Source organism: Pedobacter sp. Leaf176 (genome assembly GCF_001424305.1).
Lineage (GTDB): Bacteria > Bacteroidota > Bacteroidia > Sphingobacteriales > Sphingobacteriaceae > Pedobacter.
On record NZ_LMPD01000003.1, the window covers coordinates 1 to 57671 of the forward strand.

General features: G+C 40.4%; 48 protein-coding genes, 1 tRNA gene and 1 other RNA gene (1 of these 50 running past the window's edge). 25 read left to right on the forward strand and 25 right to left on the reverse strand.

Annotated elements, in window-relative coordinates:
* Nucleotides 1–435 precede the first annotated feature (435 nt).
* The 9 genes from ASF92_RS08830 to ASF92_RS08865 all read right to left on the reverse strand — a co-directional run bounded on the left by ASF92_RS08830 (nucleotide 436) and on the right by ASF92_RS08865 (nucleotide 8371).
* On the reverse strand, nucleotides 436–1839 hold the full coding sequence (locus ASF92_RS08830) for a PAS domain-containing sensor histidine kinase (RefSeq protein WP_197413261.1): 1404 nt from the start codon (nucleotides 1837–1839) through the stop codon (nucleotides 436–438).
* A 501-nt stretch (nucleotides 1840–2340) separates the two neighbouring features.
* Complete coding sequence (locus ASF92_RS08840) at nucleotides 2341–3042, reverse strand: hypothetical protein (protein ID WP_056091150.1); 702 nt, start codon at nucleotides 3040–3042, stop codon at nucleotides 2341–2343.
* A gap of 69 nt (nucleotides 3043–3111) precedes the next feature.
* Nucleotides 3112–4287 (reverse strand): AraC family transcriptional regulator, encoded by a 1176-nt coding sequence (locus tag ASF92_RS08845; RefSeq protein ID WP_056091152.1) that lies wholly within the window; start codon nucleotides 4285–4287, stop codon nucleotides 3112–3114.
* A 415-nt stretch (nucleotides 4288–4702) separates the two neighbouring features.
* Nucleotides 4703–4921 carry a tyrosine-type recombinase/integrase gene (locus tag ASF92_RS20785; RefSeq protein ID WP_082489512.1) on the reverse strand — a complete coding sequence of 73 codons (219 nt, stop codon included), beginning with the start codon at nucleotides 4919–4921 and terminating at the stop codon, nucleotides 4703–4705.
* Between the two features lie 140 nt (nucleotides 4922–5061).
* Nucleotides 5062–5430, reverse strand: a transfer-messenger RNA (tmRNA) gene (gene ssrA, locus ASF92_RS20790).
* 88 nt (nucleotides 5431–5518) lie between these two features.
* On the reverse strand, nucleotides 5519–5878 hold the full coding sequence (locus ASF92_RS08850) for a response regulator transcription factor (RefSeq protein ID WP_056091154.1): 360 nt from the start codon (nucleotides 5876–5878) through the stop codon (nucleotides 5519–5521).
* A gap of 103 nt (nucleotides 5879–5981) precedes the next feature.
* Nucleotides 5982–6935 carry a hypothetical protein gene (locus ASF92_RS08855; protein ID WP_056091156.1) on the reverse strand — a complete coding sequence of 318 codons (954 nt, stop codon included), beginning with the start codon at nucleotides 6933–6935 and terminating at the stop codon, nucleotides 5982–5984.
* Between the two features lie 14 nt (nucleotides 6936–6949).
* Nucleotides 6950–7723 (reverse strand): NIPSNAP family protein, encoded by a 774-nt coding sequence (locus ASF92_RS08860; RefSeq protein ID WP_231729782.1) that lies wholly within the window; start codon nucleotides 7721–7723, stop codon nucleotides 6950–6952.
* A gap of 18 nt (nucleotides 7724–7741) precedes the next feature.
* Nucleotides 7742–8371: a DUF4159 domain-containing protein gene (locus ASF92_RS08865; RefSeq protein WP_056093196.1), complete on the reverse strand. Its 630-nt coding sequence runs from the start codon at nucleotides 8369–8371 to the stop codon at nucleotides 7742–7744.
* Between the two features lie 150 nt (nucleotides 8372–8521).
* Between ASF92_RS08865 and ASF92_RS08870 the strand changes: the two genes are divergently transcribed.
* From ASF92_RS08870 to ASF92_RS08905, 8 genes are all read left to right on the forward strand, one after another.
* Nucleotides 8522–9520, forward strand: a complete 999-nt coding sequence (locus tag ASF92_RS08870) for a MoxR family ATPase (RefSeq protein ID WP_056091160.1) — start codon at nucleotides 8522–8524, stop codon at nucleotides 9518–9520.
* Complete coding sequence (locus ASF92_RS08875; protein ID WP_056091164.1) at nucleotides 9520–10407, forward strand: DUF58 domain-containing protein; 888 nt, start codon at nucleotides 9520–9522, stop codon at nucleotides 10405–10407. Before ASF92_RS08870 ends, ASF92_RS08875 begins: the two co-directional genes overlap by 1 nt.
* 2 nt (nucleotides 10408–10409) lie before the next feature.
* On the forward strand, nucleotides 10410–11774 hold the full coding sequence (locus ASF92_RS08880) for a BatA domain-containing protein (RefSeq protein ID WP_056091166.1): 1365 nt from the start codon (nucleotides 10410–10412) through the stop codon (nucleotides 11772–11774).
* On the forward strand, nucleotides 11761–13893 hold the full coding sequence (locus ASF92_RS08885; protein WP_056091169.1) for a hypothetical protein: 2133 nt from the start codon (nucleotides 11761–11763) through the stop codon (nucleotides 13891–13893). Before ASF92_RS08880 ends, ASF92_RS08885 begins: the two co-directional genes overlap by 14 nt.
* Before the next feature lie 2 nt (nucleotides 13894–13895).
* A complete protein-coding gene (locus tag ASF92_RS08890) occupies nucleotides 13896–15683 on the forward strand; it encodes a hypothetical protein (protein ID WP_056091172.1) in 1788 nt (595 codons plus the stop codon).
* Between the two features lie 87 nt (nucleotides 15684–15770).
* Entirely contained in the window at nucleotides 15771–17405 is a 1635-nt protein-coding gene (locus ASF92_RS08895; protein WP_056093199.1) for a TldD/PmbA family protein, read from the forward strand.
* A gap of 2 nt (nucleotides 17406–17407) precedes the next feature.
* Entirely contained in the window at nucleotides 17408–18724 is a 1317-nt protein-coding gene (locus ASF92_RS08900; RefSeq protein ID WP_056091175.1) for a TldD/PmbA family protein, read from the forward strand.
* A 572-nt stretch (nucleotides 18725–19296) separates the two neighbouring features.
* Nucleotides 19297–20937, forward strand: a complete 1641-nt coding sequence (locus tag ASF92_RS08905) for a TldD/PmbA family protein (protein ID WP_056091179.1) — start codon at nucleotides 19297–19299, stop codon at nucleotides 20935–20937.
* 155 nt (nucleotides 20938–21092) lie between these two features.
* Here the strand turns inward: ASF92_RS08905 and ASF92_RS08910 are convergent, their stop codons facing one another.
* Entirely contained in the window at nucleotides 21093–22007 is a 915-nt protein-coding gene (locus tag ASF92_RS08910) for a LysR family transcriptional regulator (protein WP_056091182.1), read from the reverse strand.
* 94 nt (nucleotides 22008–22101) lie between these two features.
* Between ASF92_RS08910 and ASF92_RS08915 the strand changes: the two genes are divergently transcribed.
* Both ASF92_RS08915 and ASF92_RS08920 read left to right on the forward strand, forming a co-directional pair.
* A complete protein-coding gene (locus ASF92_RS08915) occupies nucleotides 22102–22740 on the forward strand; it encodes an NAD(P)H-dependent oxidoreductase (RefSeq protein WP_056091185.1) in 639 nt (212 codons plus the stop codon).
* Nucleotides 22730–22996 carry a putative quinol monooxygenase gene (locus ASF92_RS08920; protein ID WP_231729783.1) on the forward strand — a complete coding sequence of 89 codons (267 nt, stop codon included), beginning with the start codon at nucleotides 22730–22732 and terminating at the stop codon, nucleotides 22994–22996. The genes ASF92_RS08915 and ASF92_RS08920 overlap by 11 nt, the downstream gene beginning before the upstream one ends.
* A gap of 54 nt (nucleotides 22997–23050) precedes the next feature.
* On the opposite strand, the gene ASF92_RS08925 is transcribed toward ASF92_RS08920, so the two are convergent.
* Nucleotides 23051–23938 (reverse strand): SMP-30/gluconolactonase/LRE family protein, encoded by an 888-nt coding sequence (locus ASF92_RS08925; protein ID WP_056091192.1) that lies wholly within the window; start codon nucleotides 23936–23938, stop codon nucleotides 23051–23053.
* A 185-nt stretch (nucleotides 23939–24123) separates the two neighbouring features.
* Nucleotides 24124–26631, reverse strand: coding sequence for a DPP IV N-terminal domain-containing protein (locus ASF92_RS08930; protein ID WP_056091196.1), 2508 nt, complete (start codon nucleotides 26629–26631; stop codon nucleotides 24124–24126).
* A 170-nt stretch (nucleotides 26632–26801) separates the two neighbouring features.
* Between ASF92_RS08930 and ASF92_RS08935 the strand changes: the two genes are divergently transcribed.
* The 4 genes from ASF92_RS08935 to ASF92_RS08950 all read left to right on the forward strand — a co-directional run bounded on the left by ASF92_RS08935 (nucleotide 26802) and on the right by ASF92_RS08950 (nucleotide 29819).
* Nucleotides 26802–27677 carry a polysaccharide deacetylase family protein gene (locus tag ASF92_RS08935; RefSeq protein WP_056091199.1) on the forward strand — a complete coding sequence of 292 codons (876 nt, stop codon included), beginning with the start codon at nucleotides 26802–26804 and terminating at the stop codon, nucleotides 27675–27677.
* A 79-nt stretch (nucleotides 27678–27756) separates the two neighbouring features.
* A complete protein-coding gene (locus ASF92_RS08940; protein WP_056091202.1) occupies nucleotides 27757–28611 on the forward strand; it encodes a polysaccharide deacetylase family protein in 855 nt (284 codons plus the stop codon).
* 37 nt (nucleotides 28612–28648) lie between these two features.
* Nucleotides 28649–29419, forward strand: a complete 771-nt coding sequence (locus ASF92_RS21210; RefSeq protein WP_056091203.1) for a hypothetical protein — start codon at nucleotides 28649–28651, stop codon at nucleotides 29417–29419.
* Nucleotides 29376–29819 (forward strand): DUF3298 and DUF4163 domain-containing protein, encoded by a 444-nt coding sequence (locus ASF92_RS08950; protein ID WP_056091206.1) that lies wholly within the window; start codon nucleotides 29376–29378, stop codon nucleotides 29817–29819. The genes ASF92_RS21210 and ASF92_RS08950 overlap by 44 nt, the downstream gene beginning before the upstream one ends.
* Nucleotides 29820–29893: 74 nt before the next feature.
* On the opposite strand, the gene ASF92_RS08955 is transcribed toward ASF92_RS08950, so the two are convergent.
* Nucleotides 29894–30346 (reverse strand): hypothetical protein, encoded by a 453-nt coding sequence (locus ASF92_RS08955; protein WP_056091209.1) that lies wholly within the window; start codon nucleotides 30344–30346, stop codon nucleotides 29894–29896.
* 149 nt (nucleotides 30347–30495) lie between these two features.
* The gene (locus ASF92_RS08960; protein ID WP_056091212.1) at nucleotides 30496–31071 is read right to left on the reverse strand and encodes a nitroreductase; all 576 of its coding nucleotides are present in this window, start codon (nucleotides 31069–31071) and stop codon (nucleotides 30496–30498) included.
* A gap of 197 nt (nucleotides 31072–31268) precedes the next feature.
* Between ASF92_RS08960 and ASF92_RS08965 the strand changes: the two genes are divergently transcribed.
* The 5 genes from ASF92_RS08965 (at nucleotide 31269) to ASF92_RS08985 (ending at nucleotide 36656) form a co-directional block, all read left to right on the forward strand.
* The gene (locus tag ASF92_RS08965; protein ID WP_056091222.1) at nucleotides 31269–32114 is read left to right on the forward strand and encodes a S1 RNA-binding domain-containing protein; all 846 of its coding nucleotides are present in this window, start codon (nucleotides 31269–31271) and stop codon (nucleotides 32112–32114) included.
* Between the two features lie 490 nt (nucleotides 32115–32604).
* Entirely contained in the window at nucleotides 32605–33750 is a 1146-nt protein-coding gene (locus tag ASF92_RS08970) for a methionine aminotransferase (RefSeq protein ID WP_056093201.1), read from the forward strand.
* A gap of 20 nt (nucleotides 33751–33770) precedes the next feature.
* Nucleotides 33771–34577: a nitrilase family protein gene (locus ASF92_RS08975; RefSeq protein ID WP_197413262.1), complete on the forward strand. Its 807-nt coding sequence runs from the start codon at nucleotides 33771–33773 to the stop codon at nucleotides 34575–34577.
* Nucleotides 34578–34651: 74 nt separating this feature from the next.
* Nucleotides 34652–35686 (forward strand): N(4)-(beta-N-acetylglucosaminyl)-L-asparaginase, encoded by a 1035-nt coding sequence (locus ASF92_RS08980; RefSeq protein ID WP_056091224.1) that lies wholly within the window; start codon nucleotides 34652–34654, stop codon nucleotides 35684–35686.
* A gap of 175 nt (nucleotides 35687–35861) precedes the next feature.
* On the forward strand, nucleotides 35862–36656 hold the full coding sequence (locus tag ASF92_RS08985; protein ID WP_056091227.1) for a copper homeostasis protein CutC: 795 nt from the start codon (nucleotides 35862–35864) through the stop codon (nucleotides 36654–36656).
* A gap of 144 nt (nucleotides 36657–36800) precedes the next feature.
* On the opposite strand, the gene ASF92_RS08990 is transcribed toward ASF92_RS08985, so the two are convergent.
* From ASF92_RS08990 to ASF92_RS09000, 3 genes are all read right to left on the reverse strand, one after another.
* Entirely contained in the window at nucleotides 36801–37199 is a 399-nt protein-coding gene (locus ASF92_RS08990) for a DUF983 domain-containing protein (protein ID WP_082489514.1), read from the reverse strand.
* A gap of 105 nt (nucleotides 37200–37304) precedes the next feature.
* On the reverse strand, nucleotides 37305–37895 hold the full coding sequence (locus ASF92_RS08995; RefSeq protein ID WP_231729784.1) for a Crp/Fnr family transcriptional regulator: 591 nt from the start codon (nucleotides 37893–37895) through the stop codon (nucleotides 37305–37307).
* Nucleotides 37896–37904: 9 nt separating this feature from the next.
* Nucleotides 37905–38891 carry a D-alanine--D-alanine ligase gene (locus tag ASF92_RS09000; RefSeq protein ID WP_056091233.1) on the reverse strand — a complete coding sequence of 329 codons (987 nt, stop codon included), beginning with the start codon at nucleotides 38889–38891 and terminating at the stop codon, nucleotides 37905–37907.
* A 192-nt stretch (nucleotides 38892–39083) separates the two neighbouring features.
* Here ASF92_RS09000 and ASF92_RS09005 point away from each other — a divergent pair, with 192 nt between their 5' ends.
* From ASF92_RS09005 to ASF92_RS09025, 5 genes are all read left to right on the forward strand, one after another.
* Nucleotides 39084–39854 (forward strand): PASTA domain-containing protein, encoded by a 771-nt coding sequence (locus tag ASF92_RS09005; protein ID WP_056091235.1) that lies wholly within the window; start codon nucleotides 39084–39086, stop codon nucleotides 39852–39854.
* Nucleotides 39855–39868: 14 nt separating this feature from the next.
* On the forward strand, nucleotides 39869–40924 hold the full coding sequence (mltG, locus tag ASF92_RS09010; protein WP_056091239.1) for an endolytic transglycosylase MltG: 1056 nt from the start codon (nucleotides 39869–39871) through the stop codon (nucleotides 40922–40924).
* Entirely contained in the window at nucleotides 40924–41334 is a 411-nt protein-coding gene (locus tag ASF92_RS09015; protein WP_056091241.1) for a thioesterase family protein, read from the forward strand. The genes mltG and ASF92_RS09015 overlap by 1 nt, the downstream gene beginning before the upstream one ends.
* Nucleotides 41335–41341: 7 nt before the next feature.
* Entirely contained in the window at nucleotides 41342–42331 is a 990-nt protein-coding gene (locus tag ASF92_RS09020; protein WP_056091244.1) for a YihY/virulence factor BrkB family protein, read from the forward strand.
* Between the two features lie 96 nt (nucleotides 42332–42427).
* Nucleotides 42428–42512 (forward strand) — tRNA-Ser (locus ASF92_RS09025).
* A 120-nt stretch (nucleotides 42513–42632) separates the two neighbouring features.
* Here the strand turns inward: ASF92_RS09025 and ASF92_RS09030 are convergent.
* The 3 genes from ASF92_RS09030 to dinB are packed head-to-tail and all read right to left on the reverse strand — an operon-like array spanning nucleotide 42633 to nucleotide 47278.
* Nucleotides 42633–43127, reverse strand: a complete 495-nt coding sequence (locus ASF92_RS09030) for a hypothetical protein (RefSeq protein ID WP_056091247.1) — start codon at nucleotides 43125–43127, stop codon at nucleotides 42633–42635.
* Between the two features lie 43 nt (nucleotides 43128–43170).
* Entirely contained in the window at nucleotides 43171–46116 is a 2946-nt protein-coding gene (locus ASF92_RS09035) for a DNA polymerase III subunit alpha (RefSeq protein ID WP_056091251.1), read from the reverse strand.
* Between the two features lie 10 nt (nucleotides 46117–46126).
* The gene (gene dinB, locus ASF92_RS09040; protein WP_369817089.1) at nucleotides 46127–47278 is read right to left on the reverse strand and encodes a DNA polymerase IV; all 1152 of its coding nucleotides are present in this window, start codon (nucleotides 47276–47278) and stop codon (nucleotides 46127–46129) included.
* Nucleotides 47279–47620: 342 nt separating this feature from the next.
* Between dinB and ASF92_RS09045 the strand changes: the two genes are divergently transcribed.
* On the forward strand, nucleotides 47621–47839 hold the full coding sequence (locus ASF92_RS09045; RefSeq protein WP_056091259.1) for a hypothetical protein: 219 nt from the start codon (nucleotides 47621–47623) through the stop codon (nucleotides 47837–47839).
* A gap of 342 nt (nucleotides 47840–48181) precedes the next feature.
* On the opposite strand, the gene ASF92_RS09050 is transcribed toward ASF92_RS09045, so the two are convergent.
* The 5 genes from ASF92_RS09050 to ASF92_RS09075 form a co-directional block, all read right to left on the reverse strand.
* Nucleotides 48182–50020: a glycoside hydrolase family 13 protein gene (locus tag ASF92_RS09050; RefSeq protein ID WP_056091261.1), complete on the reverse strand. Its 1839-nt coding sequence runs from the start codon at nucleotides 50018–50020 to the stop codon at nucleotides 48182–48184.
* 29 nt (nucleotides 50021–50049) lie between these two features.
* Entirely contained in the window at nucleotides 50050–51405 is a 1356-nt protein-coding gene (locus ASF92_RS09055) for an alpha-amylase family glycosyl hydrolase (protein ID WP_056091263.1), read from the reverse strand.
* Between the two features lie 66 nt (nucleotides 51406–51471).
* Nucleotides 51472–52944, reverse strand: a complete 1473-nt coding sequence (locus ASF92_RS09060; protein WP_056091267.1) for a RagB/SusD family nutrient uptake outer membrane protein — start codon at nucleotides 52942–52944, stop codon at nucleotides 51472–51474.
* 6 nt (nucleotides 52945–52950) lie between these two features.
* Entirely contained in the window at nucleotides 52951–55896 is a 2946-nt protein-coding gene (locus ASF92_RS09065; protein ID WP_082489515.1) for a TonB-dependent receptor, read from the reverse strand.
* A 355-nt stretch (nucleotides 55897–56251) separates the two neighbouring features.
* Nucleotides 56252–57671 carry the 3' portion of a DUF6377 domain-containing protein gene (locus tag ASF92_RS09075; RefSeq protein WP_157263794.1) on the reverse strand. Its footprint extends 317 nt past the window's final position, so only the last 1420 of its 1737 coding nucleotides appear in the window; the start codon falls outside the window, past its right edge; its stop codon occupies nucleotides 56252–56254.

Consider the following 57671-nt stretch of genomic DNA (forward strand, 5'->3'; position numbering starts at 1 on the left):
TGTTGAAATTAAACGGTACAGCTGCTGAAAGCACCATGATTGCCAGCAACATGAAAAATGTAAAACTAGCTGACTTTGCCGCTTTAAAATCGGCCTCCTTTGCTTCTCAAGCCATCATGGAAGCGGAACTAAATGCAATGGTTTTAGCCAAATAGAAAATATAAACACACAAAAACTAAAGCTGCCCACCTCGGGCGGCTTTTTTTATTCACGTAAAACTAACCATCAATAAACCATCCTCAATCGCTACTTATTTAAGGAATGGGCATGAATCTCCAGCAATATTAAACTCTATGTATACGGCTATCTGAATACAATTTGCTTAAGTTAACCGCAGAAACCAGAGGATACCTCTGGGAGATTGTTATTGCTAAGTTTCAACTCGTAAAAAGAAATAAAGCAACTGTTAACTGCCTGCCCAAATAGAATACATCTTTATTTCGGTATGGTGAACCAAAATTCACTCCCCTCTCCCAACTTGCTGTAGACTCCGATTTCTCCGTTGTGTTTTTTTATAATTTCTGAAGATATATACAACCCTAAGCCGAGCCCAGAATACTGGCTGCCTTCAGCGTCCACCCGGTAGTAGCGGTCAAATAAATGTTCTGATTTTTCGGGGTCAATTCCAGGCCCGGAATCGATGACGGCAACGCGTATTTTTTCCCCTTCATCTGTCGCCCGCACCCGAATATCTCTGGCATTAGGCGCGTACTTAATTGCATTATTTACAAAATTTACAATGACCTGCTGGATACGTTCAAAATCCGCACGGATTTCGAGCTTCTTATCCCCTTCAACTATTAATTGGTGTTTGCCTTCCCGGTCAATGTTCACGCAACACTCCTCAACGGCCTGGGCAATATTGAAGGTACTAACCTTTAAATGCAGCTGACCTTCAGCCATTTTGCTTGCATTGAGTAAAGCGCCAATAAGGTCGTTAATTTTTCTCATGCTCTGGTTGGCCTGAGCGATGAGTTTTGAGAGTCTGGTATCCTCTTTAGGAAACATCCGGCCCATTAGCTGAAGGGTCCCGCTTAAAACGGTAACAGGTGTTTTGAGCTCATGGCTTGCAATACTGATAAAATCATCTTTATACCGGTCAGCTTTCTTTTCTTTAGAAATATCCTGCGCAGTTCCCATAAGCACTCTTGACTGATTGGGACCCACATTCAGCTTTGCCTGAAGCTTAACCCATTTACTATCTGTACCCTGTGAGACCACCCGCCCCGAAAATTCCAACTGTCTGGTTTCATTTATAGCGTCCAGTAGTAGAACAAGAGCCTGATCATCGCCTTCAATAAAACTGTTCACCAGATCAGATTTCTGAAGACCGTCACTGTCTTCTGAGCAGCCCAGAATCCTGGCAAAATCACCCGTATGGATTATTTTATCAGAATCCAGATCAAGCTCCCATATGGCCATGTTCGAATATTTTAAAGACATATTCAGCCGCTTCTGACTTTCTTCAAAATCCTTGAGGTAAGTGAAATCGTCCAATACTGTATAAGCGTACCTTGTCCCAGACTCTGTAAAAAGGATTGTAGTAATGTGAACCCAGACTAGCGCACCGTCTTTTTTCTTCAGGCATACATCAAGCTTGAAATTAGGCTTACCGTGCACCCACATGGCCTCTTGTAAATCTTTCCATTCAACTTTAAATTCCTCACATGCATACTCCATTATTTTTGTACCGCATATCTCAGATTTCTCATATCCAAGTAAGTCAACAAGGGCATCATTTACCTCAATGATGGTAAGATTATGGTCTATAATTTTAGTTGCGGCAGATGTAAGTGAAAAAATCGCTTTAAACCGCTGCTCACATTCGTTGAATTTCACTTGGAAGTCCGGTGATTTATGTTCTTCTTTCATTTCAAGCATAGCAACAATTATGTAAATGCAAATGTTTTAAACAAGCGCGAGCTTTTGAATTGATGGTGAGCTCTTATTACTATTGGCGATAAGTACGTTATCTTCTTGCCTTTTTTCCCACTGCAGCAGCATGAATGCCGTTTATAATGGCGTTCTGTTTTTTAATATTTCCTTACTCAGGTCAATCTTCATAAGTCGTTATTTCGAATTTCTCAATACATTAAGCCAGCTGGTAATTCAAATTCCTAAAACAAAAGCAGTACGACATATGCTGCAACGAGACCACATCTGCCCCTTAACTAAAAAAGGAGTAAACAATTTAATGTCTACCCCCTTGCCTAACCCAAAAAATACGCTTAATTGTGACACTCTCGCCTTTCACATCACAAATGTAAGGAGTATGAGGATGGTATTCTTTGTTCTCATTGTTCATTTGGCTGAATTTGGAATGTTCATCTTTCGTTCAGCCTAATTGAGCCTATTATAACCGGTTGGTTTCTCACCGCTCAGATCTCCGGCGATAAAACTTTCTTTCCTTTTTCTCCAAAGCGCCAACATGAAACCGATGGCAATAAAACTACCCAATACAGAAGGAAGGAATTGGCTATAAGGTTGATATTGGGGAAAAACGGTTCCGCTGAAGGCAGATAAAAGACCGCTGAAGGCGCTGACCATTTTAAGTATATGTTCATGCAACCAAAACTTATGATATTGATTTGCAGGAATTAAATACCGACCAAAGTCATAACCCACTGCCAGAATCAGATAGCCAACCGTACTGTAAATAATGACCGGTGACCAGATCATGCCGCGCGCTATAAAATAAAAAAAGAAAAACGATACTGAACCCAAAGCCAAAATACCCATCATGATATCTAAAAGCTTAGGATTGTTTGACCGATTTTTGACCGATCTAAATCCCGAAAAGCCCATATACCCACTCAAAGTGGTAATGACCAATAAAAAGTTGTTACGATTAAAAATAAACACACCAATCAAACCAGTCAGAATCACTACGCCAAGCAGGGCAAGGAAAATTCGTCCAAAAATGAGATGGAACCGGCCACCCTTCGCCTTTATTAAAATTACAAGTCCGACAGCGAGTGCAAGAGAACCCGCTGATACATGAATAATGATATTACTTTTATGTAGCGCTGAAATAATTTCCATCTGGATTTTTCTGGCAAAGAACCCACATTATTAACTGTATTTCGCCCTATCCTACCCGATGGCACTTCTCTATCGGTACATTTTTTGGTATTCACTAGGTCCCATACCAACCTGCTGCTTAAAAATTCGGTTAAAAGCAGATTTGGATCTAAAGCCGGAATCCAGTGCTATCCCCAGAATGGAGAGATGAGAAAAAGCAGGGTCCAGCAGTTTTTTCTTTACCTCCTCTACCCTATAGGCGTTAACGAAAGAAAAAAAGTTTCCGCCAGAATGCTGGTTTATCGCCTGAGAGAGTTGGTTCGGATTTACCGCAAGTTCTTCAGCAAGTTGTGAAAGGCTTAAATCCTCACGAAGAAACGCTTGCCGACTATCCATATGAGACAGCAATGCTAAAAAAATATTTTCCACCCGCACTGCGTCCAATCCCGACTTTTTATAAGGGACATCCAAATAACTGTCTTTATTTTTATCTTCAATTTTACTATCCGCTGCCGATAAGAGCAACATCCGCTGACGCAGACTGAAATAACCAATCAAAAAGCCCCAGATTGCAAGAACGGCACCAACGTATAGAAACATCTCATTCGCAGCAACCCACTCCCAGCTACCCAAGCGTATTAAGGAGAACAGCAAGATGAAGAGCACAGGAATGGTGATTGTCAGCCACTTTAACCAGTCGAGGTTTATCGTTTCAGTATAAGAATAATGATTTGGCAAATTTTTCTGGTAATCCATCAATACCGCAACACCCATTACCGCATAGACTCCGGGTACAATGGCCATTGGGATTGTAAAAAAATAAATGACCAAAGAAGAAACCTGAGTGGAAAAATGAGGATAGCCAAACTGCATGAAAATGTCCGCGGGATTAAAATATTTAAGGCTTAAGGCCAATAAGAGATAAACAAGCCATGGAACAATATAAAACGCAAGCCTGCAAGAATTTATTTTTCCACCAATCGAAAGCTGCACAATATAATGATACATTATTGGCGCACTCAATAGCGGTATAGAGAATCCAACAATCCCAAAATAACCATTCAAGAGCGGACTGGACCCCAGTGAGTCATAATAGAAAAACAGCTGGAGACTCAGCAGAAACAGCCATAACATCAGCCAAAAATCATTCTGGTTATTTTTTTTCCAGATCTGGTGAAGAGATATCTGAAACAAAGCCTGGACTGCTGCAGCGAATATGATGGATCTAAAAAGCATTTGAATTGTTGGCAGCCCTGAAACTACCATTCGTTTTTTGATATAATCAAGAAGTTTAAAAAAAACATACTTGGTGTCAATTATCCGACTACCAGCAATAAACTATTTACTAACCTTTAGTAAAATGCAGCTTTAATATCCTCAAAATTGATGGTGTATAAATAGCAAGGATAATATTTGATCCATTCCGATTTCAACGGTTTCCAATACGTTCCCTAAATTAACTAATATGAAATTACACCTGAAATCTCCCTTATTATCTGATTATTAAATTCTTTGCACAAGATGAAGTTCCGTTGATTTTACCTTAGAATCAAAAATTTTTCCAATTTATTCCAAATAAATCCGATTCTCGAAGACCTAAACGAAAAGGTATAAAAGTGCAAACAGCGATATTTAAATTTGCAATTTATAAATCTGTTCGCTTCATTTAGCGATTGTATAATTATATAGTAGAGATTGTTGTTTGATTTGGCTTCTTCTCTTCAAGTTTAATCTTAAGGTTAGCCATATCATGATCAACTTTCTTGTCAACGATTTTCGCATAATGCTGAGTTGTTCTAATATTCTTGTGACCGAGCATTTTACTTACCCTCTCAATTGGAACATCGTTCATTAATGTGATTGCAGTTGCGAAAGTATGCCTCGCTAAATGAAATGTCAGGGTATTATGAAAGCCACATCTTTACTCACCTCACATATGCCATATTTGTCAAAAAAGCCACTAAATCGCAAAAAACAAAACCCTTCAAATCATTGATTTGCAGGGTTTTAGTGTTTTTTGGTGTATTTTGTTACTGATTCCAGTGGAGCCGAAGGGAGTCGAACCCTTGTCCAGTTGTGAGATAACTTATACCTTCTACATGCTTATTTTTCAGTTAATTTTCGGGACTTAAACGGGCTGAAAACCGACCTTATTTAAATCCTTAGGTACTTTATCTCACCTTAAGCCATACCTTCTTAAGGCCAGCATTGTTATTTCGATGCTCCTGATTCTAACCTAACAATGCAGCAGTTAGAGGAACAAAAGCTATGCTAGTTCTAAACTAGGCAGCTAAGGCGTAAGTATTTTCGCCAATTATTGTTTTGAACGTTCTCTTTTAAGTGCTCTCCGTACAACGCACTGCATGCTAATATAACCTTCGCCACCCTGTCAAATCCAAAAACGGCCCCAGGTTATGGTTTCGCAAAGCCCGCGAAACAGCCTGCAAATATACCAAAAAAGCAATAGAAAAAGAAGATGGCATTGCATTTTATGTTTCTAATTCATCTGAGCATCCAGCCGGTTCATAAAATCGTCGATATCAAAAGGCTTATGGATATAGTCTTCAGCATTGCAGCGGTTGTAATCCCCTGAATCTGAAAAGTTAGCCGACATCATTACAATGGGCATACTGGCTGTTGCTTTATCGGCCTTCAACTCGCAGCATAAATCGAGGCCATTACCATCGGGCAGCATTACATCTAGCAGAAACAAATTGGCGCCGAAGGCATAAGCCCCCTGCCTGAATTCCTGTATGTTTTTAAAATATTTTACTTCGTAATCCGGTTCCTCTAAAATAAAGCCGATAATTTCTCTAATGGATTCATTATCCTCCAGCACACATATTCGCTTGCCCATATTAATACTTTTTGATTTTAAGAAAACCCCAACAATTGGATAATGTTTTGTTTTACAGCAGGTTTAAACCATTTGCCTTATAATACACCTGGTTTTAAAGAAATCAGATTCTTACCGCGTTATAAATAAAAAACGCATTAAGTACAATGTAAAGCGTAAGCAGTAGCCAGGCAAATCTGTTATCGAATTTAGTGGCCCTTGCCTGTTTGTTCTTTTTAATGAGGCTTAGGGAAATTGCCGTAGAAATAATGGTGGCGAGTATAAAGAGCAGGGTAATGCCATGCAGGGTATCGACGAGGGTAAACGTTACGGTATCTGGTAGTGAGCCATCAATAATGTATTTGTTACCGATTACAGCGAACAGGGAGCCAACGCTTAATCCAAACCTCGAATCGATGCTGTCTGCGTGTATAAAGAAGCACATAAAGGAAATTAAAAAAGCCACATACATACCCAGAAACATTTTGCAGAACAAGCCAAAAGCATCGCGGCTTATCCCAACCTTTACTTTAACGCTGCTGTAAGCGGTTCTTGCCGGCTTTATGCTTTCATCGCCAAAGCCGGTTTCATATATTTTTGTCCCGGCAGTTACCTTCAGGCTGTCGATATCCCATCCGCGCAGCGTAAAACGCGGATCGTATTGCTTGCCAACGGTATCGGGCACAAAGACAAGCGAACCCGAATCGAATTGGGAATTTTCGACAGATAAACGCAATACCTGGTGATCGAAAGGAAAATTGTTGATGCTCCAGGAATCTTTCATGACACACTGCACCTTCATTAAGAGGTAGGTTTCCGCATTAATGGTATCGATTGTAGAAAATGACTTGGTTACTTCCTTCGCCTGTGGAATTTCGAGGTTTTCGACAAAGTTGAAAGACTTGTTTTTGTATTTTAACCACAACCAGAAATCGATGGTATATTCCTTATCTTTAAAATTGATGTCGTGGATGCTGGTTACATAAATACCAGTTTTTACGGTATCGGGTGCCTGCTCCTGCCCTGTTGCGGCGAAACTAACATAAAAAATTAGAAAAACTAAGATGGAGTACCTCATCGTATGGCCGGCAACTACAAGTCAGAATAATCTGCCGGGTAAAGGAACAGCGTTACATTTTTGGAAACATTGTGCTGGTACTGCGGCAGGCCGCTTATCTTTTTATAATCGTCGCCAAAGGCGGCCCAGTGTTTATCCCGATCTGCCTTGTTGTTAAAGCTGGTCATGTACATCAGGTTTGGCATTTTACTGCCGGATATAACCTGTCCGTAAAAAACCGCGTTGAAGTCTAGCTTAGTAAAAATGGCCACCTCATAATCGTTAAACATGCCGATTTTATTGGCCGACAGGTTTTCAGTAGCCGCTTCATAGCTCCTCAATTCGTAAACCCTTTCGCTTTTTGGCAAGCTTAAGTTTGGAACCGCGTAGCCGGGCATTGCAGAAAATGCCTTGAGCAAAGTGGATTCTATGCGGGTGTAGGGTGCTTCGTTGTAAGCGGCATTTAAATAGGCCGAACCGGCCTGCAGGTATTGTGCATCTTTAGTTAAAGTTTCATTCAGCTTTAAAAAATCATCCATTCTCTTGAAAGGAATAAAAACATAGATTAGTTGCTCGAGCGTATCCTTTGCAATTGGCTTAAACACACCAACGTTTTGGATACCCGCACGGTGTGCCGCCGGGATAAATGCATTTTTAAGGTAGGCATCTACAACGGCTTCCTGTGCCGGTGTTTTTAAATGGTATATTTTTATCTGGTAATAATAGGGTACCTTTGCGGCAGATGCATTAAAGTTTGCAACCATTAATAAGGTGGCAAGAATGGATAATTTGTTTAACAGAGATTTCAAAATATAATGGTTTAATGGTTAGCTGTTTACGCCCATGGCGTATAAAATAATGTTCACACCGAATTTGGTATTATCTTCGGCGAGGAAACGTTTGTTGCGGAAATCATAATCCCATTCGCAACCATAATCCTTATTGCTGTATAAAACACCAATCCGGTTGTTAATTGTTATGGCTTTAAGATAATCGTGCACCAGATCGTCGCCCCAGCCATTTAATTCGAATGAGGTGGTTGGTGGCCCTTTCTCAAATTTAAAAAAGGAATTGTAAATACCATGGTTATTCGGAATCTTTTTAAGGGCACCTTGGCCAAACAGGTTGGCCATCTGCGTTTCAAAAGACCGCGCAAATAAACCGTCTATATCATGGTTACAATCGTCTACAAAAACAAAGCCTCCGTTTTGCACGTAGGTTTTAAAATTAATGGCTTCCTGTTTGCTAAACTGAACCAGTTTATGCCCGCTCAGGTAGCAAAAAGGATATTTAAAGATGTCTGGTGTAGACAGGTCAACAATTTTTTCGGCTTCATCCAATGGGATGGTCGTATATTCCAAAAGTGAATTTAAGATGTTGGAAGGCATGCGCTGGTCGGTATCCCAATCACCGGAATTGTATTTTAACCTGGCAAATGTAAACTTCGTTCTTTGCATCGCCACTAAATTAAGTTCAATTTTCTGCTTCTCCGGTTTTTTTAGAGATAATCTTGTAAATTTTTTGATATTCTTTTCACTCAACTTAAAATATAGGCCTTTAAGCGCTATATTAACAGCATTATCTCACCCATTAAAAATTAAACCGTTTTGGAGCGTTCAGAAAACAACCTAAAAGTATTAATCGATAAAATCTCGCTGTTAAAAGACGAAATACAGAAAGTAATTGTAGGGCAAGATGTTATTATAGAAGAAATGTTAATTGCATTAATGGCCGGCGGCCATTGTCTTTTAGAAGGTGTACCCGGTTTAGCTAAAACTTTGATGGTAAAAACCATGTCGCAGGCTTTGGATCTCTCCTTCCGGAGGATTCAGTTTACGCCCGATTTAATGCCGACAGATATTGTGGGAACGGAGATCCTGGAGGAAGACCATGTAACAGGCAAGCGGTTTTTCAAATTTAATAAGGGACCGTTGTTTGCCAATATTGTTTTGGCAGATGAAGTGAACCGGACGCCGCCGAAAACACAATCGGCACTTTTGGAAGCGATGCAGGAATTTGAGGTTACCTATGGCGGACAAACCTACCCCTTAGACCGGCCGTTTTTTATACTTGCCACACAAAACCCGATTGAACAGGCCGGCACCTATCCCCTTCCGGAGGCGCAGCTAGATCGTTTTCTTTTGTACATTAAAATAGGCTACCCTACGGCCCAGGAAGAAGCAAAGATTTTAAGCAGCACCACAGGAAGTAAAAAAGCAGTCATCAACCCGATTATCGGCGCGGAAGAAATCAAAGAATTGCAGGCAATAACCAGGGAAATCAGCATCAGCGATGATTTGGTGACTTATGTAAGTGAGCTCATCCGTGCAACCCGGCCAGATACAAGTCCAGTGGCTTTTGTTAAAGAATGGGTACGTTGGGGCGCGGGGCCACGGGCTGGCCAGGCCTTAATTTTAACAGCAAAAGCAAGGGCCTTATTCAAAGGCAGGTACGCCGTTATTTTAGAAGATTTGCAAACAATGGCCTACCCCGTACTTCGCCATAGGGTTTTAATGAACTTTAAGGCCGAAGCCGAAAATGTATCGGCTGATAAAGTAACTGACGAATTGATCAAGGCAATTTCGAAACCAAAAGCCAGCATCTAATGAGTAAACTACTCGATCCGAAAGTATTAATGGCCATTAAGGAACTGAATTTATCGGCAAAGATGACGATTGACGGTTTTATGAACGGCATTAACAAAAGCACAATTAAGGGCGCCGGATTGGAGTTCAGCCAATACAGGAGTTACCAGCCGGGCGATGATTTAAGGTCGCTGGATTGGAAAATGTTTGCCCGGTCTGACCGCTATTACATTCGCGAATCGGAAGTTGAAACCAATATTGCAGTTCGTATTCTGATTGATGCCAGCGCCTCAATGAACCACAGCGATGGTGATTTTACGAAAATAGATTATGCGAAATACCTCGGCGCTTCATTAGCCTATTTAGCAAATTTACAAGGTGATGCAATCGGATTATACGTTTTCCGGAATTCGGGAATTTTCTCCATGACGCCTAAACAGGATTTTCAACATCTGGCCAGGTTGTTTTATCAACTGGAAAGTATAAATCCCGATGGCAATTTTACCCAACCCATACACTACAAGGAACTGTTTGCAGGCAGCCAGAAAAGGGAACTCCTGGTTTTCGCGACAGATTTATACCAGAAAGAGGATGAAATCATTCACCTGCTTGATACTTTGAATACACTCAGACATGAAATTGTAGTTTTCCATGTGTTTGCAAGGAATGAACTTGATTTGGACTTTAAAGGTTACAGCACTTTCGAAGATTTGGAAACTGGCGAAACCATACAAATTGATCAAACAAAAGCAAGAAGGGTGTACAAAAGCAAGCTTGCAAATTACCTGGAAGAAACTCGCGTTAAAATGCTCGACAGAAGGATTTTCTACAGGACAATTTGTACCGATGAACCTTTAGACCAGGCTTTAAGGGATTTTTTAAAACAAAGAAGTAAACTTAGAATTTAGCCGTGCAGTTTTTATATCCCATAGGTTTATTGTCGCTTGCCGGTATAATTGTACCGCTCATCATTCACTTGTGGAATGTTAAACAAAGCAAAACGCTGAGAATTGGCAGCATAGCTTTATTAGCTGAAAGCGCCCCTGCGAGCTCGAAAAGTTTTAAAATAAACGATTGGCTTTTATTCCTGTTGCGCTGCCTGCTTATCCTCTTGGCCGCCTTTATTCTTGCACAGCCTTTTCTAAAAAGAATAGTTTCAGCGAAAAATACAGGTTGGATTTTAGTTGAAAAATCAAATTTTCCAGGGGTATATAAAGATAACCGCAAAGCCATTGATTCATTGACCAAGCTGGGTTATGAAATTCATGATTTCAACGTTGGTTTCAACAGGATAAACCTAAAGGATACAGCAAATACCGATAAAACCGATGCGAATTCATTGAGTTATACATCGCTGCTAAACCAGTTAAATATGCTCTTACCGTCGGGAAGCAAGGTATGCCTTTTTGCAGATGAGCGTTTGAGTACGATTGGCTACCAACTTCCTGAAATCTCTTATAAACTGAATTGGAACCCATTAAATCAGGCAGACACAATGAGCAGCTGGATAACGGATTATGCTGGGAAAAAGTACGAAGCAAAATCAAATCCATCCGCTACCGTTTACACGGCTATTAATACCGATGTACCGCCACTTAAAGTGGCCGTTTACGAAGCTTCGGGAAACGCAGACAGAAAATATTTAATCGCTGCCCTAAATGCAATTGCCGGTTTCAGCGGAAGGCAACTGGAACTTAATCCAAATGGAAAAGTTGCAATCGGTTTCTGGTTATCTGATGAGCCTGTCTCAGTAGATTTCAAATCTGCCATTGATACAAATGGAAGCTTATTTCAATATGAGAAAGGAAAAGTAATTACAGAAAATTCTTTCTTAAATATGGAGGGTAAAAAAATCCCTTTTACGAAGCGGATTGAAACACCGAAATCTTTAAAGAAAACCTGGACAGATGGTTTTGGAAACAGCATTTTAGCCATTGAACATAGTAATAGAGCAACAGTATATCATTTTTACAGCCGTTTAAACCCACAATGGAATCAATTGGTATGGGATGAAGTTTTTGTTAAAGCCTTGATGCCAATTGTACTCAATAATGAAAAAGTGGAAGATTTTGGCTTTGAAGATAATAAAGCAGACCAAAGGCGATTTGCCCTGAGCCAAAGCAGGATCATTCAAGATAATAAAATGGCAGCTGCGACTAAAACCAATCGAAATGAACCGCTTAGTAAAATATTCTGGATTGTTGGTTTTGTAATTTTTATTGCCGAACGTATTTTATCCTACAGGAAAAAAAATATAGTGTATGTTAAAAACTGAAGGACAAAATTGGATTCATAGCTTAAGAATGAAGTGGATAACGCTTCATCTAGTCCTGGCTTTTGTAATTAGCCTTGCAATCGCGCTGGTTTTGTCGGCAGTTGCAGTTACCTTACTGCACCTGCCTTTGTTAATCTCCGCAGTCATTTTCGCTGTTGTATTGGTCACTGCCTTATTTGCCTATCCAATATGGAAAACAAAGGATAGGGATTTCTGTAGGTATGCTAACAATAAATATCCCGAATTAGAGGAAAGCGCCGATTTATTTCTGCAAAATCCGGCGGAGTTATCGATGCTGCAGCAATTACAGCTCAGCAGGATAGAACATAGAATTGCTCAAATTGGTGGGCCAAAAGAACCGCTTAAAAGGCTTTATGTTGGCTTCGCCATCCTTTTAGCTGGTATATTAATGAGTTTTGCCATCACCAAAATCCCACAAGTCCAAAAAGTATATCAATCCAATGCTTCGAAACATGAAGCCCTTCCTGTGATAAAAGAAAATATTCCTGCTGAAATTTCAGATTTCAGCGCAACAATAATTCCGCCTGCCTATACCGGGCAACCTGAACGCCGGCAAAAGCAGTTTTCAATTAAGGCAGAAACCGGTGCTAAAATCAACTGGACAATTGAAACCAATATTGCCATCAAAAAATTGAAAATCATTTTTAATGATAAGGAATCGATTTCACTTAAACCTATTAATAACGAGCGAACCAGCTGGTTCTTTTCTAAAAACATAGAAAAATCGGGTTTTTACCAATTGGATTTAGACGGTAAAAAATCAGACTTATACCAATTGGAGGCTGTTGCGGATCTGCCTGTAACGATTAAAATAACGCAACCTAAACAACATACCACCATCGATATCGGCCAGCCACAAAGAATCACTTTAAAGGCGGCTTTAACGGATGACTACGGTATTAACGATGCCTTTATTTCAGCCACGCTGGCAAGTGGAAAAGGGGAAGGCGTTAGTTTCACGGAGCAGAAATTAAGTTTCAATACCCGTTTTAACAACCAAAAAAATATCGCTTTAAGCAAGCAAATCGATTTGAAAAGCCTCGGTATGAAACCTGGCGATGAACTTTACTTTTTTATTAAAGCGATGGATAACCATGGCCAGTCCAGCCGTTCGGATGTCTATTTTGTTTCCATTGTGGATACGACCGAGCTCATGAGTATGGCCGGTATGACCAATGGCGTAAACCTGGTTCCGGAATATTTCAGAAGTCAAAGGCAGATCATTATTGACACAGAAAAATTATTAAAAGAACAATCCACGCTTTCTGCTGCTATTTTTAAAACCCGTAGTAACGATTTAGGGATCGATCAAAAGCTATTGAGGTTACGTTATGGCCAGTTTTTGGGCGAAGAGAATGAAACCGAAATTGGTGGTGATCACGACGACCATGATGAACATACTGAAGGCAAGAGCGAGCAGGAAAAATTCGGTGATGTTACGGCAATTATGGATAAATATGCGCACAAACACGATATCGCAGAAGACGCAACTTTTTTCGAACCGGAAATGAAAGCGCAATTAAAGGCCGTTTTAACGGAAATGTGGAATTCAGAGTTGCGTTTAAGAACTTACAAACCGCAGGAAGCATTGCCTTACGAGTATAAAGCATTGAGGTTATTAAAAGATTTGCAGCAAAAATCGAGGGCTTATGTGGCCAAAACTACGGTTAAAACGGCCACATTAAAACCCGAAAAACGACTTAGCGGTGAACTGGATAAAATAACACAACCCGTTCAACAAATGTCGGCAGCGCAGAAAGACCTGAGAACTGGAAATCTAAAAATTGCACTGGCCTTATTGGAAAGCCGGAAATCGGGCAAAAGATTTGCAGAAGTGGATAGATTTTTATTGAGCGACACAGAAAAATATATGATTGGCGCAGCGGCAGATAATCCTGCGACTTACCTGAATGCATTGGCGAGTTTGAGGCGGCTATCTGGAAGTAAAACGCTGCAAATAAAAGATGTTGATGTTGTTCAACAGGCGATACAAAAAATGATTAAAGGTGAATCGGCAAGGCCGCAAATAAAAACTGCGCTTCCTGCATCAGCATTGTATCAAAACTATTTTAATAACCTTAACAGAGCAGGCCGGTAAATATGGAATTCAAATATATTGTTCTGATTTTATCGATGCTTTTAATGGTTTTTATGCTGTATAAAGAAATCAACAAGACTAAGAAAGCCAGGTTGTTCTGGCGAATTCTGGCGAGTATCCTGGCTGTTTCCTGTTTCGCTTTACTTGTTATTCCAATAAAATACAATTCAAGCTTAAAGCAAAACGCCAACGAAATTACCTTGATTACCGAAGGCACCCACCCTGATACTTTAGCGAGGGTCTCGGGAACAAAATATGCATTGGACTCCTCAGGTTCAAAAAGTAATAAGCTAATTTTTATTCCAGACCTCTCCTATTTTCTTGCCACTCATAAAGACGTTAGAAAAGTCAACATTTACGGTAATGGATTGCCTGATGAGGAATTGGAAAACTTAATCGGTTATGAGTTAAATTTTCATCCATCAGAAATTCCAACCGGGATAATTTCCGCCAACTGGCAAGCCGAAATAAAAACCACAGAACAGCTTACTGTCCAGGGTATTTACCAAAACCGCAGTAAAAAAAATGTTAAGCTCTTACTTAAAGGATTGGGAACATCGATTGATTCCATTTCTGTTGATGGTAAATCCAACAAAAGCTTTTCTTTCAAAACCCGTCCAAAGCAAACCGGCAAAGCCATTTATCAATTAATTTCTTTTCAGGGGCAAGATACCCTTGCTAAAGAACCTGTTCCTTTCGCAGTGGGCGAGCAAACGCCGATGAAGATTTTGATACTGGCTTCGTTCCCGGATTTTGAATATAAATTTTTAAAAAAGTGGCTTTATGATAATCAATATTCTTTAGCGTTCAGAAGCCAGATAAGCAAAAATAAATACAGCTCGGATTTCCTGAATATGGATAAGCTGAACTTAAATCAAATTAACGGTAGCTCGTTAAGAAAGTTCGATGTTTTGATAATTGATGAAGAAGAACTTGCTGCAATTACACCAGTTGAAAGAGCTGCCATAGATAATGCGGTGAACACTGGCCTGGGTTTATTTATCAGGATTTCAAATTCAAAACCGTTAACACCATTAAGCGGCAGATTCGGTAGGGTTGAATCGCCGGCTGCGAAAGATAAACAACTCAACCTGGCAATTAAAAACGAGCAGTATAAATTTAGTAAATTACCATTAGAACAAACCTTGTATTTAAAACCTTCGCAAAATGACCAGGCTTTGGTTGCTGATGCAAGTGGAAAAATTTTAGTTAACAGTACCATCAAAGGCTCAGGAAAAATTTTGATATCTTCTTTGAGTACCACTTTCAACTGGTTACTTGCTGGCAAAATAAACGATTATACCACTTACTGGTCGGATATTTTATCGAAAGCAGCAAGGAAGAAAATTGAAGTTCAAACGTTAAAAATCGTTCCTCAGTTTGCATCCGTAAATAAACAGGCCAGGTTTATCGTCGACCTCAGTACACCAGGAAAAATCCCGACCTTAAAAATAGAGGAAACAAAATTAGCCCCGCGGCAAAACATTGAACTTCCTTTTGAATGGGATGCTACTTTTTGGCCGACAAGAGCAGGATGGAATAATCTTTCGATAAATCAATCCAACGAATCTTTCTTTATTTACGAAAAAGAGGACTGGCTGGCATTAAAAAACCAGCAAACCCTAAATTCCACATTAAATTTTTTAGACAAATCCAACAACAAAGAAGCAAAAACCACAACAACGGCGATCATTGTACAGGAAAACCTTTCTCCATGGTGGTTTTTTATGGGGTTTTTAATCGCTTCCGCCTATTTATGGTTCGAATCTAGGATTATGGATAGAAAATAATTTGAAACTAAAATGTTATAATCCAATATGCCAATTTTAGCTCACAATTGGCTATCTTGGAAACGTAAATCACCTAAACTGAACCAATTGAAAAGAAAAGATTTCCTTTATTTATCCGGAATGGGCATGGGCGCTTTGCTGCTTCCCGACCTTTCCGCATTCGGAACTCCAATAGATCCATTACAGGCGTTGGATGGAGTTGATGTAAAAATTAAAAAAGAGCTTGCAGATGTTGCGTTGAATGCTGCAAAATCCAAAGGGGCAACCTATGCTGACATTCGTATCGGCCGCTACCTGAACCAGTTTGTTGCAACCCGCGAAAAGCGTGTTCAAGGCGTAGCAAATACAGAATCTTATGGTGTCGGCATCCGTGTACTGGCCAATGGCTGCTGGGGTTTCGCTGCAACAAATAATGTAACGAAAGATTCTATCGCCAAAGCCGCAGAACAAGCGGTTGCCGTTGCTAAAGCCAATTCAAAAATTCAGGGCGAACCTGTTCAGCTTGCCCCTCAAAAAGGTTATGGCGAAGTGAGCTGGAAAACACCAATTGAAATTAATGCTTTTGAAGTTCCTGTTAAGGAGAAAGTAGATTTGCTTTTAAATGTGAATGATGTCGCCATGCAGAATGGTGCAAACTTCGTCAATTCAGTCATATTTGCAGTTAATGAGCAGAAATACTTTGCATCCACAGATGGTTCATACATCGACCAGGATGTTCACCGCATTTATCCAAACTTCAATGTAACCCGGATCGACAGGGCGTCAGGACAATTCAAAACCCGTAACTCACTGAGTTCTCCAATGGGAAAAGGTTACGAGTATATGCATGCCCGTCCGGAAGATAAAGTGAGTGGCATTGTTACCCGTTACAAAGGCCGTTATGATATGCTTGAGGATGTTAAGGAGGCTGCCCGCGTTGCATCAGAAAAAATAAAAGCAAAATCTGTTGAACCGGGTAAATACGACCTGGTATTAGATCCTTCTCACCTTTGGTTAACCATTCACGAATCCGTTGGTCACCCTACGGAATTAGACCGCGTACTGGGCTACGAAGCAAATTACGCCGGTACAAGTTTCTTAACCCTGGATAAATGGGAATCGAAGAAATTCAAATTTGGTAGCGATAAAGTAAATATTGTGGCCGATAAAACCCAGGTTGGTTCCTTAGGCGCTGTTGGTTATGACGATGAAGGGGTAAAATGCAAAAAATGGGATTTGATTAAGGATGGTATGTTGGTAAGTTACCAGGCCATTCGCGATCAGGCACATATTATTGGCCTGACAGAATCAAACGGCTGTTGCTATTCACAAGGCTGGGACGATGTTCAGTTTCAGCGTATGCCGAACGTTTCACTTCAGCCTGGAAAAGAAAAGCTTTCGGTAGATGATATGATTAAAAATGTTGAAAAAGGCATTTATATTATTGGCGATGGTAGTTTTTCAATCGATCAGCAACGTTACAATTTCCAGTTTGGCGGACAAATTTTCTATGAAATTAAAGAAGGAAAAATTGTTGGCATGCTAAACGATGTGGCTTACCAGGCAAATACACAGGAGTTTTGGAATTCCTGTAATGCAATTTGCGATGAAAGTGATTATCGTTTAGGCGGTTCTTTTAACGATGGAAAAGGACAACCAAGCCAGAGTAGTGCCGTTTCTCACGGAAGTTCGACTACAAGATTTAACGGAGTTAATGTTATTAATACAGCAAGAAAAATATAATTATGGCCCTATTAAGTAAAGAAGAAGCCCAGGCAATTTTAAAAAAGGTAGTCGGTTTTTCAAAAGCCGATTTTTGCGAAGTAAGCTTAAGAGGTTCTGATGGCGGAAACATTCGTTATGCCCGCAATGCGGTATCAACAGCAGGACAAATCAGTACCATGAGTTTAGGTGTAAGCTCAACTTATGGAAAAAAAACAGGTTCGGCAACGATTAACGAATTCGATGACGCATCGCTTGAAAAAGTGGTTCGACGAGCTGAAGAGCTGGCGATGCTTGCCCCGGAAAATCCAGAGTTCATGCCACTTTTAGGTCCGCAGACTTTTGCTGAATCAAAAACATTCAATGCAAATACCGCAGCCATGACGCCTGATACCAGGGCAGAAATGGTGGGTAAGAGTTTAAGCGTTTCCAAAGCGGCGGGTTTGGATGCTGCAGGTTTCCTGGAAAATTCGACCAGTTTCAACGCAGTAATGAATTCAAAAGGTTTATTTGCCTACAATAAAGGAACAAATGTATCTTTCTCGGTAACGGTTAGAAACAAGCAGGGAACCGGCTCAGGTTATGTAGAGCAGGATTTTAATGACCTCGCCAAAATGGATACACTTGCACTCAGTAAAATCGCAGCAAGCAAAGCTAACGGTTCAGCAGGCGCAAAAGCGATTGAACCTGGAAAATATACCGTAATTCTAGAACCACTTGCGGCCAGCGATATGCTTGGTAATATGTTCAGGGGGTTTGATGCCCGCAGTGCAGACGAAGGCAGAAGTTTTATGAGCAAAAAAGGTGGTGGCACCCGTTTAGGCGAACAACTCTTTTCGGAGAATGTAAACATCTATTCCGATCCCCTTAACCCGGAATTGCCGTCCTTAACCTGGACCGGAGACGGATTACCTGTAAAAAGAACACAATGGGTAGAGAAAGGTGTGGTTAAAAATTTATCTTATTCCAGGTATTGGGCTGCCCAGAAGAATGCTCAACCACTTCCTTTTAGCAGAAGCATTGTAATGGAAGGCGGAACGCAATCGCTTGAAGATTTAATCAAAAGTACAGAAAAAGGCATTTTAGTAACCCGTTTCTGGTACATACGTTCTGTGGATCCGCAAACGTTATTACTTACAGGTTTAACACGAGACGGTACTTTTTACATCGAAAATGGCGAAATCAAATTCCCGATTAAGAACTTCAGGTTTAATGAAAGTCCGGTTATTATGCTTAACAATGTTGAAGCATTGGGCAAACCGGTAAGAACTGGAAGCGGACTGATTCCGCCGATGAAAATCCGCGATTTTACCTTCACATCCTTATCAGATGCGATTTAAATAAGTCGTCATTCGACCGTAGTAATAAAGTCGTCATTTCGATAAAAAATTCGTCATTTCGACCGCAGTGGAGAAATCTTTTACACTGGAGTTATCTTGTAAAGATCCCTCCGCTACGCTTTGCTCCGGTCGGGATGAAGAATTGATAACGCTTAAGAACAAAAGTCGTCATTTAGATAAATAAATTCGTCATTTCGACCGTAGTGGAGAAATCTTTTACACTGGAGTTATCTTGTAAAGATCCCTCCGCTACGCTTTGCTCCGGTCAGGATGACGAATTGATAAGGCTTAAGAACAAAAGTCGTCATTTCGATAAAAAAAGATGTCATTTCGACCGTAGCGGAGAAGTCTTTAAAGCCGCGGTCTGTGTCCTCACAGAACGGAATCGAAATCATAATGGTCTGTGAAAACACAGACCATAGAATAACCTATAAAATAAAGTCGTCATTTCGACCGTAGCGGAGAAATCTTTTCCGTCAGCAACAACAGAGTTATCTTGTAAAGATCCCTCCGTTACGCTTTGCTTCAGTCGGGACGACGACTTTAAAATAATAACGTAAAAACGATAGAAATTGAGAAGAAGAGATTTTTTATATATGACTGGCGTTGGTCTTGGGACTACCATGCTGCCCAACATGCCTGCTTTCGGTAAAATTATTTCTGTTGAAGAATCTTTAACGCCGGTTGATGTAGCCTTAAAGAAAAGGATGGCCGATATCGCACTCGATGCGGCGAAAGGTAAAGGCGCCACTTATGCAGATGTTCGTATCGGCAGGTATCTGAACCAGGTGGTTGCAACTCGGGAAAACAGGGTGGAGAACATTTCAAATTCCGAATCCTATGGCTTGGGTGTCCGTGTTATCGCAAACGGAAGCTGGGGTTTTGCAGCAACAAACAACCTTGATAATACAAGTATAGCCAAAGCAGCTGAAATGGCAGTTGCAATTGCGAAAGGCAATTCAAAATTGATGGAAGAACCCGTTCAGCTGGCTCCTCAAAAAGGCTATGGCGACGTGAGCTGGAAAACACCAATTGAAGTGAATGCCTTTGAAGTGCCTATCAAAGACAAAGTTGACCTGCTTTTAAAGGTCAACAGTGAAGCCATGAAAGCCGGCGCGAAATACATCAGTTCAAATCTTTTCATGATTAATGAGCAGAAATATTTTGCATCCACTGATGGTTCTTATATTGATCAGGACATTCATAGAATATGGCCAACCTTCACTTTGACCAAAACCGATTCGGCGAGTGGTAAATTTGAAACGCGTAATGCGCTGAGCGCCCCCATGGGCATGGGCTTTGAGTATCTGACACCAAAAGATACAGAAAAAATTAAAGGCGGCCCGGTAACTATGTACAAAAAGCGTTACGATATTTTGGAAGATGTTCGTGAAGCTGCTGTTCATGTAGATGAAAAACTGAAAGCCAAACCGATTGCACCAGGCAAGTATGATTTAATCCTGGATCCTTCTCACTTGTTCCTGACCATACACGAATCCGTTGGGCACCCGACAGAATTAGACCGCGTTTTAGGCTATGAAGCAAATTATGCAGGAACAAGTTTTTTAACGCTTGATAAATGGGAATCGAAAAAGTTTAATTTTGGAAGTAAAGAGGTAAATATCCTTGCCGACAAAACTGAGCCTGGTTCACTGGGTGCGGTGGGTTATGATGACGAAGGCGTAAAATGTGGCAATTGGGATATTATCAAGGACGGTATTCTGGTTAATTACCAAACCATCCGCGATCAGGCCCATATCTTAGGCTTAAAAGCTTCACAAGGTTGTTGCTATGCCGACAGCTGGGATAGCATCCAATTTCAAAGAATGCCGAATGTTTCATTAGCACCTGGCAGTGGGGCATTAAGCGCAGCCGATATGGTAAAAAATGTTGAAAAAGGCATCTATATGTTCGGCAGAAATTCTTATTCGATTGACCAGCAGCGCTATAATTTCCAGTTTAGCGCCCAACTGGCTTACGAAATTAAAGAAGGGAAAATTGTTGGAATGCTTAAAGACGCTGCTTACCAGGCAAACACACAAGAGTTCTGGAATTCTTGTGTACAGCGTTGCGACAAAAATGATTACCGTTTGGGAGGGACTTTTTCAGATGGAAAAGGTCAGCCAGGACAAGCAAGTGCTGTTTCTCACGGCAGTGCAACTACCCGCTTTAATGGCGTAAATGTGATCAATACAGGCAGAAGATTAGGATAAATGGAGGTTGTCTCATAAATATGTATTGTCATCCTGGGCCAAATGTCATCCTGAGCTTGTAGAAGGACGTACAAAACTACCCCTTAAGGCATTTCAATGCTTCGGCATAACAGCACAGGCTGAGCGCAACATGACAGGATCAAAGACGAATTGATTTAAGAGACCGCCTCTTTTTCGACCATCTCTTTTTCAAAAATATCCTGAACCATTTTTATCTGTTCTTCATAAATGGTTTTTTTACGCGTGCCGAAATAAAGCGTGTTTTCAATCTTGTTATAGCCCTCCCATAAAATTTGTACTTGGCCGGATTCCAGTTCCTTTTTTGAGAGAAAATCGGGAATAACGGCAATGCCATTGCCACCACTCAGGCAGCGTAGAATGGAGCTCATGTTGGGAACAATGTAATTCGGTTTAAAATCGGGCCTTATACCAAAATTAATATGCCAGAACCTTCGTAGATGCTCCATATCCCCAGCAGTACCATACCAGGTCTGTTTTTTAAGCCAGTTCTGAATTTCAGTAAGTTTATTGTTTTTAATTAATTCAGAAAGGTCTTTTGCATCAGTTTCTACACCTGCAACCAATACTAGCTTCTCTTTGAAAAAAGGCTTGTACAATAAATTCTTATAATCCCCTTTTTGCGGCGTAACTATTAAATCTAGAATCCCATTATCAAGGTCTGCAAGCATTTGAGGGTAATCTCCAAACTTGATGATAACATTAAATGGCAACGTGGGCAAATAAGGTTCGAGTGTAAACTGAAAAGTTTCGAAACACATACCGATACTGATGGTAGGTACATCTTTTTCGGTCGACTTATGAAAGTGTTTCTCCGCTTCTTCAAGCCTGCAAATTGCCTCCTGAACATAGTTATAGAGTATTTTTCCCCTTTCGGTTGAAACCATTTTCCTTGATGCTCTGTCGAAAAGTTTGTAACCAACATAGCGCTCTAACGAACTCAGATGTAAACTTACGCCCGGTTGTGAAATAAAGAGGTTCTCGGCAGCTGCTGTTAAAGAACCTGTTTCATAAATCGCTTTGAATGTCCTGAACCATTCTAAATTTACCATATCTTAACTATCATAATTATGATACAAATATATGATTTATATTATTTTAATGAGCCATTAGTTAGGAGTAAATTTGTTCATCAAAAGAAAAAAGATGAAAAATATATTTGTAATAAACGGTGGACAGGTTTTCGGCCACTCAGGAGGAAAATTTAATAAATCCTTATTGGAAGCCACGATTTCATTCTTCAAAAATCATCCCGGATTCGAAGTAAAATCAACAGATGTAAACGAGGCTTACGATTTAAAAGAAGAAGTAGAAAAATATAAATGGGCGGATGTGGTCATTTACCATACGCCGGTCTGGTGGTTTCAGCTACCTCATGGATTTAAAAAATACATCGATGAGGTTTTTACCGAAGGTCATCAGAACGGCATTTATAAAAGTGATGGACGTTCATCTTCAAATCCGGCAATAAACTACGGTACCGGCGGCTTAATGCATGGAAAAAACTATATGTTATCCACTTCGTGGAACGCGCCTAAAGAAGCCTTTACTTTACCAGGGGAGTTTTTTAAGGAACATTCGGTTGATGAAGGCCCGATGTTTGGTTTTCATAGGATGAATGCCTTTACTGGCATGGCGCCATTGGAAAGCATCCACTTCCATGATGTAGAAAAAAATGCAGATGTTGTCGCTGATTTAAAGCGCTACAACCAGCATTTAACTAATTTATTTACGGCAAAGCCAATTGAAAATGAAAGTCTACTTAACAGTTATATTGAAAGCTAAAGAAGGGAATTCGGCAGCGCTTAAATCGGCTTTACAAAACATGGTCTTGCATTCTAGAAAAGAAAAAGCCTGCCTGCAATATGATTTATTTCAGGCTTCGGATGATGAAAATACGTTCACTTTCCAGGAGATTTGGGAAAACCAAATGGCTTTGGATTTACATGACGAACAACCCTACATCAAAGAATTCAGGGAAAAGCATTTATCGCTGACAGATGGCAATAACTTATTTTATAAAAACAATAAAATTGCCTAAAATAGTAATACAGGTTTGCCGACAATTATTGCCCGGCAAACCTGATAATTAAAATTACTCCACCCCTCTTGCTGTAGTCGGGATTGTATAAAGTGATTTTGAAGCCGTAATGAACAGTACATTTCTGTCTTTCCCACCAAAGCAAATGTTTCCACACCAGTTCTCAGGTACCTCAATATGTCCGATTTGTTTTCCGGCTGGATTATAGATATTAACGCCCTTGCCGGTTACATAAATATTGCCATCACTATCCAGGGTCATTCCATCAGAATTCTGATTGAAAACAAGTTGCCTATCGGTTAAAGAAGCATCTTTATTAATTTGATAACGGTAGGTTTTATTCGCACTCATATCCGCCACGTAGAGAAACTTCCCATCCGGAGTACCCACAATGCCATTTGGTTTTAGAATATCATCTGCAACAACCACGGCAGTTTTCTTCCCCTCTGGAAGATAATAAACACGTTGTTTTTCAATTTCAGGCTTTTGCCTGGTCCAATAATCGCGTTGATAATAAGGGTCGGTGAAATAGATACCACCTTTTTTGTCAAGCCAGATATCATTCGGTCCGTTAACTTTCTTGCCCTCAAAATCGGAGAATAATACCGTCACTTTTTTGTTTTTGTCTATAGACCAGATTTGATTGTTTTCATCTGCACAAACAATCAGATTACCTTTTCTATCGAAGTAAGTCCCGTTTGCCCTACCCGATTTATCCAGGTACAAACTCAATTGTCCATTGATATCATATTTCCATATTTTATCGTTTGGCTGGTCGGTAAAGAATACATTTCCATTTTTGTCCACGGAAGCACCCTCGGTAAATTTGAATTGCGATGAGATGAGTTTTAAACTATCCTGAATAAAAATCGGCTGTGAAGACTGGGCGAATGAAAACGATGATAGTGAAATTAAGACTAGAAGCGAGCAGTATTTTTTCATAGTTTATGCGTTTTAAAAGAAAAACCGAAACAACAACCAGGCCATACCGAAGCTGATAATGTTTATTTTATTTCCAAAAAAAAGATGATCAGCTGGCTATGCTCAGCGGCTGATCATCTGAAATATCTACATTTTATAAATTAGTCCGTGTCATCGATCTGAACGGGATTTCAATAAAACCAGAATTACTTGCCTGTTTTCTCAATATCCCTATCCATCTCAATTAAATCCACCTCTTCAGGATTCGAAAAATCACCAATAAGGTACTTGTTGAAATGATCCGCCAGTTTCCAGAAAGCATACTCCGTCATGTCGCCAAAACCGTGACGCTGCCCCGGGATAATTAGGAAATCAAAACGCTTTCCGGCTTTCATTAAGGCATTTGCTACCCGAATCGTATTTGCAGGGTGAACATTGTTGTCCACATCGCCATGCATCAATAAAAGGTGTCCCTTCAAGTTCTTTGCTAAATCAGGGTTTTTATCGATACTATATTTAAAAGAAGTATCGCCTTTTAAGGAAACAATTTCCTTTACACCGTGGTGTTTTTCGCTCCACCAGCGGTTGTAAATGCTGTTATCGTGATTACCCGCATTAGAAACAGCAGCCTTGAAAAACTCAGGATAAACCAACATTGCAGCGGTAGACATGAAACCTCCACCGGAATGACCAGTAATACCAACTTTTGTATCATCTATATATGCGTATTTTGCCGCCAGTTGCTCAATAGCTGTTTTCTTATCAGCCAAACCATAATCACGAAGGTTGCCATAGCCATAAGTATGATACCATTTAGAGCGCGAAGGATTTCCACCACGGTTGCCCACAGTGATTACGATGTAGCCAAATTGCGCTAAACGCTCTGTCCTGTCCATACCTTTTGTAAATGACTTATTTACCGCTTCGGTTTGAGGTCCCGGATAAACATATTCGATAATCGGGTATTTTTTATTGGGATCGAAGTCGAATGGTTTATACATTACACCATACAAATCGGTAATGCCATCATCGGCTTTTACAACAAAGGTTTCAGGAAATTTATATCCTGCAGCCATTAATAACGACAAATCTGTTGTTTCCAAATCCATCACCTTTTTACCATTTTTATCATAAACTGCCGATTTCGGCGCCGTGTTCACCCTGGAATAGGTATCAACGAAATAGGCATAATTATCATTCATACTCGACAAATGATCGAAATTGCCTGCATTCAGCAACTTCATATCCGAGCCATCAAAATTAACGCTGTATAGATGAAGGTAATAAGGATCTTCCTTGGCTTCACGACCATTTGCCGTGAAATAAAGTACGCGATTTTTTTCATCTATGTTTACAATGCTTTCGCAGTGGAAAGAACCTTTTGTAATCTGGTTTTTAAGCTTACCATTTCCATCGAAAAGATAAAAATGTGCCCAGCCATCCCGCTCACTCCAATGAATCAGTTCTTTCCCGCCGTTAACCAGCCCGGGGCGGTTCACTTCAACGTACGTATTAAACCGTTCATCAATTATTGGTGTAACCTTTCCGGTTGCAATTTCAACCGTTCCAATATCAATTCGTTTCAAATCACGGCTGGTACGGGAGAAATAAAATTTAGCATCATCACCCAACCATACTGAAGGACGAAATTCGTTATCTCTGTCCTTCGCTAATGAAGGTTTGCTCCAGACCGAAACGCTCTGATCTTTAAACGCCGCAACATTTAATTTTTTATAAGATTTAGCAGCAAAATCGAAAAGTAAAACTTCATCCTGTGGTGCTTCAGCTTCACCAGGCATCTGGTATTTATAGGTTTCTAAAGTCGGCCGGCCAGGTGTAACACTGTTAATGACCCACAAATCTTTAACCTTGCGCGAATCGGTTCTGTTTAAAATGAAATATTTTGCGTTAGGAGACCAAAGCACATAAGCACCCCGGCGTTTCTTATTGTTTTTCTCATTTTCTACATTGTTTTCTCCATCGCCGTCACTTCCGTAGGAATAAAATTTCACCCCATCTTTAGTTAACTGATGTTCAACAATGGTACTATCCTCCTCATTTTTAACGGCTTTTTTATAATTTTCTTTGTCCATCCAATACAAATTATAATTACGGGAAAAAATAATTGCAGAAGAATCGGGTGCAACCGAGCCCCACGCCGGTTTAGGCTTCGGCCTGCTGAAATTGGGCACTTCCGTAAGTTTGGCAGTCACCAAATCGTATTTGAATGAGAAAATTTTCTTCTGTAATGAATCTGCGGCCTTTTTATCTTTCCTATCAGGCTTCACCTCATCTATCGTACTTTTTACTTCGAATGAAATGCTTTTTTCATCGGAAGCGAATTTCAAATTCTCCAAAGGTAAATGTTCGGCATCAAAGGGATCTCTAACAATTAAAGTAATGTCTGCGGCAAGTTTTGCGTTATCAAACAAAGCTCGTTTTGACTTTGCAGCAGGATCAACCAGATACCAGAACTTGCCTTTCGGACTTTCAAATGTATACCAGAAACGGTTGCTCAATTTAAGCCAATGCGGGTCTATCGAAGTAGAATAAACCATTTTTTTAAGCTTATTTGGCGAGAACCTTGCTGCCAGCTGGTAGTTCGCCTTAGGTTGGCTTTGTACGTTTTCCGTAAGGGTAAATGTTTTATTTTGTGCGGCAACCGTAAACGATAAAAGTTGCGCAGCTAAAATGAGTTTGTAAAGTTTATTCATTATGCCTGGTTTAAGGGTCCTAAATTATTCAATTAGCTGCAATTTAGCTAGACCATCCATGTAATAAATGCGATAGTTAATCTGATATTATACATTATTTATTTATCAACATAAACGTAATTATTGAATATTTTTTGATGGAATTTATAGTTTTGCGTAAATACTAATATATGAAATTCAATTTTTTAACACTTTTCACAGCAGGCTTAATTTTATTTGCAAGTTGCACGTCTAACTCGAGATCTGAAGACCAGAAAGGAACTGATTCCACAGAAAAAACGATAGCAACTGCAACATCAACCAGCAAAATCGATGTATCCAAAATAAAAGTAGCTGATGCAAAAACCATTCTTTCCAGAAAACAAGTGCCGATTTTATGTTACCACCAGGTAAGAAACTGGAAAGCCACGGATGGCAAAGTTGGTAAAGACTATATTGTTGAAATCCAGAATTTTAAAGACCAGATGAAAATGCTCGCCGACAGCGGTTACCATACCATTCTGCCTGATCAGCTTTATGCTTACCTAAATACGGGTGCTGCGCTTCCGAGCAAACCGATTATGTTAACTTTTGATGATACGGATGAAGACCAGTTTACGGTTGTGCGCCCTACATTAGATAAACTCGGTTATAAAGCGGTTTATTTCATCATGACCGTTTCTATCGGCAGAAAAGGGAAATTTGTAGATTACATGAGCAAAGAACAAATTAAGCAACTTGCAGATGAAGGAAATGTTATTGGCTCACATACTTATGACCACAAAAACTTTAAAAAATATGCTGGTAAAGATTGGGAGGAACAGTTAGACAAACCCACAAAAAAACTGGAAGAGATTACTGGCAAAAAAATGACTGAATTCGCTTACCCATTTGGTTTATGGAACGCAGCAGGCATCCCTGAATTGAAAAAACGTGGTTTTAGGATGGCTTTCCAGTTATCGACCAAGCGCGATGAGAAAGACCCATTATTTACCATCCGAAGAATTATTGCAAGTGGTTACTGGTCGCCAAAAACGTTGAGCAACAGCATTAAAAATAGTTTTTAGTTGCGAAAAATGTTTATGGCATCTGAAGATGCTGCATCGTTAATAATTTAGAACATTGAACAGGCAATATTTATTAAGAATGACGGTGTTTTCGGCCGTCATTTTTCTCGGAATGCTTATGGCCGCCTGTGCAGGTCATGCCGACAAAAGAAATCCCGCAGGCACATCTGTTTCTGTAACCGTAATTGATTCAGGTAGTATAAAACCGGCTGACAGCAAAACGATTTTATCCCGCCGGGAAGTGCCTGTTTTATGCTACCATCAAATCAGGAATGCAAATGCAAGCGACAGTAAAAGGGCGCATGACGATATCATTTCCCCTGATAAGTTCAAACAACACATTAAAATGCTTGCCGACAGTGGTTACCATAGTATCCTTCCGGATCAGCTTTACAACTACCTGGTTTATGGCAACAAATTACCTGAAAAACCAATCATGATCACTTTTGATGACACAGACGAAGACCAGTTTATCACGGGCGCTTCAACGTTGAAAAAGTATGGCTTTAAGGGCGTGTATTTTGTTATGACCGTTTCAATTGGTAGAAAAGGCCGGATTAATTATATGACGGCAGCACAGATTAAACAGCTGGCTAATGAAGGAAACACAATCGCCAGCCATACCTACGATCATAAAAATTTCGCGCAGTTTAAAGAGGTGGACTGGATAACCCAGATAGATGAACCAACCAAAAAACTGAAAGCCATTACAGGTAAAGAAGTGAAATATTTTGCTTTCCCATATGGCGTTTTCAAGTCTTCCTACCTGCACAAATTGAAGGAACACGGCTTCAAGGCCGCATTCATTTTATCGACCGCAAGAGATGAGAATTACCCGCTTTATACTATCAGGCGAATAATTGACCCGGGTAGGTATTCGGCAAAAAACCTGTATTACAGCATTAATAAGAGTTTTAATAAAACAAAAACCTAGTTTTAACTGTAAGTTTTATAGGCCTTAAAATCGTTTTATGAAAAATCTCCTGCTCCTCTTTATTTCTGGATTATTTATAATTTCCAGTTGTACGAACTCCAAAAAGGAAACCAGCAGTACTGGAAATTCAAACAGCACCAACACCATAAACACAGAACTTACCGAAAGTTTCTATAAAAGATTAGAGGGAACCATTGCAGGTAAACCTGTTACGATGCACCTGCAAAAATTAAACGGCGAATACAATGGAACTTACTATTATGACGGATCCTGGCTTAATCTGACCACGGATACTTTAATAGGGAAAGATAGCCTCATACTCTCAGAAAACAGTTATTACGAAGCTTACAATAGTCAAAATTCTCAACAACCACAATTACGCCTGAAATGGACTGGCAATGGCTTTAAAGGTCAATGGAAAAACGGTGAAGAAACGAAAAGTTATCCCGTTATGCTTCAGGAAAAATACCCCGATGGCAGTTATGCCTTTTCCGTTGGAATGTATCAGGATTCTGTAAAAGCCTTTACCGGAAAAAGTAAATCGCCTTTTGCAAAAATCAGTTTTGAATATGTGAAGCCAACAGCCGTTGATGAAACGGGAAAATGGCTTGATAATCAATTAAAACGCATTTCAGGAATACGACAAAACTCGGTAGATAGAACTATAGGTTTCAAGAAAATAGCAGATGCTTATTTTACAGATTATAAAAAAGAAATTTCGGAACAGCAGGAAAAAGGTCCGGACAGGGGGTTTTTCAGAATGGATGAATTATACCAACAACAGCCAGCAATCTATAGTTTTCAATGACAACGGTTTTGTGGTTATCGATTTTCTGGCCGACGAATACACTGGCGGTGCGCATGGAAATTATGGGAGTACGATGTATTGTTTAGATGTAAAAAACAAAAAACAAATGGTTCTGAATGATGTCGTTAAAATTGATTCAAATGCACTTCAAACACTACTCGAAAAGAACCTTAGAAAACTTTATAACATCAAACCTCAGGAAAAAATTAGCAGCGTCTTGTTTGACGATTTTTTAAAAGCAAATCATAATTTCTATTTCAATAGTAACGGCCTGGCTTTTTTATATAACCCCTACGAAGTGGCAAGTTATGCGCAAGGACAGATTGTTGTTCTTATTCCGTTTGCAGAATTAAGGCCTTATTTAGTTCCGGATTTCTCATCAAGAATGAGACTGAAGTAAATTTATAAAACCCAGCCTCTAAATTTGAACCCTTTTAACAGGCTTTTGTTTCAATAATCACGATCCGATTATCGCTACAAAATTTCTTTAATCAAATAGCTTTTACCATTAAAGTTTAGCTCCTCTCCTATTTGTTTTCCGATGAAAAGTCTGCCAATAGGCGATGCCTGCGATACAGCTATAAAAGTTTGATCACCAACTTTCAATTCCCCGGCGCTGATGCTGATGTAAAAATTTCCGGCTGAAGTTAAAACCAGGCTTCCATTTTTCGCTTCTTTCGCGGCAGCAACATGCTCTAATTGTTGCAGGGCAATTTTCTGTTGTCCGGCTTCATACAACAGCTTACTATTCCTGTCCATTTCCTGCTGCATCATTTCACGAGTGGTTTCATATTTGTCGCCTGCACTGCTTTTGGTATCGTCATTTGATGCCTGCCTAGCCTGTTGCATTGAGTATTCTATGTTTTCTATCCTGTTTTGAATAAAGGTTAAGCAAAGTTGGTAAAGTTCTGGTTTTAAAGAAGACATATTTGACCGAAAATGGAGAATGGGAAATGGGAAATAGATAATGGAAATGCAAGATGAATTGATTTAACTAAATATAGCAGAATTGTTAATTATTAAATTGTTAAGAAAAATCTTCAGGCGATTCAACAATAAAATAATTGAGCAATATACTACGCTTCTAACCAACGTACCTTTTCTTCCATTGAAGTACGATTTGGTGCCCATGGCTTCTCCTTATGATACCCCATGTAGAATAGACCGATGCACTTTTCATTTTCGCCGAGGCTTAAAAAATCACCTAAGTCATCGATTAACGGTGGTGAACTCCAATAGGCACCTACATGCAAACTTTCGGCCGTTAAGGCCATATTTTGAACGGCGCAGGAAACTGCAGCCAGCTCTTCCCATTCCGGTATTTTGCCACTAACCCGCATATTTATAGCGATAATGCAATCTGCCTGACTGGTTTTTTCCGCGAAACTATCGTATTTTTTTTGCAGGAATTGTTGTGACGAAACTTTACTTTTATATAAACTGCCTAATGTTTCCCCTAATCTTGCTAAACCAGCTTTTCTGATTACGACGAAGCGCCAGGGTTGCGTTAATTTATGTGTAGGGGCATAATTTGCGGTCTCCAGAATCTGATTGATGACCTCAACCGGAATCTCTTTTTTTATATAACTTGCAGGAAAAATACTGCGACGGTCTTTAATAATCTTGACTATATTATCGTATGCTGTACTCATTTAGTAAAAGTAGCAAAAAGCGAAACGACTAATGCGGAAAGGAAAAACAAATTTGGTAAATAGAAAAGATTTGATGTTTTAATGACTCGATCGAAAAGCCAATATCGATATAGATTATCCAAAAATAAATCGCCTGTACGCTTTTAAGATGTTAACTTTACAAAATAAACCATTGGAGAAAATGGTTAGCCCGAATTATGATTGAAATAGGAAAATATAACGAATTAAGAGTTTTAAGCAAAACCGAAGCTGGTTTAAACCTCACAGATGGTGATAAACTGGTGGTTTTGCCTTACCAATATGTACCAAACGGTTTAGAAATCGGCGACAACGTAAAGGTTTTTGTTTACATACAAAAGGATGGTCGCCTAACCGGAACCACGCAGAAAGCTTATGCAGAAGTTGGTGATTTTGCTTTTTTAAAAGTCGTTTCAGATGGTGATGATGGTGTTTTCATGGATTTAGGTATTGATAAAGACGTGTATGTACCCACCAAGGAACAAAAAAGGCCTATGCAAAAAGGCTATAAATATGTAGTGTATTTATACCTCGATGAAAATAATGATCGGCTGCTGGCCTCTTCCAGATTATACGATTTCGTTGAGGAGGAAAACTTTGATTTTGAAGAAGGCGACGAAGTTAGTTTATTAATTACTGAGGAAACAGATTTAGGCTTCAACGCCATTATAAACAATACTTACATTGGTTTGCTTTACCACAATGAAGTTTTCGATAACCTTCAGATTGGTGAACATAGAAAAGGCTGGATCAAAAAAATCCGTGTGGAAGGTAAAATTGATTTAACCTTGCAACCCAGCGGCTACGGACATATCCTCGACTCGAAGGAAATGATTTTAGCGGAGTTAAAAAAGAGCGACGGCATCATCGAACTTGGCGACAAAAGCACACCGGAAGAAATTTACCACCGTTTTCAGATTAGTAAAAGCGCTTTCAAAAAAGCAATCGGATCACTGTATAAAGAACGCTTAATTGTTCTTTCTGATGATTCGATAAGGTTACTAACGGACGAGGACGCAGATTAAATAGTTTTTCCATTAATAGTAACGGAAGCACAGAATACGCGGAACTGGATTTTATTCTCTGTGAATTTCGTTTTTCCGTGGCAAAAAGATAATTCAATTAATTAATTAGTCTAACTTAAAGTTTCTCCAGCTGAACTAACAGACGTACACAGAGGTTTTGTTTTCTATTTTCTGCTTATATCAGCGTTTTGTTCGGGAAATTATTAGACTTTTAGTTTAATTTTCTCCCGCTGAAACCACAGACTTGCGCAGAGATTTTGTTTTCTATTTTTGCCCTAGAACAACATCTTCTGCTAGAAATTAGTAGATTTTAAACATAGAAATAGGAATGGCCGCAGAAACAAGGAAACGGATTTTAACCTCTGGGAATTCTGTGCTTCCGTGGCAAAAACTAAAATTGACCAGCAACGCTCAAATTTCCGGTACCTTGATCATCGGCTATAAATTATCCTGTAATGTTTTGCGCTTTTTTTGCTATTTTCGCTTATACATGCTGAATATACAATCGAAACTTCCCGGCGTAGGCACAACCATTTTTTCGGTAATGTCTAAGCTTGCGGCAGAGCATAATGCCATAAATCTGTCTCAGGGTTTTCCCGATTATGCCTGCGACCCGAAGTTGACCGACCTGGTTAGTAAGGCAATGAAGGATGGTTTCAATCAATATGCACCTATGGCCGGCAATACTTTTTTAAAGGAAGTAATTGCGAATAAGATTGAAAAACTATACAATGTATCGTATAACCCGGACACTGAAATCACCATTACTGCAGGTGGAACACAAGCCATTTTTACCGCATTGGCGGCTATCATAAATCCTGGTGATGAAGTAATTATTTTCGAACCGGCGTACGACAGCTACGCCCCTACCATAAAACTTTTAGGCGGGCAGGTAAAAATACATGAACTCGCCCCACCAGATTACCACATCGACTGGGATAAGGTTAAAAAGCTTTTTACCCCGAATACGAGAATGATTATTCTCAACTCCCCGCAAAACCCAACAGGTAGCATTTTATCCGAAGCCGATATGAAATTGCTGATTAAGCTAGTCAGCGGAACGGACATTTTAATTCTGAGCGATGAAGTATATGAGCACCTGATTTACGATGGACAGAAACATCAAAGTGTTATGCTTTTTTCGGAATTGAGGGAAAGAAGTTTCGTTGTCGCCTCTTTTGGTAAGCTTCTGCATGCTACAGGATGGAAACTCGGCTATTGCATTGCACCGGAAATGTTGACAAAAGAATTTAGAAAAGTACATCAATTTAACGTTTTCAGCGTTAATAGTCCAATGCAGCAAGCCATCGCGGAATACCTTAATGAACCTGACAATTATAATAGAATAGCTAGTTTCTTCGAAAAAAAACGCGATTATTTCCGTCAGCTAATGTCTGATACCCGATTTGATCTATTGCCCTGTAAGGGATCCTATTTTCAGTGCGCCAGCTACAATACCATTGGCGATGAGAAAGACACAGATTTTAGCAGAAGACTGATAACAGAATTCGGCGTAGCCACCATACCGGTTTCTGCATTTTATCAAAAAGCAACAGACCATAAAATTATTAGATTTTGCTTCGCTAAAGAGGATTCAACTCTTGAAATGGCAGCAGAAAAATTAAGAAATGTTTAACCGTCAGAAATATTAAACCTATGGATGCACCTGTTTACACACAGATAGAAAACCTGAAAGTGACCATTTTCCAGGCCTATCTTTTCTGGGAAAACATTGAGAAAAATCTTCTAAATCTCGCACTCAGATTATCTATGGGTGTAAGGGAAAAAACGGATTTAATCATTTTACCCGAAATGTTCAACAGTGGCTTCAGTATGAATTCCGAAACTTTAGCCGAAGAAATGGGCGGTTTTACTATGCAATGGATGCAAAAAATGGCCTATCAATACAATTGTGTGGTTACAGGTAGTTTAATCATAAAAGAAAACGGAAACTATTTTAACCGCCTGATCTGGATGGAACAAAACGGCGACTATAAACATTATGATAAACGCCATTTATTTGGTATGGGAGAAGAAGATAAACATTTCAGTCCTGGAAAAGATAAACTCATTGTGGAACTTAAAGGCTGGAAAATCAGGCTGGCCATCTGCTACGACTTACGTTTCCCGGTGTGGTTGCGTAATGTAAACGAAGAATACGACATTTTACTTCTAGTTGCAAGCTGGCCGGATAAACGTTCGGCACACTGGCGTGCCTTAATTCCTGCCAGGGCAATTGAAAACCAGAGCTATGTAATTGCGGTAAATCGTGTGGGGCATGATGGAAATCAGGTATATCATGGCGGACACTCCATGGTTATCGATCCTTACGGAAGCACTGTTTATTACAAACCCGAAGATGAAGATATGTACACGGTGACCATTAATTACGAGGAACTAGTAAAAATCAGACGCCAGTTTCCGTTTCTTAAGGACGCCGATAAGTTTAGTATTGAGGATTAGTTATTAAGCTCAATCCACCATGTTCAGTTATCAATTTTCAATTCACAATTAATCAATTTTACTTTAACCAGAGAATGTTCAACCGTCGTAAATTTATAAAGGCCTCTGCCCTGTCTGCAGGCCTACTGGCCATCGATAAAATAAGCATTGCCGATGCCATGCCAACGCCGTCCAGCAAAGCCGGTCGTTTCCCAATTGTTATTTCCACCTGGGATTTCGGTATTGCCGCCAATGCAGATGCCTGGAAGGTCCTATCAAAAGGAGGTCGTGCGCTAGACGCCGTTGAACAGGGGGTCTGGGTTCCAGAGGCGGATGAAAAAAATCAATCTGTTGGTTATGGCGGCTTGCCCGACCGCGATGGTAAAGTAACCCTGGACGCCTGCATTATGGATGAAAATGGGAATTGCGGCGCTGTTCTGGCCCTTGAGCATATTAAACACCCCATTTCCGTTGCCAGAAAAGTTATGGAAAAAACGCCTCACGTAATGCTTGCCGGAGACGGCGCCTTACAATTCGCATTAGAACAAGGATTCAAAAAGGAAAACCTGCTCACCCCTTCCAGCGAAAAAGCCTGGAAAGAATGGTTAAAAACGGCAAAATATGAACCAGTAATGAATATTGAGAACAAACTTTATGATAAAGCTGCGCCTCAGAAACTACCTGGAAATCAATACAACCACGATACCATTGGTATGTTGGCCATTGATGCCAAAGGGAATATTTCCGGAGCCTGTACAACCAGTGGAATGGCTTATAAACTTCACGGCAGAATTGGAGATAGTCCGATAATCGGTGCAGGTTTATATGTAGATAATGAAGTGGGTGGTGCAACATCGACTGGTGTTGGCGAAGAAGTTGTTCGAAATGTTGGTTCCTTCTTAGTGGTAGAACTCATGAGGCAAGGTTATGCACCAGAGGCGGCCTGTAAAGAGGCGGTAATGCGGATAATTAAGAAGAAACCGGAAACAGCAAAAAATATCCAGGTGGGCTTTTTAGCCATAAATAAAAAGGGAGAATACGGCGCTTATGCCATTCAGCAAGGTTTTAGTTATGCTGTTTGTAATGAAGAAAAACAGGACCTGTTGATTAAAGGCAAAAGTTATTATTAGGCCGCGAGGCCGCCAAGTTGGTCAATTACTCAAATTATTATCAGTCGGGGCTAGTTTAAGGCCATTAGTGCAAAATAACTGCGCTCAACGCCGAAACAATAATGGTTAACGGGGACACCAACCATGGCATGGGATAAAACGTAGTTGAAAAAATAAATAAAAATATACTCTTGTTATGAACGGTAGAAATTCAGGTTCTCCTTTAGCAGCAGCAGGATCGTGGGGATTAGAAGTCTGTGCAAACGGTTACGAATCTGCCTTAAATGCCCAAATTGGTGGTGCAAAACGTGTGGAACTGTGCGATAACCTAGCTGAAGGTGGCACAACCCCCGGTTATGGTCAAATTGCATTAAGCAAGAAAAACTTAACCATTGAAATTTGGCCGATCATACGACCCCGCGGCGGCGATTTTCTTTATTCCGACTTTGAGTTCGACTTGATGAAGGAAGACATTAAATTATGTAAATCAATAAATTGTGATGGCATCGTATTTGGAATACTCAAAGCCGACGGCAGTATAGATAAATCGCGTTGTGCTGAATTAATCGAACTGGCCAAACCCCTGCCTGTGGCCTTTCACCGGGCGTTCGATATGAGCAACAACATGGAAAAAGCCCTTGAAGATCTAATTGATTTAGGAATTGTCAGGGTGCTTTCGTCAGGAGGCGCCAGTTCAGCAATTGACGGAGCAGAAAAGTTAGCCAACCTGGTTAGACAGGCAGATGGCAGAATTTCTATTATGCCAGGTGCCGGTGTAAACGAAAGCAACATCGCAAAATTAATTGCAAAAACCGGAGCTAAAGAGTTTCACGCTTCTGCTAAGGCTTTTGTAGTAAGTAAAATGGAATTTCGCAATACAACAACTAAAATGGGCAGTATTGATGATGAATATCAGTATGAATTGACTTCTGTTGAGAAAGTGAAAGGCTTGGTTAAAATTATTACAGATAACTTAAATCAAAACGCTTAAGATTCCCGCCTGCGCGGGAAGGACGACTTACGAACTAATCTCATCTGCGGAAATCTGCGAATTCTGCGGGCTTATTATTAATATTTACAATGCATTAATCTTTTTACATTTTTTCGCGAGCAAATTGAATATTTTACGATTCTTCTATTTGTTTAAGCCACTTCCAGGAACATAACCTAAACCTGGTGTTAACCAATGCAATAAGATCACCCTGGAATAACGGTAATTTATTGGCGACAATAATAAAACACCTGCGAGAATAAAGCCTACATAATACCAAAGATTCTCGTAAACCAATGGTAAACCTAAAACGTAAGCGGCAACACCAATTGTAATGATTTCTGCCACGTTCATGGCATAGCTTACAAACATCGCCACGTAAAAGAAGCCAGGCTCGCGTTCGAATTTCAAATTACAAACCGGACAATTTATATTCGTTTTCTGGAGTTTAAATGAATAGGCACTGCCGGTGAAAATATCCCCTTTGCGACAACGGGGACACTTACATTGCAATACCGCCTGAAATTTAGAAAGCTCTGCCATAGTTATCTTTATTAATGAGGCAAATTTATGTTTTAAAACACCGTTAAATTATGATCTGCATCATATTAACAAAACGGCATAAGCTGTGAAATGTTAGGCAGTAAATTAAATCTTTATGATCTTCCCGCGCTTTAAACTTAAAAAGCCTTTTTCAGCAAGGAGCTTCACGCCCCTGATAACGGTTTCGACACGTAGGCCAGTCATATCTGCCAATTCCTGGCGGGTTATCTTCAAACTTTCACCCGGTTCAATATCCGAAAACAAATAATTAAGAATCGTTTCCAGGCGATGTTGCGCTTTTTCACTCGCGAGTTCTTCCAGCATCATCGACTTATAAAAAAGCCGGTTACTTAAAACCATTATCAAATTCATACTGAAATCCGCATCCTCTTTTAAAAGATTGAGGAAATCAATTTTACTCACCGGTATAATTTCAGCATGCTTATTTATTATGGTGTAAGCAAGATAAGGTCTGTCGGCCAATAAAGCAGGTTCACCAAAATATTGCCCGGCTTTAAAAATCCCCTGGATAAATTCTTTTCCTTCCTCATTAACAGTCACCATTCTCACCTCACCTTTTTTTATAAAGTAAACAAAGCGCGGCTTCATACCTGGTTCATAAATCACAGAACCCTTCGAAAATTCCTTAATTTTAAAACCTTTATCCAGGAATTGCTGAATGTACATCTGTAACATACGGAAAAGCTAGCCGATGGTTTCTTTCATTAGCCGGGTATAAAATTCTTTTAACGATAAACCCATCGCGGCTACCTGCTGGGGTATGAAACTTGTAGCGGTTTGCCCGGGAATGGTGTTAATTTCGATAAAATAAAAACGGCCGGTGCCATGCTCCAGAAAGTAATCTATGCGAACAACGCCCCTGCAATTCAATTTTTTATAAATGTCTTTAACCACCTGATGAACTCTGGTATACTCCTCCTCATTCATATTCCCTGGTGTAATTTCTTTAGTAGCGCCCGGTGTATATTTCGCCTCAAAATCGAAAAACTCGTTTGATGGTATCACTTCCGTAGTCGGTAAAACTGTGACTTCACCTTCTGCACTAAAAACACCTATAGAAAATTCCCTGCCACTCACAAATTCTTCAATCAGCACCTGGGTATCTTCATGGAAAGCTTTTTCAACAGCCGCCTCCAAATCATCTGCATGTTTTACCTTGCTCATGCCAATACTGCTTCCACCGCTGTTTGGTTTTACAAAATAAGGCAGCCTTAAATCCTGTTTAATTTCTTTTAGGTTATAAAAACTGTTTTTAAAAATCTGAATTGATTTTGCCGTGTATAAATTTGCAATACCCTCTACAATTGCTTTGGTATAGCCTTTATTCATGGTTATAGAAGAAGTTAAGGCATCACAGGTTGTGTACGGGATGTTCAGCATATCGAAATAGCCCTGAAGTTTCCCGTCCTCCCCCGGAGAACCATGAATGGCGATAAAAACACCATCAAACTTTATTTTACGCCCATCAAAGTTCAAAGAAAAATCGTTTTTGTCGATTTCTATCTTAACAGAATCGGCAGGCTCATAAAACCAGCCCTTGTCATTCAGCATAATTTTATAAACGTCGTATAAATTGCTGTCTATATTTTGCGCAATTGTCGCCGCGCTCTTTACCGAAACAACCCATTCACCTGTAGTACCGCCAGTTAACAAAGCTATCGTTTTTTTCATCTGAAATTCTTAATCTAAATTATATCACCAAAAATATAAATATCTTTGAGCAATATTTAGTTTTGGCTGATAGATTGATAATTGATGGTATCGTATTTGCTTAAAAATACGCGTTCGTAGGTAAAAAATCGATTATTAGATCACTAAATTAATTACATTTGAGTGCAGACTTAACCCCAGAATTTAACATTCATGTCTAAATTTATAGATTACTTAAAAACCAAATCATTTAGAAAGACCATTATAGCAGCAATAATTACCGTATTTCTGTTGTTGCTCATTGCTTTTTTCAGCCTGAGGTATTACACAAAACATGGTGAGGGTATCAACGTACCTTTAGTTAAAGGAATCCCTTTTGCCGATGCTGTCGTGAAGCTTGAGGAAGCCGGACTAAAATATGAAGTTGATTCTGTTTTTATTTTAGATCAGCCTGCGGGCATTGTAATTGACCAGGATCCGGATCCGAACACTTTTGTAAAAGACAACCGGACGATTTATTTAACTATAAATGCGGGTAAAATCCCGAACACCAAATTCCCTGATATTGCATTTAAAACCTTGAGGGAAGCACAGGCGATAATTGAAAGCTCCAGACTAAAAGTTGGCGACACCACGTATAAAGCAGATGTTAGTCGCGACGTGGTATTAGAGGCCACCTTTGGCGGTCAACCGATCCAGGCCGGACAGTCTATTCCTGTTGGTTCAAGAATAAACCTGGTTCTAGGCGATGGCCGCGGTAACCAGGATGTTGATATTCCGCAGTTAATTGGTTTAACGATAGATGAAGCTAAATTCAGCTTAAAAGGTTCGGCTCTAACATTGGGCGATATTGCATATGAGGGACAAATTATAGATAGTGCAAATGCCGTAATTACCAAACAAGACCCGATGCCAGCAGATTCTCTGACAAAAGTTGCCATCGGAACAAGAATTAACATCACTTTATCTAATAAACAGCTATAACGCACATTATAATAATGACTGAAGTAGAAAAACAGAAAATGAGTACAGGAAAAAAGGCCGCAATCGTTATTGCAGCACTATTTATCCTTATCGGCGGCTATTTTGCATTAAACTTTTATAAAGTTTATTTCGCTCCTAATGTTACCGGAAACCAAAAATATTTATACATTAAAACAGGTTCAAATTACGATGCTTTGGTTGATAATTTGAAAAGTAAAGACATGCTCAAAAGCATTCCTGCTTTCGCTGCAGCAGCAGGCAAAATGAACTTAGCTAACAATGTAAAACCCGGTCGTTATTTATTAAAAAAAGGCATGACGAACCGTACTTTGATAAACATGATAAAGGCCGGCAACCAGGAGCCTGTTAAACTTAAATTTCAAAATATCAGAAAGAAGGAGAACTTTGCCGCTTACCTGGCAAGCAATCTTGAAGCGGATTCACTAAGTTTTATCCAGGTCTTGGATTCAGTTCCACTAATCAGTAAATATGGCTTCAACCAGGATAATGTGTACACCATGTTTATCCCGAATACCTACGAAATGTACTGGAATATTAATCCGGTCGATTTTTTTGAACGGATGCAAAAGGAATATGATAAATTCTGGAATGCTGAACGTAAGCAAAAAGCAGCTAGTTTGAACTTAACGCCTGCACAGGTGTATACCCTGGCTTCTATAGTCGATGCGGAAGCCCTATATGACAAGGAAATGCCAATCATTGCCGGATTGTATTTAAACCGGTTAAACAAAGGAATTTTATTACAGGCCGACCCTACCGTTATTTTTGCAAACAATGATTATACGGTTAAAAGAGTGACGAATAAGTTATTGCAGGTTCAGTCTTTATACAATACCTATAAATATGCAGGTTTGCCTCCTGGTCCGATTATGATGCCAAGCATTAAGGCTATAGATGCTGTATTAAACCGCGAACAAAACAATTACATATACATGTGTGCCAAGGAGGATTTTTCAGGCTACCACAACTTTGCAGAAACAAAAGCCGAGCATGAAGTTAATGCAAAAAAATACCGCGACGCTTTAAATAAAAGAAACATCTTTAAATAATGTTCGTACACGAAACAAAAGTAAAAGTTCGCTACGCAGAAACCGATCAGATGGGTATAGTTCATCACGGCAACTATGCATTATATTATGAAATTGCACGTACCGAATGCTTTGAGGCTTGCTCCGGCATCACCTACGAATCAATGGAAGCTGAAGGCGTAATGCTGCCATTACTCGAACTGCAATCGAAGTTTTTAAAGCCTGCACTTTACAACCAGGTGCTAAAAGTAAAATCAATCGTTAAGGAATTGCCAACTGTTCGTTTGCATGTGGAATATGAAATCTATAACGAAAAAGAAGAACTCATAAACATTGGTAAAACAACATTGGTATTTGTTGATAAAAACACCAGAAGACCATGTCATCCCCCTAAAAAATTTATGGATGGCGTTAAACAATATTTTCAGTAATTGATTAATGGAATGGTTACACCGGCAACTATTAAAACTTAAGTTCTATTCTAAATTCATTGAGTGGACTAAAGGCTGCGTTTTGCCCGGATTTAGCCCGCTTCCGTTATATACTGTCGCAACATTTTTTTTTAAGGAAATTGGCAAGGAGTCACTGGTTAATAAGTCTTCTTCATTGGCTTACAGTTTCATGCTGGCCATATTCCCAAGCATCATTTTCCTTTTTACCTTAATCCCATTTATACCCATTTCCGGCTTCCAGGATAAATTGCTGAGTTTAATTGAACTGGTGCTGCCGCACAATGCCTTTGAAGCCTTTGAAACTACGTTAAAGGACATTATAAAGAACCAAAACAAGGGTTTACTCTCCTTTGGTTTTCTCTCTGCCATATTTTTCGCCACTAACGGTGTTAAAAACTTAATGAAGGCATTTAACAAGGCCTCATTAATCATCGAAACACGAAGCTGGTTAAAACAACGGCTAATAGCACTTATCCTGACCATGGTTATATTCTTGTCCGTGGTACTCTGCATAAGTGCAATGGCACTTGGCGAGGTCCTATTAAATTACATTAAAACGGAGCTCCACATTAAAGATAGCCTGGCGGTTTATGCAATACAATTTACACGCTGGACACTCTTAACGATTTTGTATTTTATTACCATTTCAATTCTTTACCGTTACGGACCTTCGCATGCAAAAAAATGGAAGTTATTCAGTGCTGGTTCCTGGCTGGCTACCATACTCGCTTTTTTCACCATCTGGGGTTTTTCTTTTTACATCAACAATTTCGGTTCCTACAATAAAGTTTATGGCTCTATCGGAACTTTAATCGTGGTGATGATCTGGCTTTACCTAAATTCTTTGATTTTATTACTCGGATTTGAGCTGAATGCCAGCGTTGATGTAAGCAAAAGAAGTGTTAAAATTATACGGCCAACTTTCAATTTATTCAAAAAATCGGAGCCAATTGAAGAAAACATCCGTAAGACATGAAATTTTTCTCCCTCTGTGTTAAGCAATTATCAACTTTATATAAAAAAAAGCCCTACACAGTTTGCAAATATAAACCGGATTTGTACTTTTGCCGATGGAAAGCTGGCAGAGTGGTCGAATGCGGCAGTCTTGAAAACTGTTGACTGTAATAGGTCCGGGGGTTCGAATCCCTCGCTTTCCGCAGAAAGGGATGATTTAAAAATCATCCCTTTTTTCGTATATTAAATTCCCCACAACGAAATTCAAGTCAATTAGCTACATGAATTATCCGCGGAATCTTTTCAGTTTAAAGAATTTTAATTTATCTCACTTCAATTAAAAACTCATCTGAAAAGTCGCTATTATAAACCTTAAATTCAACTGGCCAGGGCATTTCAGTCAATTCCCCTATAAATGAAGTAAAAAGCTGTCTGAACCGACCGAAGTTAATATCCTCACGACAAATAACCAGATAATCGCGGTCACTCTGCATAATAACTTCATGTATGTAGGTTGCCCAATGATTTTTTAGTTTTAAAGAAAGGTGGTTAAAATTATGAGCATCTAAAAAAGCGCCGATTTCGAATAAGCTTTCCTGATTTAAATTCGTGGGGATGGTTGATAGCCACACATTGTTGACTTTTTGAAGGCGGCCAATCAGGTATCCGCCAGATAATATATGCCAAGCCTCGCTTTCCAGGTAATTAACCAATTGATAAGCCTCAGCCGCCTTTCCCTCACCCACTACACAATCCAATACCACTTTTCTGTTCGAACCGGGCAATTCTTTTCTGTATTTATCCAGACCCTGCATCATTCTATTCTATTTAATCTAATAAACTATTATTTATCAGCTGAATTTATTCCATAATCGGGTTGTCGCGAATGGGCAGCTTTGCAAACTGCTTGACCTCAATGCTGGGCGATCCAAAATCTTCGGCAACCATACCGGATATGAGGTAACAGCCATGTCCGCGAAAGGGGTATGCCGGTGTCGAATTGGGGAAATGCGTCGTATCAAAAAAATTGCCTTCTGCATCAAGGAAAGTGCCGAACCACATCTTTTTATTATTTTTAGTGTGAACTGTTTTTTCGCAAACATACCAGCCCACCATTTTAACCATCCGGCCCGTAAAAGATTTAAGCGATTTAGCGCTTACCGCGCCCCTGTAATTTGTTTTGAGCATATCGAACATCGACATCGAAAGGCAAAACCCTAAAAGCTCAAGCTCATGGTAAGCATTTTCCAGCTGGGTATCGACGAGCTGAGGCATGGAATAATTTTTCTTCTCCATTACAAAAAGCTCGGTGTGGTTAGCCGGCTTAGCCTTCTGTCCCATTAAAAGGTGAACTTCCCACAGCAGTTCTTTTTTACTTTTACCCGTAAAGCGCAAGGCACCTACACGAATCAGAATCACCACCTGCTCCAGGCCCATACCTGTTCTTTTAATCAGATCTTCCGCAGCGGAATAATTTCCGTTTTCAAAACGCTCTGCCACAATTTTATCCATCAATTTATTTTCCAGCCCCAATACGCCAATAAAACCAAGATAAGCATCTGTACCTTTAATGCTAACTGTGGACAGACTGTTGTTTACGCATGGCAGGTGTACCTTTGCGCCAGCCTTTTGAAGTTCGTGAACATACAGCCACCTCGAATAAAAGCCGCCGTAATTATTCAGGACAGCCACCATAAATTCTTTGGGAAAATAGGTTTTTAAAAAAAGGCTTTGGTAACTTTCCACTGCAAAACTTGCAGAATGTGCTTTTGAAAAACTGTAACCGGCAAAACTCGATACCTGTCGCCAAACTTCGGCTATGGTAGCTTCCGGCCGCCCCAGCTTTCTGGCTTCGCTAAAAAATTTCTCGACCAGCCTGTCGAATTCCGCTTTGGAACGGTATTTCCCACTCATGCCCCTGCGAAGAATATCCGCATCCGTACCATCCATTCCGGCGAAGTGAATACAAATCTTAATCACATCTTCCTGGTATACCATCACGCCATAAGTTTCGCCCAGCAATTCTTCCATTACCGGGTGCAGGTAAACCACTTTAGCAGGATCATGATGGTAACGGATGTAGGCTGGCATCATACCCGAACTGGCTACCCCGGGCCGGATGATGGAACTTGCGGCAACAAGTACCAGGTAATTATCACAGCTTAACTTCGTCAGCAGCTGCCTCATTGCCGGCGATTCGATGTAAAAGCAACCAATGGTATCACCGGTTTTGAGTTTGTTGTTTAATTCCGGGTCTTTCATGAATTTTTTAACCTGGTGGATGTCTACTTTTTTTCCCAGGTTATCTTCCACAAGTCTTACCGCTTCTTTGATATGGCCGATGCCTCTTTGAGAGAGCACATCGTACTTATCGAAGCCCATTTTTTCTGCTTCGTACATATCCCATTGCACGGTGGGCATGCCTTTGGGCGGCAAATCCAGCGCAGTATAATAGGTTATCGGTTCTTCAGAAATTAAGACCCCGCCGGCGTGTATGCTGCGCTGGTTGGGCATGTTCTGCAGCATGGCATAAATTGCGGTAATTTTTTTGAAAGTTGCATTGTCGCGGTTAATTGCGGAGCGGGAAGGGTCGGTATAACCATCAATTTCCGCTTTCGGCAAACCCATTACTTTTCCAATCTCCCGGATAACAGACCGATCTTTAAAGGTAGACATGGTACCGAGTAAAGCGGTATGTGCGGCACCGTAGCGCTTAAAAATGTAGTCCTGTACATCTTCCCGTTCATCCCAACTGAAGTCCAGGTCGAAATCAGGCGGCGAAGTGCGCTGTGCATTCAGGAAGCGTTCAAAGTAAAGATTCAGTTCAATCGGGTCTACATCCGTTATGCGTAAACAATAGGCCACGGTACTATTGGCCCCAGAACCCCTGCCGACGTGGTAATAGCCCCGGGATGAAGCATAGCGGATAATATCCCAGGTGATGAGGAAGTATGCGCAGAAATCCAGTTCAAAGATGACCTTCAATTCCTGTTTCACTTTTTTTAGCGCCCCCTTATTGCTTTTTCCATAACGGTATTCTACGCCGCCGATGGCCAGTTTTTCCAGCAGCTCCCTATCATCTTTTTTACTTCCTGTAAAGGTTTTTCTATTCAGGTTTACCCGGCCACCGGCATATTCATCCATGGAGCAGCTATCCAATAAGGCCCTGGCATTATCTAAAATGAAAGCAAATTTCGAAAATTTGGCTTCAAGAAAACCCGGCTCCTGAAAACAATCATTTGCCAGGCAGCGGTCTTCTTTCTCCACCTTGCTCAGGAGGGTATTTAAATCAATCGCCCGCAGGTATTCGTGCAAGCGGTATTCAATTTTATTTCCAACAAATACCGGCTGTAAAACAACAAGTTTTTGTTTAAGCGCTTCGATGTTTGTATTATACAAAAAATGAAGTTGCTCCTGCCGGATGCCGAGGTATTCGTTTGATTTAAGTGGATTTGTGTAGCCGAAAGGATAAATGATATAACTGTGCTGCATTGCCGGTGCTTCATCAGGTAACTCTATTTTATTAATATTATGAAAACTCAGGAATTCGTTTAACTCCCTCATGCCCTCTTTATTTTTTGCAATCCCAATGTACAGCAACCGTTTTTCCTTGCGAAACTCCAAACCACCGATTGGCTTTATACCCGCATCCCGGCATTCCCGTATAAATTCCATTACGCCGGTAGAATTGTTAATGTCCGACAGCACCATTTGGTTCACCCCGCGAGAAGCGGCTTCCTCAATGAGTTTGGGAACAGACAGGGTACCATAGCGGAGGCTATATTGGGAATGGACGTTCAAATACATCGCAGCAAGATTAGAGGTCTATTTTCATTGTCGATGCAATGGCGATGGAATGCGAACCAAAACGGTGTCTTATCTTATCCATTGCCTGGCAAAGCGCATATTGCTCCTCACTTTGATTGTATAAATCAATTTGCTCAAAACCGGAAACCAGATTTGAAAGACGCACACCAACCAGCCGGATCAGCTTCCGCTTTTGGAAAAGCTGATGGAAAAGATCTTTTGTTTTGGCAATCAGAACGCTGTCTAACGCAGTATATGGAATGGCAGCCTGCTTGGTTACATCTTCAAAATCCGAATAACGGATGGTTAGGGTAACGCAGGCACACAGCTTTTTTTGCTCACGAAGCTGAAAAGCAACATCCATTACCATTGCTGTAAGCAGATTCTTAATCACAACCACATCAATAGAATCTGATTTAAAAGTACTCTGCGTGCCAATGCTTTTCGCCTCTGAATATGGAATGACTGGTGAATGATCGATGCCCTTTGCTTTTTGCAAAAGAGAAAGCCCGTTTTTACCTAACAATGCGCTGATGTGGCTCGGCGAAACAAGAGACAGGGTTTCAATTCTCCTGATGCCCATGTCGCTGAGCTTGATAAAAGTCTTTTCGCCAAGACCAGGGATTTTACGTATGGATAAGGGATTTAGAAACGGGATTACCAGGGGAGATTCGATATTAAGCTCCCCGTTTGGTTTGCATTCGTTGGTAGCCATTTTAGAAACGGTTTTATTAACCGAAAGACCAAAAGATATCGGAAGACCTGTTTCTTTGATTACCGTTGCGCGGAGTTCGTGCGCATACCTCATACAGCCGTGAAAACGGTCCATACCCGTCATGTCTATATAATGCTCATCAATACTGGCCTTTTCAATGAGGGGAACACGCTCTTTCAAAATATGCGTGATTTCATGGGAAGCTTTGGAATATTCATCCATATTGCCGCGCAGAAATATAGCATGTGGACAAAGCTGTTTGGCCATTCTGGCCGGCATTGCCGAATGTATCCCAAATTTACGGGCCTCATAAGAACAGGATGCAACCACGCCACGATCTGAACTGCCGCCGATAATGACCGGTTTGCCAATCAACTGAGGATTTTTTCGCATCTCGACCGATACGAAAAAAGCATCCTGATCCATATGAATGATGTGCTTATCCATTTGCATAAAATATAAACGAATTCAAAATTACTAATATTTTTAGCAATTAAAATACGATCAACATTCTTATAAGCTATAGAAACTATTCTGGTTGGTTACCTGAATTAAAGAAAAGCGGTTAGCATAGCTATAATAGGGTGTTTACGTTAAAATCCTCAAAGAATTGATGTTAATAACTTTACCGCATACCACACTATCGAGATAGCGCTGTTAAAATATTTGAGGCTTTTAGCCTTAGATTTTTATATAAAAAAAGGCATTCATTAAAACTACAATCAAATGCGGACGCTTTTGCTTGCAACTAAAACCTGTATCGAATATTATTTTTGTTAATTTTACATCATGACAATCGAAGAAGTAAACGAGTTGGAGGCATTTTTCCAAAAAGCAGATAAGCAGGCAACACCCATTTACCTCAATGAGGCAACCGTCATAAACAATTATGAACATTTTCTGGAAAGCCACTTTGCTCCCCTAAAAGAAAACCCTTCTGCACGTGTTAACCAACCATTAATCTGGAGGTTAAGAACACTAAAACTTTTGGTAGAAGCCAATTCATAATGCCGGTAACTTGCAGATTATAATAAAATTGTGGCTTTGAATCCGTCTTTAAATTAGAAACAACTTTCAACCTAAACTTATTTCTGTCGTAATCCGCACTGTGCGGAGTCACCTTCAATATGCTTTTGATGATGAAATCATTATTTCCTGAAATCGAATGATTCGGTTGGTTTAGATAGCACAACCGATTAAGCCTTACCTGAACCAAGCGCAGCATATCAGAAAACAAGGGTGGTCAGCCATCCGGCTGACCACTTGCTCAAACCAAATTTAAGGGCGGCTTCGGGTCGCCAATTTTTTTAATGTTAATTTAAAATCTATTGCAGCCAGACGCTAATATTTTTACTTACTTAATTCGAGAATGTACTGTCCTTTGGCCGGAATGGACATGGCTTGGTTCAGTGCAAATTCTTTGGAGGAAATCACATCTTTTCCGGAGGTATAACCAGCAACGACATCATAAAATCTATCCAGCTTCAATTCCTTATTCGTCAGCGCACTGTTTAATACAACCAATACAGTTTTATCACCTTTAATGCGGGCGTATACATACAAGCCATCCTTAGGGGCATAATGAATCATTTTGCCTGACGTAATCGCTGTACTGGTTTTCCGCCATTGGAGGAGTTTCCGCAAATAATCCCAGGCTTCGTTTTGACTTTCAGTCCTGCCGGCTTTGGTAAATTCATCCTTTTTATCATCCGGCCATCCGCCGGGAAAATCGACACGTAAACGCCCGTCTCCATCTTCTTTTGTGCCCACCATCAACACTTCCGTACCATAATAAATCTGGGGAATTCCGCGCATCGTTAATAGAAAGGCCAGCCCCTGCTTGTATCTTTTTAAATCTTTGTCTTCTTTCCGACTGAAACGGCCGAGGTCATGATTATCCAGAAATGTGAGCACATTATAAGGGTCGGCATATGTGAAATCCTGGGCTACATCTTCAAAGAGATCGCCTAAGTAACCATTATCAGTTTCCCCATCAAACGCCTTTTGCATGGTAAATGTGAGTGAAAAATCCATTGGTGTTTTTAAAAAGGAGTTATTCTTATTTAATACCGAATTAGCCTGCCACCAGGCCGGCGAAGTTTTTTTATTGTACCAGGTTTCACCCACGATATTAAAATCAGGATACTCATCATAAACTTCCTTATTCCATCTGGCTAGGAAATCGAAATCCATGTAAGAATAGGTATCCTGCCTGATGCCGTCGATGCGGGCATACTCTATCCACCAGATGCTATTTTGAATGAGGTAAGTGGCGAGGTGCGGATTCTTTTGGTTCAAATCGGGCATTCCGCGGGTAAACCACCCGTTTAGAAAGGTATTGCGCTCGGTTGGCGAAGCATGTACATCCATCACTGAAACAGTAGCATGATTGGTCTGCAAAAAAACGCCATCATTATTAATCCAGTTTTTGGCGGGCAAATCCTTCATCCACCAATGTGAACTGCCGCAATGGTTCAGCACCATATCCATCACCATTTTCATGCCCTTATCATGGGTTGCTTTGGTTAAGGCTTTAAATTCCTCGTTACTGCCAAAACGGGGATCAGATTGATAAAAATCAGTAATGGCATAACCATGGTAAGAGCCGCCACGCATTCTGTTTTCCTGAACCGGATTCAGCCATACGGTCGTAATGCCAAGATCTTTCATGTAATCCAGTTTCTGCAGTACGCCTTCATAATCCCCTCCATGACGGGCGTTCGGGCTCTTTCTGTTTACCAATACGCTGTCCAGGTTATCATTTTTTACATTTCCATTTGCAAAGCGATCGGGCGTTATCAGGTACAATACATCTGAAGCGTTAAAGCCTAAGGCACCGCTATTATCCGTACGGCTTTTAAGTGGGTAATTGTAAATAAATTTGTCTGTGCCATCAGAAAATGTAATTGGCACAGTACCCGCCTTTGCGCTTTTAGAGATATTAACATAGAGGAAAACATAATTGGGATTCTCCACTTTTACTGCCTGCTTTAAAGTAACGCCTGCATAATTCAAGCTTACCTTTGCATTGCCAATTCCGGGACCATAAACCAGAATCTGGAATTCGGATTTTTTCATACCCGTCCACCAATTTTCAGGTTCGACCCTGGAAATGGAGATTTTAGCGTAGGCCTGGCCGGCTGTAAGGAAATTTGCCAACAGCAATATTTGTATTATCTTTTTATACATAATCTTTAATTATGGGTTGAATTATAATTTTATTTTTGAAGAACCAGGTATTGATAAGGTTCGAGCTTGATGACTTCAGCCAGGTTAGCTTTTGAACCATCGAAAACACCTTTCCATTTGCCCGCTAATGCAGCCGGGAGATTGTAATCAAGTGACTTATTTCTTAAATTAGACAGAACAAGCACTTGTTCTCCGTTAAGGGTTTTGGTAAAAGCACATACGTCATCACTACTATAGGAAACCGTTGTACCTCTGCGTATTGCTTTGCTTTTATTCCAGAAAGCCACTACTTTTTTATAATCTGTAAGCACATCCCGGTTGGTTTCCGCTAAAGACCAGTCGATGGATTTTCCGGTGAAAGGAAAAGTAAGCCTGAATGGCGTTCCGATTTCCTGTCCGTTGTAAATCATTGGAATACCTTTCATGTAGGCTGTCACCACAAAAGCAGCCATCGATCCTTTTTTGCCACCAAAAAGCTCAAGTGGAGTACCATCCGATCCATTCACATCATGATTGGTTAAGTAACGCACCACTGCCTGACCTTCCTTTGCATCCTTATAATCACGTTCATTTAATGCATCAATAGACTTTACCGATTTATTCCTGTTGAATATGCTTTTCATATTCCCGAAATAATTGAAGCCAAAGAAGTAATCAAAACCGGCAGTCAGGTATTTCGGGCTGCTACCTTCGGCCAGCATTAAGAGTTTATGTGTTTTAATAGTCTTCAAACTATCGTTTACCTGCTTCCAGAAATCGAGCGGCGGCCCATCTGCATAATCACAGCGGAAACCGTCGATATTCGCTTTATATACCCAGGATTTCATAGAGTGAATCAATGATAAACGAAGTTCCTGGTTGCGAAAATCGAGCTGGGCCACATCCCGCCAGGTTTCCGGATACTTAATTTGCCCAACACTGTCGCGCAGGTAATAACCCGGCTTTTCTATCCAGGGATGATCCCATGAGGTATGATTGGCTACGATATCGAGCATGACCGCGATATTTTTTTTGTGCGCCTCATCCACCAGCTTTCTTAAATCATCCAACGTACCAAATTCTTTTCCAACCTCATCATAGTTCATGGTTGCATAAGGCGAATTTGCACCTTTGAGTTTACCCACAGGATAAATTGGCATCAGGTATATCACATTAACACCCAGATCTTTTATTGCATCCAGCCTTTCAGTAACGCCGGCGAAATCACCTGTTTTGCTGAACGCACGGGTATTGACCTGGTACAACATCACATCTCTTCTATCAGGAACCCCTTTAAACGGTTTTCCATATTGAGTCGGGTAAACGTTATCCTGAGCCTGAGCAAAAACGGGTAATATCCAGAAGCAAAATGCTGCAAGAAAGATTATTGAAATGTTATTCTTCATATTTGATTTTATTATGCTTTATTTAATCAGGGTTGACAAATGCCAACCACGATAGCAAAATTCAGATTAATAGCCTGGATTCTGTTTTAGATTAGGATTGGCATTCATAGCCGCAGTCGGAATCGGGAAGAGCTGCCAATGGGCATCTACAGCAGGAACTAGTCCGTGGCCCAAAGTGAAAGTGCCGAAACGAATCATATCCTGCCTGCGGTGTCCTTCCCAGTTGAGTTCAAAACCCCGTTCATCATATATATTTTCCAGCGTTGGATTGGCCGCCAGCGCTCCAACACCTGCCCTTACCCTCACCTGGTCGATAAATGGCTTTGCAGCAGCGGCGTTGCCCAGGCGAACATGGCATTCGGCAATCATGAGCAGTACATCAGCATAGCGGTAAATCGGGAAATCATTCGAGCTTCCACTACCATCATTTGGTGCAACAGGATAAAACTTCACACCACGAACGCCTTCTGTAATGCCTGCTCCAGGGTTAATAAGTGAGGTTACTTTTGGTGTGTAAGTTATGCCACCTGGCTGAGGTCCAATTAAAAACTGTTTTATTCTGATGTCATTTGCAGCGTATTTGTTGTAGGTTTCTTCCGGTACAATTGTTCCATTCCATCCTGCGTAGCCAAACATGGCAACACCATTCGGACCATTTACGCTCCGCAAGGCCAATACGTTGTTGCCAATCACATTTCGTTTCAGCCAAATGGCCAGAATCGTTTCATCATCCGGACAAATATCTCCGAAGAGTTCGAAATAACGGTTACCCAAGGGACTTGAAGCGTTGGCCGTTCCCGGATGCAGGGTGTATCCACCCGATGCAACTTTAGTACATGCCGCCAGGCATTCTGTCCATTTAGGCGTTCCCGTGTACACACCGGCATTCAGGTACATTTTAGCTAAAAAAGTATAGGCCGCCCATTTGTTAAACCGACCATAAAAAACACCGCCTTTAGTTTCGGGCAAAATATCCGCATTGGCTGTAATCTCCCCTACAATCCAATTGAAAATCTGGGTTCTGGTCTGCGTTTTTAGCTGTGCTGTAGTGATGTTGTTGTCCGTGTAGAATGGTACATCCCCAAAATCGTCAATCAACAGGTAATAAAACCAGGCGCGCAATATCTTAACTTCGGCAATTTTTGCTGCCGGCGCATTGGCTTTTTCTAATTGTTCTACGGCTAGATTCGCCAGATAAATCGAATTATAGCAAGCGTTCCAGGTGTTATTAATCTGACCAAGTGCAGGTGTCCAGGCACGTGTATATAACCAGGCATTTTCCGGCCCCCAGTCGCCGCTAACCCGGTGGGGCACTACCTGTTCATCGGTACTCATATTATTGGTATCATAATACCCATTATCGCCACCACCAAACTGAGGCATACGGGCATAAACGCTCGCCAGTGCAATATCTGCGCCCTTGGGGTCGGCAAAGAACTGGTCTGCGGTATATTTATCGTAAACATTTTCATCAACTTTGGTGCAGCTCTGCACCATCAGACCTGAAGCAACTATCGCTGTGATTATAAATTTTTTCATGATTTTCTATTTTAAAATAACATTCAGACCTAAAGCAATATTTCTTACCCTTGGGTAAATACCATTGTCTCCCCCGGTTTCTTCAGGGTCGATGCCCGAATATTTCGTAATCAGCAATAGGTTTTGACCGGTAAGCGAAAAGCGTACCGAACTAACGTGTTTTGATCTTGCTGTTGGAATCCGATAGCCCAGGTTCACGTTTTCCAGACGAATGAATTTTCCATCCTCAAGCCAATAATCGGAGGCCAGCGGATAAGCTGAGGTGAAGAGGTTATCATCTATCGCACTCTTTAATAAATTTGACCTACCCAGGTTTTCCAGGAAGCTTAAATTTGAGCGCAAAGCATTGAATAATTTGTTTCCACCAGAACCGCGTACCAACACCGCGGCATCGAAGTTTTTATAGCTGAAACTCGGGGTAAAGGCAAAGGTATATTTAGGCTGCGTCTGGCCTGCAAAGATGCGATCCGGACTGGTTGCTCCAGCATCAATACGGCCATTTTTATCCTGGTCTACAATGATTTGTGTTCCATTGGCACTCGCCCCTCCATGCTGAAGAATGTATATTGAACCAATGGCTTGTCCTACGACTAAATAGGCATTCTGGCCGCCATAAGGAACATTATTTGTTATCAGCGGTACACCATTAAGCGAACCACTTAAATTAAGCACTTTCGAATCCATTAAAGTAACGTTTCCTCCTAGTGAAAGCCTTGTAGAGGCATTTTTAATCAGATCATAATTTAAAGCCATCTCCACGCCCCTGCCCTGGATGCTACCCACATTGGCCTGGATTGATCCTGTTGGAAAAGGCGGTTGGGGAACTGTATAGCCATATAATAATTTGTCGGTTACGTTTTTATAGATGTCGAAACTTCCGCTTAACCTACCTTTGAACAGTGCAAAGTCAAGGCCGATATTGGTCGACTTTTTCTGCTCCCATTCCAAATCTGCGTTTGCATTCTGAGTGACTCTGAAATTGGTTTGTACATTTCCGGCAAAATAAACCGTTCCGGACCCTTGTACAATTTGAAGCGATTGCAAAACACTTAAGGGTTGCTGGTTTCCGGTAATACCAAAACCGCCCCTTAACTTCAATGAGGTAAAGATGTTCTGGTTTTTCATAAATGGTTCCTGGTCAATTTTCCAGGCTACAGAAGCTGAAGGGAAATTGCCCCATTTATGGTTCGCACCAAATACCGTTGCCCCGTCCCTTCTAAAATTAGCCGTTAACAGGTACCTGTCTTTGAAGGAATAATTAATACGGCCCAGTACCGATACGGTTCTGCGCTGATTGCGGTAAGACGAATAGTCCCCGGCCTGTACTTTAGAAAAATCACCTAAACCTAAGTTGTTGTAAGTCGCCAGATCGTTTACAAAGCCTCTGGCGGCACTTCCGCTTCCGGAATCCATTTGAGCCTGCCATTCGTAAACCGCAGCAGCATCAAAATGATGATCACCAAAATCCTTGCTGTAATTCAGCTGAAAATCCATAAGCTTGTAATCCGAATTGTTATTGTTCACATTAGCATAACCCTTCTGATCGATTGCCGCAGCCACTGTAGAAACAGCAGGTGTATAATTACCAGAAGTTCCGTTGGTTTTCTGCCAGCTACCAAATACTTCGGCAGACAGTCCGCTGATGATTTTGTAATTGATACGCATGGAACCCAGAAGGCGATTGGATTCAGATTCACTAATGATGCTGTTTGCTGCTGCAAGCACATTCAATGGCTGGAAAAGGTTTGGATCCGTAAAATAGCTTCCATCCGGACGGTAGACCGGATCGGTGGGCCTGGATATATAAGCATTAGAAATCAGGTTCGAAGTAAATGCCGCACGTCCGATAGATCCCGGGCTTCCGTTATTCTGTGTATTGGTACCGTTTAAGGTCATTGTAATCGAGAGCTTATTGTCCAGCGCTTTCTGGGTTGCCTCAATGCGGCCGATAAACCGCTGATTATCTGAATGAATTACGATACCATTCTGAAGCACCATACCCAGCGAAGCCCGGTAAGAGAAATTATCGCTGCTGCCTCCCAAAGTTAGTGTGTGGTTCTGAGTGGTACCCGTTCGGGTAAGCAAGCCGAACCAATCGGTGTCCGCACCAAAATTAGAGCTGGCGGGTATGCCCCTGGCAGCGGCCTGCTGCGACCATTCGGCTGCAGTAAGCATTTCCAGTTGCCTGGTCACTACATCGACCGAAGAATTCGCATTGTACTCAATAGAAGTGCCAGTTCTGCTTTTTTTCATCGTCACAATCAATACTCCGGATGCACCGCGCGAACCGTATATTGCAGTAGCAGACGCATCTTTCAGCACTTCTATACTTTGAATTTCCGTTGGTGGAATCTGGTTTAAAAAACTTACGTCGCCCTGTACCCCATCGATTACCACAAGTGGATTGTTATTCCCCTGAATGGATGTGATGCCGCGTATCCTTATATTGGGTGCGCTTCCCGGCTCACTACCCGTTTGGGTGATGACTACGCCGGCTGCTTTCCCGGCAATTTGTTGCAAGGGACTTGTAATGGCGCCCTGATTGAAATCTTTGCTTCCGATACTCGCTACCGCCCCGGTTACATCCGATTTTTTAGTTGTACCATAGCCAACCACTACGACATCAGAAAGTGATTTTGCGTCCTGCTTAAGCTGGATAACTACCGTCTTTCCGGCAGATAAAATGCGTTCAGCAGGGTCGTAGCCTACATAATTTACAATTATAGTCAGGGCTGTCTGACTGCTGTTGATCTGAAACTCCCCTTTTGCATTGGTGGTGACCTGTTGACCGGTACCCTTCACCTGCAGGGTGGCGCCAGCCAAAGCTTCATTATTCTCATCAACAACCCTTCCGTTGAAAGCAGATTGTTGAGAAAATACGATGCTGGCAATGAATATAAAAAGCACGGAGAGCCCATACTTAAAAAAGTAAAAGAAGTAATTTTTTCTCATAATATTTTTTTTGCTATTTGGTTAGTACACTACTGAATGGCTTCCAGTGCATGTAAATCAAAGTAAAGAGAGTTTTAAAGCATCTGCAATAGAATGAAATCCAAATATTAAAAATAACAAGTAAGAAAAATTAACATAAACCTCAAAATCAATCAGTTGCAGCTTTAAATCGTTTGAAAATATATAGATAACTGCGGCATTAGAGTAAAGTTCAAAGGAGGGGTAATTGAAAAATGGCAGATTAAAAGCCAATAAAGAAGCCTTGCTCGTCATTTCATTCGAAGAAGATAAATTAAATTTATGGGCGAACAAACCTGAACCAACAAAATAATGGGTTTGCTACCTTAGTTAAAAACTAAGACTGGTAATCCATTGGCAAATCGTTTTTCACGGTCCTTATGCTCATGATTTTCTCCTTAAAGGTATCATTGGCAACTATTGAACGGTTCTTGACTTTTGTTTTATAGGTATATATGGTATTAACCGAATAATTTAAAATCTTTGCGATGGTTTCGTTTTCATCAATCCCCAGTCTAATCAGTGCGAAAATCCGCAGTTCGTTATTCATTAACTGACCAGGTGTAAGAATCGTTTTATCTGCTTCTGCAAACAAGGCATTGAATTCCATGATAAAATCGGGAAATAAATTCAAAAAAACCTCGTCAAATCTTTGAAAAAAGCCTTCTCTTTCGATATTGGTATTCAGCCGCTTCACCAGGAGTTGTAAACCATCATAGTCTTTTGAATGGATAATTTTTTCCAGACTCTTTTTCAATTTTTCAAGCTTATCAATTGAGTCGGAATGGATGTTGAAGAACTGACCAATGTATTCCTCCTTTATCAGGTTTACCTCATCAAGTTTTCTGTTCGTCCGGGTTAATGAGCGGTTGGCAACATCGAGTGAGGCATTTATTTTTAGGAGTTCGGCATTTGCATGGTTCAAATCGTAGTTTTTTTCCACGATCAATTTGTCGGCAATGCGGATCTTTTTTAACTGTTTGAATGTTTTAGAAGCGAAATATATTGTTAGCACAATCAATAAAGTAATTATTGATGCATAGATGATAAGCGATCGTTTCTGCTTTTCGATGTCATTTATTTTGTCTTTTTCTATTATGGGCAGGATGTTGCTGATTTCTACTTTACGTTGCTTTGCACCATAAAAGTTATTATCTTCAATGGCGCCATGAATATAATTGAAAGCTTCCTTCGTTTGTCCCTTCTGGTAAAGGTATTCGGCAAGCTTAACCATTGCCAGAGATTCCTTTATAGAGTGCTTGTTATCAATAATCGATGATTTTAAAAGATAGCGCAGGCCAAGTTCCGGCTTATTTACACTGAAATAAAGGTAGCTCAGGCAACTGTAGTTAATGGCACTATCGGGATAAGATAGTTTAAGTTTGAGCAATGATTCGTACGAGCTAATGGCTTGACTAAACTGCTTCGATCGGAGCTGTTTAAGCCCGATTCCGGAAAGGTATTCCCTAGAACCTTTATTATATTTGCTTATGATCGTATCACAATACTTCAATCCTTCGGCACGGTATAACTCGCTGAAATCATGAATCTTATTATAATCGGTTAGATCGAAATTAGCCCTGGCCATCAGGAAATAATATTCAAACTGTTGTGCCTTATTTAATGCTTTAGGATTTACCCGCTTAAGGGTATCTAAGCCTTCTTTAAACATTCCGGATGAAACCAGTACAAAACCCAAGTTCACTCTGGAATAGTTTATTTTTTCGGCATCATTTAAAAGCTTTGCGTAGCCGGCA

What these genes read in the sequence shown, in the direction of transcription:
- ASF92_RS08840 (WP_056091150.1), bottom strand. Translation starts at nt 3,042, where the DNA reads ATGGAAATTATTTCAGCGCTACATAAAAGTAATATCATTATTCATGTA.
- ASF92_RS08845 (WP_056091152.1), bottom strand. Translation starts at nt 4,287, where the DNA reads ATGGTAGTTTCAGGGCTGCCAACAATTCAAATGCTTTTTAGATCCATC.
- ASF92_RS08850 (WP_056091154.1), bottom strand. Translation starts at nt 5,878, where the DNA reads ATGGGCAAGCGAATATGTGTGCTGGAGGATAATGAATCCATTAGAGAA.
- ASF92_RS08855 (WP_056091156.1), bottom strand. Translation starts at nt 6,935, where the DNA reads ATGAGGTACTCCATCTTAGTTTTTCTAATTTTTTATGTTAGTTTCGCC.
- ASF92_RS08865 (WP_056093196.1), bottom strand. Translation starts at nt 8,371, where the DNA reads ATGCAAAGAACGAAGTTTACATTTGCCAGGTTAAAATACAATTCCGGT.
- ASF92_RS08875 (WP_056091164.1), top strand. Translation starts at nt 9,520, where the DNA reads ATGAGTAAACTACTCGATCCGAAAGTATTAATGGCCATTAAGGAACTG.
- ASF92_RS08885 (WP_056091169.1), top strand. Translation starts at nt 11,761, where the DNA reads ATGTTAAAAACTGAAGGACAAAATTGGATTCATAGCTTAAGAATGAAG.
- ASF92_RS08890 (WP_056091172.1), top strand. Translation starts at nt 13,896, where the DNA reads ATGGAATTCAAATATATTGTTCTGATTTTATCGATGCTTTTAATGGTT.
- ASF92_RS08900 (WP_056091175.1), top strand. Translation starts at nt 17,408, where the DNA reads ATGGCCCTATTAAGTAAAGAAGAAGCCCAGGCAATTTTAAAAAAGGTA.
- ASF92_RS08910 (WP_056091182.1), bottom strand. Translation starts at nt 22,007, where the DNA reads ATGGTAAATTTAGAATGGTTCAGGACATTCAAAGCGATTTATGAAACA.
- ASF92_RS08915 (WP_056091185.1), top strand. Translation starts at nt 22,102, where the DNA reads ATGAAAAATATATTTGTAATAAACGGTGGACAGGTTTTCGGCCACTCA.
- ASF92_RS08925 (WP_056091192.1), bottom strand. Translation starts at nt 23,938, where the DNA reads ATGAAAAAATACTGCTCGCTTCTAGTCTTAATTTCACTATCATCGTTT.
- ASF92_RS08930 (WP_056091196.1), bottom strand. Translation starts at nt 26,631, where the DNA reads ATGAATAAACTTTACAAACTCATTTTAGCTGCGCAACTTTTATCGTTT.
- ASF92_RS08935 (WP_056091199.1), top strand. Translation starts at nt 26,802, where the DNA reads ATGAAATTCAATTTTTTAACACTTTTCACAGCAGGCTTAATTTTATTT.
- ASF92_RS08940 (WP_056091202.1), top strand. Translation starts at nt 27,757, where the DNA reads ATGACGGTGTTTTCGGCCGTCATTTTTCTCGGAATGCTTATGGCCGCC.
- ASF92_RS21210 (WP_056091203.1), top strand. Translation starts at nt 28,649, where the DNA reads ATGAAAAATCTCCTGCTCCTCTTTATTTCTGGATTATTTATAATTTCC.
- ASF92_RS08950 (WP_056091206.1), top strand. Translation starts at nt 29,376, where the DNA reads ATGAATTATACCAACAACAGCCAGCAATCTATAGTTTTCAATGACAAC.
- ASF92_RS08955 (WP_056091209.1), bottom strand. Translation starts at nt 30,346, where the DNA reads ATGTCTTCTTTAAAACCAGAACTTTACCAACTTTGCTTAACCTTTATT.
- ASF92_RS08960 (WP_056091212.1), bottom strand. Translation starts at nt 31,071, where the DNA reads ATGAGTACAGCATACGATAATATAGTCAAGATTATTAAAGACCGTCGC.
- ASF92_RS08965 (WP_056091222.1), top strand. Translation starts at nt 31,269, where the DNA reads ATGATTGAAATAGGAAAATATAACGAATTAAGAGTTTTAAGCAAAACC.
- ASF92_RS08970 (WP_056093201.1), top strand. Translation starts at nt 32,605, where the DNA reads ATGCTGAATATACAATCGAAACTTCCCGGCGTAGGCACAACCATTTTT.
- ASF92_RS08975 (WP_197413262.1), top strand. Translation starts at nt 33,771, where the DNA reads ATGGATGCACCTGTTTACACACAGATAGAAAACCTGAAAGTGACCATT.
- ASF92_RS08980 (WP_056091224.1), top strand. Translation starts at nt 34,652, where the DNA reads ATGTTCAACCGTCGTAAATTTATAAAGGCCTCTGCCCTGTCTGCAGGC.
- ASF92_RS08985 (WP_056091227.1), top strand. Translation starts at nt 35,862, where the DNA reads ATGAACGGTAGAAATTCAGGTTCTCCTTTAGCAGCAGCAGGATCGTGG.
- ASF92_RS08990 (WP_082489514.1), bottom strand. Translation starts at nt 37,199, where the DNA reads ATGGCAGAGCTTTCTAAATTTCAGGCGGTATTGCAATGTAAGTGTCCC.
- ASF92_RS08995 (WP_231729784.1), bottom strand. Translation starts at nt 37,895, where the DNA reads ATGTTACAGATGTACATTCAGCAATTCCTGGATAAAGGTTTTAAAATT.
- ASF92_RS09000 (WP_056091233.1), bottom strand. Translation starts at nt 38,891, where the DNA reads ATGAAAAAAACGATAGCTTTGTTAACTGGCGGTACTACAGGTGAATGG.
- ASF92_RS09005 (WP_056091235.1), top strand. Translation starts at nt 39,084, where the DNA reads ATGTCTAAATTTATAGATTACTTAAAAACCAAATCATTTAGAAAGACC.
- mltG (WP_056091239.1), top strand. Translation starts at nt 39,869, where the DNA reads ATGACTGAAGTAGAAAAACAGAAAATGAGTACAGGAAAAAAGGCCGCA.
- ASF92_RS09015 (WP_056091241.1), top strand. Translation starts at nt 40,924, where the DNA reads ATGTTCGTACACGAAACAAAAGTAAAAGTTCGCTACGCAGAAACCGAT.
- ASF92_RS09020 (WP_056091244.1), top strand. Translation starts at nt 41,342, where the DNA reads ATGGAATGGTTACACCGGCAACTATTAAAACTTAAGTTCTATTCTAAA.
- ASF92_RS09030 (WP_056091247.1), bottom strand. Translation starts at nt 43,127, where the DNA reads ATGATGCAGGGTCTGGATAAATACAGAAAAGAATTGCCCGGTTCGAAC.
- ASF92_RS09035 (WP_056091251.1), bottom strand. Translation starts at nt 46,116, where the DNA reads ATGTATTTGAACGTCCATTCCCAATATAGCCTCCGCTATGGTACCCTG.
- dinB (WP_369817089.1), bottom strand. Translation starts at nt 47,278, where the DNA reads ATGGATAAGCACATCATTCATATGGATCAGGATGCTTTTTTCGTATCG.
- ASF92_RS09045 (WP_056091259.1), top strand. Translation starts at nt 47,621, where the DNA reads ATGACAATCGAAGAAGTAAACGAGTTGGAGGCATTTTTCCAAAAAGCA.
- ASF92_RS09050 (WP_056091261.1), bottom strand. Translation starts at nt 50,020, where the DNA reads ATGTATAAAAAGATAATACAAATATTGCTGTTGGCAAATTTCCTTACA.
- ASF92_RS09055 (WP_056091263.1), bottom strand. Translation starts at nt 51,405, where the DNA reads ATGAAGAATAACATTTCAATAATCTTTCTTGCAGCATTTTGCTTCTGG.
- ASF92_RS09060 (WP_056091267.1), bottom strand. Translation starts at nt 52,944, where the DNA reads ATGAAAAAATTTATAATCACAGCGATAGTTGCTTCAGGTCTGATGGTG.
- ASF92_RS09065 (WP_082489515.1), bottom strand. Translation starts at nt 55,896, where the DNA reads ATGAGAAAAAATTACTTCTTTTACTTTTTTAAGTATGGGCTCTCCGTG.